Origin of the sequence: Stenotrophomonas sp. GD03680 (genome assembly GCF_029844625.1) — a bacterium.
In the GTDB taxonomy this organism is placed as follows: Bacteria; Pseudomonadota; Gammaproteobacteria; order Xanthomonadales; family Xanthomonadaceae; genus Stenotrophomonas; species Stenotrophomonas maltophilia_P.
This window is the reverse complement of record NZ_JAOCKC010000002.1, coordinates 1-56990: the sequence shown is the minus strand read 5'-3', so window position 1 is coordinate 56990 and position 56990 is coordinate 1. Positions and strand designations below refer to the sequence as shown.

Sequence of the window (56990 nt, the reverse complement as noted above, 5' to 3'; positions counted from 1 at the left end):
TGTACTGGGCTGGATGTCCATGGACGTGCTGGCACCTTGGTGGTGGCTGGTGATTCTGGGTGCCATCGCAGTGGCCGTGTACGAGGGCCTGAGTCTGTGGGCAACGCGCCGTCGCTCCTACAAGGCAATTTCCCAGACCAAGGTCGTGCAATCAGTAATGGGCGTACTGGTCAAGATTGGCTTGGGCCTGGCGGGGCTCAAACCATTTGGCTTGCTGTTCGGGCATCTGGTAGAACAAAGTGGCGGCATCAGTTCATTCACGCTGCGCTTCCGGAAAGACTTTCAGGGAAATGTCCATCGCGTGAGCCGCGATGCAATGCTCTTGCTGGCCCGCTATTACCGTGGCTTTCCGGCATTTCGTCTACCTTCGCAATTCCTGTTGGCGTTCTCTACACAAGCACCGGCAATGTTCGCCGCGGCACTGTTCGGTGCCGGCGCTACGGGCCAGCTTGGTCTGGCGCTGATGGCTCTGGCCATTCCCGGCAACCTGATTGGCCAGTCAGTAGGCCAAGCATTCTATGGTGAGATAGCACGCCTTCCGAAGGGGTCGGAAGTTCGCATCAAAGTCCTTGCCTACTCAGTGCAGAAAAAGCTGTTCTTGGTCGGCCTGCCGCTCACCCTGGCCCTGATGCTGCTGGGCGAGCCGCTTTTCCATATGGCATTCGGTGAGCGGTGGACCGAAGCCGGCATGTATGCCTCGATTCTGGCACCCTTCGTCCTACTGCAGTTGACGTCTGCACCACTGGTGCAGATCCTCAACATCTATAACGCACAGGGTGCATTTCTTTCGATCAATGTAGTGCGTGCCATTGGCCTACTAGTCATCTACCAAACCTGCCTCTGGTTGACACTTTCGCCCAAGGAATTCGTATACGTACTGAGCGCATTCTTGTTCGCGTTCTACCTGCTCATTACTCTGTATATCCTGCACGTGGTCAACCGCGCGGCCGCGGCAGCCCGCCGTGACGGGCGCAGCTGAGACCTATGAAGAATCCTTTTCGCCTTATTGAATTGTTGTGGCTCGGCGGAGCCAAGCCACGTGTACGCTGGCACCTCCGGGCGCTCATTCACGCACGCATGCGCGGCAACACGCTACTGGGCCGTTATGTGGAAGGCCGACTGGCGCGCAAGCACGGCTTGTTCATCTCGCACAAAGCAACGTTTCCGGTCTCGCTCGATCTAAAGCACCCTACCGGCGTAGTAATCGGTGAAGGGGTGGTGATCGGCGAGAACGTGAAGATCTTCCAGAACGTAACCCTCGGTGGTGCGCGCAGCGGCGACTGGCGATCAAAAAGTTACCCCGTTATCGGTGATGACACCACGATCTTCGCCGGAGCAGTGGTGATCGGCCGTATCACCGTAGGGCGGAATTGCATCATCGGCGCGAACGCGGTCGTCACCCGGGACGTCCCCGACAACGCTACCGCTGTCGGCATCCCCGCACGCATCATCCAGAAAGACTCCACAGAATCCTCATCCGAGCACACGAACCCATGAGCAACGCCGCTGTCCTGCATGTCAGAAAGTCCCGCCTCGAAGGCCGCGTTTCGCTGGCCGGCGCCAAGAATTCCGCATTGCGTCTGCTGGCAGCCAGCATCCTGACCCGAGATACTCTGGAACTGCGGAATTACCCAGCAGGGCTGCTGGACACTCAGGTGCATGTGGACATGCTGCGCGCATTGGGCAAATCCGCTGAATTGCTGGGTACTGATTCAATCCGGATTACCGAAAGCGAGTCGCTGGCCAGCCAGCTGAAATGGGAAGGCCGTTCGATCCGAAACACCCTGCTGATCCTGGGTGCGCTGACCGCACGTCTGGGTGCAGGGAGCGTTCCGCTGCCCGGTGGCTGCAAACTGGGCGAGCGCAAGTACGACCTCCACGTCATGTTGCTGGAACGCTTGGGCGCGCGTGTCTGGGAGGATGACGCATATTTGTATGCCGAAGCGCCCAATGGTCTGGTCGGGGCGGATATCCACCTGCCGATGCGCTCCACCGGGGCGACCGAGAATGCAATCCTGGCCGGCACCCTGGCCAAGGGCACCACGCGAGTGTGGAATCCGCATATCCGCCCGGAGATCCTCGACCTGATCGCAATGCTCAATTCCATGGGCGCTTGCATCACCGTGTTTGGCCAAGAGCACATCGAGATTCAAGGCGTTGATGCCCTTCATGGAACCGAGCACCGCGTGATCGCCGACAACATGGAGGCAATCACCTGGCTGTCTGCAGCGGTGATCACCGGCGGCGACATCGAAATCGCTGATTTTCCTTATGCCGACCTGGAAGTGGTGCTGGCGCACCTGAGGTCTGCTGGCGCGCGCCTGTATGTCGGCGATGATTCGCTGATCGTGCGTGGTGGCGCCTGCTATCCGATCGAGATCAGTACCGGACCGCATCCGGGCATCAATTCAGACGTTCAGCCAATCCTGGCTGCGTGGGGCGCCAGGGCCCGGGGTGAATCGCGCATCGTTGACCTGCGCTTCCCCGGTCGTTATGGCTACGCAGAAGAGATGGCGAAGATGGGCGTGAAGTACAACGTGGACGGTGACATGCTGCGAATCCATGGCCAAGGTGGCGTGCTGCACGGCGCCGTCGTACGTGCGCTGGACCTGCGTGCAGGGGCGGCACTGACCCTGTGTGGTCTGACGGCTGAGGGCGAGACTATCGTCACCGATGCCTGGCAGATCTCCCGCGGCTATGTCGACTTCGCCGAAAAGCTGCGTGCCATGGGTGCGGACGTTCGATGGGGCTGAACTTGGACAAGGTCAAGCTGGGCGGCATCGCCTCCGAGCTGGCACGCCTGTTCCCGGGAGCGGTACAGCGCGATGTCCCATTGGCCATCATCAGCCGCTGGCGGATTGGCGGTACTGCCGACGTTATGATTGCGCCCCGCAGCATTGAAGAACTGGCCCGTCTGCGTGGCTGGCTCGCTACGCGAGGCGTGCCATCGGTGGTGATCGGAGCGACCACCAACCTGCTGTTCGCCGACGAAGGCCTGCGTGCGGTTGCGATCCGGATTGGCCCCGAATTCTCTTCGCTGGCCATCAAGAAGAACCACCTCCGTGCCGATGCCGGTGTTTGGGTGCCAGGCTTGGCCCGTCGCGCGATGGCAGCAGGCCTGGGTGGCATCGAGCACACCTGTGGAATTCCGGGAACGCTTGGAGGCCTCATATGCATGAACGGAGGTAGCCAGCGTAAAGGTATTGGCACGCATGTTGTTTCGGTAATTTCAGTGGATGCAACTGGTCAGCTGATCGAGCGCAACAGAGATGAATGTGGATTTGCATACCGCACCTCGGTGTTCCAGACCCGACATGAAGTGATCGCCCAGGTGGAACTGGAGCTGGAGGCAGGCGTGGACCGCGCTGCGCGCAGGCGCGAGATGCTGGACATCATGCGCAGCCGGCGTATGAAGTTCCCGCAAAAACTACCCAACTGCGGCTCCGTATTTGTCAGCAATCCGGCGATGTACGAGCAATATGGACCGCCTGGAAAGGTCATCGAAGATCAGGGCCTGAAGGGTCGTGCCATAGGTGGTGCCTACGTCGCACCGGAACATGCCAACTTCATCATCAACGGCGGCAATGCCACGGCAGCCGACGTGCTGGCGCTGATCGCGCTGGTGAAGAACTCCGTGGCGCATGCGACCGGCTATTCGATGGCCGTTGAAGCGCGTTACGTTACGCCATCTGGTTCCATCGAGGAGATCTGATGGAACGCCCACCATTGATTTCCATCGTTTGTGCCTGGTACAACCGGCCCGACTACCTCAAGGACACGCTCGACAGCCTGTTGGCACAGACTGCTGCTTCCTTTGAAATTGTATTGGTCAATGATGGCAGCAAGGACCCGCGGGTACGGGATATTCTTGCGACCTACAACGATCCACGGTTGGTGGTCATACACCAGGAAAATGCTGGTTTTGTGGCCGCCATCCGCAACGCGATCACCTTGTCGCGCGGCCGCTACATCGCCATACAGGGAGCAGGCGACATATCCGAACCCGAACGTATTGCACTGCAGGCCAAGGCCATGGATGCCGATCCACGACTAGGCGTGGTCGGCTGCTTGCGCCGCCACGAATCGGTCAGTGCCGGTACAATCACGACGCTCGGTGTCCATGGAAAGCCTGGGGCGGCTCTCCTGGACGACTTCCTGGAAGGAGGCAATCCCTTCAGCCATGGTGAGGTCATGATCCGTCGCGAAGCCTATGACCAGGTCGGAGGCTACCGACCCTTCTTTATGTTTGCACAGGACCGCGACTTATGGATTCGCATTGCTGGCGCTGGTTGGAACATGTCCAATCTGGCCGAAGTACTGTACGTACGGCGTAACTTCGCCGGCGACGGCGTATCCACCAACAAGTCCAAACTTTACCTACAACAGGCGTTCTCCACGTTCGCCCGGCAATGCCATTATGATCGCGTCCGCGACGGGCATGATGCGATCGACCTGTATGGGGTGTCGGCCGGGCTATTCCGCCGTCCGCATCCTGGGCTCGCCCATGCAGCCGCAAAGATTGCCATCCAGTCGCTGTACGCGGGCGAGATGGACGATGCCTGCCTGTACGCCAAGCGGGCCCAGAATGAAAAGAGGACTCTGTTCACCATGGCAACCCGGCTAGCCGTGAATGCATCAGTCGCGCTGCCCGTCGTCCGCCGCCTGCTCATCCGCGTGATCGGCAAGCGCGCGGGCTGGGAAGCGTTGAGCTGAGCCCCCTTTACGTGAAACATTCAAGATCATCATGAAGATTCTGGCTGTCGCCTCTGCAGGCGGACATTGGGTACAACTACTCCGGCTCACGCCTGCATTCGAGGGAGCTGAGGTAGTGTTCATGACAACCCAGGAGCCCGCGCCGCATGCGATCGGCAATCATCGCTGCCATACGGTTATCGATGCCAATTTCAGCCGTAAGATCAAGCTGGGCATGATGTCCCTGCAGGTGCTGCGAGTACTTCTACGTGAGCGTCCGCAGGTAGTGATATCCACTGGGGCCGCGCCTGGTTTTGTTGCTGTGGTGATAGGCAAAATACTAGGGGCACGCACTATTTGGATAGACAGCATCGCCAATGCCGAAGAGCTTTCCTTGGCTGGACGGAAGGTCGCCCGGTGGGCCGACCATTGGCTGACGCAATGGCCGGAACTAGCTAGCGAAGATGGGCCACGCTATTTGGGAGCCGTGCTGTGATCTTCCTTACCACCGGCACGCAGCTGCCTTTCGACCGCCTAGTGAGTATCGTCGATGCTTGGGCCGCACGCTCCGGGATCCAAGGCTTCGCGCAGATTGGTACATCGTCTTATATACCGACCACCTTGAAACACCAGCGTTTTATCAGCCAAGCAAACTTTGAAGAGCGCATCAGGGCCTGCTCCTGCATCATTTCCCATGCGGGAATGGGCACCATCATCTCTGCGCTGACCTATGGCAAACCCGCCATTCTGATGCCACGCCGCTTCGCATTGGGCGAACATCGCAATGACCACCAGCTGGCTACGGCCCGCAAGCTTGCCGACCGTCCGTTCCTGCGATTCATTCAGGGGGCCGATGAACTCGATGCGGCCTATCATGAGCTAGTATCCAGCGCCCCCCTCGGCGAAGTGTTGCCCCCTCATGCCGATGCCCGGTTCATCAATGGCCTGCGCGACCTGATTTTCGGTAATGATAGTGGAGTTGACACGCCATGAACCGTAGCTTGTCCGGCACATTCGCCGCCGCCCCACCCAGCGCCAAAGGTCTGCGCATGGGACACGTGGGTGGCATGCTGCTGGTTCTCGTGGCAGCCACCTTGCACAACTCGCTAGGCATTCTGGCTGCCATAGTGTTCGCGGCGGCCAACGGCAGCCTGCTGCGGCGACGACTCAATGTTGGCTGGTTTTCCGGCGCCTTCTACCTGATCGCCGCCTATGTGCTCGTCCGCGCCTTGTTCCCCTCCTTGGTGCCCTTCCTGGCACAGTCACAGGAAGCAGTGCGCTTCGTCGCATTCGCGATCTTCGCTTATGCGCTACATCGCCTACGGGTGCAGGAAATTGCACTTACATTGATGCTTTTCCTCGCCTTCCTACTGTTGCCGTTCGCGCTTGATCTGGCAACGGGCGCTTTTCTATCAGGTGACTACCGTTACCGTTCATTGATGCCGCATGCGAACCACTTGGGTTATGTGTGTGCAACGGTGCTGATCACTTTCTTGTATCTGCACTTCAGCCGGCTATACAGCCCACGTGGCCTTTACGTCTTCCTGGCCGCAGCTCTTGGCATGCTGGTGGCATCCAAGAGCTCGGGCGCACTGTTCGTATTCATGGCCGGCGTGCTGATGATTTTCCTTAGCTTCCGCTTCAGCGTTACGCGTTTGGTATATGCAGCGATGGCTGTAGTGGCTGTAGTGATGGCACTTCAGACTCCCCTTGGCCAATACGCGCTCGAAAAGATCACAGTGTCCGATCTTGACCTGATCGTCGAGAAGGCCCGCAGCCACCAGTTCGGTAACCAAGGCTCCTCTTTCGCATGGCGCATGTCCTATTGGATCGCCATGATTGAAGCGCAGTTTGATAGCGGCTCGGCCATCGTGTTGTTTGGTCAGGGCGGTGGCTCAACCGGTGATGGCAACCGTGTATTTGACTTCATTTCCAAGGATCCGCATTCGGACTTCGTCCGTCTCTTCATCGAGTATGGCGTCGTCGGGAGCCTGTTGATCCTCGCCTTGCTCGCTCGCGGCTGCATGAAGGCAGGCCCAGTGGCTCTGGCCATGGTCATCCTGTTCGGCCCGATGCTGACCGGCAACAGCATCATCTCCCCACCAGTGATGTTCCCGATTCTGATGAACCTATTCCTGCTCAAATCACTGACCGAGGCCCAGAAATGACCCGCCGCATCTTCCTGAGCACTCCACTACGCAACGAGATAGACAATATCCCTGACTTGTATGCAGCTGTGGCCGCACAGGATACCGCCATTGCCATGTGGGTCATCGTGGAAAACGGATCCACAGACGGTTCACGCGAACTGCTGCAGACGCTGGCCAAGCCCGCCAACGTCGAGCAACTCATCGTGCTCAATGAAGACACCGAATCCGGTGAGTACGCACTCGGTCAGAAGTACGCCCGCATCGTGTCACGTGGTTTCGACGAAATCCGCGGCAGCGTGGAATTGGGAAATGAGGATCTCATCGGCATTCTTGATGCGGACAGCTTTCCGGAGCCGGACTACTATCGTCTACTAATCGAAGCTTTTGATCGCAACCCCAAGTTGGGCATAGCCAGCGGAATCAGTCGTGATACTGGAACCGACAGGCGTTCTATGCACGCTGCTGACTGGGTGCGGGGCAGCTGCCGTCTTTGGCGCGGTGCGTGCATGGTTCAGTCCGGTTACATCATAGGCCCATCGGCTGATACGTTATCGCTGGCACGCGCCGAGATCGATGGCTGGGAAGCTCGTGTCGTAAAGGAGGCCACTTTTGAAGCCCGTGAAGTCGGCGCCCGTTCCAAGCAGCGCTATTACGGCGGTTCGGCCCACTTCCGCGGCAACACATTGACGTATGCGCTAGTACGCTTTGGCAAGTTTGTCATGCATGGTCGCTTCGCCGATGCCCGTGATTACCTAGGCGGTTACTGGAGCGCCCGCGCAAGCGGTTCCCCGCAAATCGACGACTCCGAAATCCGCGCATATTTCCATGGATACCTATCCCGGAAGCTCAAGCAGCGGTTGGGCCTAACGGCACACTGAGCACCTACTCCGCAGGCGGACATCTGGAAATGCAGAAGAATTACTACCCATTGGTTGATATGTCGCGCTTCTTCGCGGCCATGCTGGTCCTGATCTACCATTTGGGGTATTCCACTTGGCAACCGCGCAGCAACGGGTACTTCATTCACGAAGGTCTTTACAGCATCCCGCAGATGTCGTGGGCATGGTTTGGCTATATTGGTGTTCAGATCTTCTTCGTGATCTCCGGCTTCGTAATTACCCACTCGGCGGCCAAGGCATCACTGCACCAGTTCGTGATCGGTCGCATCACCCGTCTGTATCCGACGCTATGGATCTGCGCGACGATCACCTTGCTGGTGTGTATCGCCGGAGACCTGTACTCCGGTAGCGAACTGCTACGTCGTTACGTTGGCTCGCTGCTACTGTTGCCGAAGGCCCCATGGATGGAGGGTGTGTACTGGACGCTGGTACTGGAGATCATCTTCTACGCCTTGGTTGGCCTAATGATTCTCAGTCGACGCATCCACCGCATCGACCTGCTTGCTATTTTCCTAACGCTGTACAGCGGCTCGGCCATTATCGTCGCCAGTCTGTTCCACGCCACTGACATCGACTGGTTGTCGTCGTTGATCGGTCTTGCGCGCGGCAAGCGTCAGCTGCTGGCCTGGCATGGCGTGTTCTTCGCCATGGGCATCTACTTCTACCTGGCATCCGTCGGCCGTCTGCGGGCCATCAATGCGCTCTTCGCCATTGCCACGCTGGTGCTGTGCTGCCTCCAGATCTACGTAGGTGCCGCCCTGCCACGCGCCGAGGCGTTGGCGGAGATCGGTCAGGAGGAAATGGCCATGCGGCTACCCTGGATACCTATCGCGGCCTTCCTGGTGTTCACCGCCGTGATCCCATTGTCAATCCGCTATGGCGCGCGCATCGGACAGCACGTGTCGGTTCGGATGGCCTCTCTGCTACGTTTGCTGGGCCTGATGTCCTATCCCATCTACCTGCTGCACTTTACGCTGGGTCTGGTGATGATGCGCTTGCTGGTGACCCAGGGAGCCTCGCCGATGCTGGCGCTAGGGGTGGCTTGCATGCTGGTTCTAGTGTTGTCTTGGGCCATCGCACGCTTCGTAGAGCCGGATTTCCAGCGCTGGACCAGGGCCCAGTTGACCCGCCTGCATCAAGCGATCTTCGCCCGCGGTGCCGCCATCTCCTGAGCCTCGCAGCCGCCCTCCCCATCCAGGCCAGCAAGGTGGGAAGATTTATCCATGGAAAGTGGATAGAATAGCGGGACCGCACCAAAGTTTGGTGCGGTAGCAGCACCCAACGCGCCCGTAGCTCAGCCGGATAGAGTAGTGGCTTCCGAAGCCATTGGTCGGGGGTTCGAATCCCTCCGGGCGCGCCATCTTTCCCTGCTCAGGCCATCGATTGTTGGCCCACCGGCACGGCCCCGGAATCAGCAGGCCGCTGATCTTCCACGCTAAGAACTGGAAGCCGGCAGCCGCCGAGCGCAGGCCCAGCGCCACAGGGGCGAGCACACCCGTCCACACAGCAACGCCGGGCATGGCCCGGCGCTACCGTGGGTGTACGGATCAGTACGTGCCGTCGAAGGCGAAGATCGGCTTGCGCTGCTTCCACGCGCCAGCGGTGAAGTCAGGGAACTCCAGCGTCTGGAAGCCATTGGCAATGGACTGCTCGGACAGCGGGGTGATCGCGCTCCAGGTCACCGCATCGTAGATGTCGATCGGCATCGGCGCCTTGGCCTTCAGTGCCTCGACGAACGCATGGATGACGAACCAGTCCATGCCGCCGTGACCGGCGCTGGCCGCGGTGTCGGCATGCTGCTTCCACAACGGGTGCTCGTACTGATCCTGGTAGGTCTTGAACTCTTCCCACTGGTGCGGCGGGCTGCGGCCTTCAATGTGGATCGAGTGGTTGACGTCCATCCACAGACCCTTGGTGCCCTGCACGCGGAAGCCCATCGAGTACGGTCGAGGCAGCGAGGTGTCGTGCTGCAGCAGGATGGTCTCACCGTTCTCGCAGGCGAGCGTGGTGGTCACGATGTCACCCAGCTTGAACTTCACTTGGGTGCTGGGGTGGGTGGTGCCACCGCTCTTGGCCACGGTGTACTCGTGCAGGCCGCGTGCCTTGGTCGCGAAAGCGTTGATATGGGTAAAGCGGTTGCCGCGGTTGATGCCGGTGTACATCGCGCACGGGCCGATGCTGTGGCTGGGGTAGAGCTCGCCGTTGCGCTCCACCGAATGCTCGGTGCGCCAACGCGCCTCGCTCCAGCCCTTGGGACCGAATTCCACGCCACTGTCGTAGGGCTGGCTGGGATCACCGGAGTTGAACTTCACCCCGCGCAGGTCGTGCTGATAGCCGGCCTGCAGATGCACCAGCTCGCCGAACAGGCCCTGTCGCACCATCTGCAGGGCGGCCATCACATCGCGGCGGTAGCAGACGTTCTCCAGCAGCATGTACGGCGTGCCGGTCGTGAGCTGGGTCTTCAGCACATCCCAGTGGTCCTGCAGGGTGATGCCGGCCACCACCTCGCAGCCTACGGCCACGCCCGCCTGCATGGCGGCGATCGCCATCGGCGCGTGGTATTCCCACGGCGTAGCGATGATCACGCCATCGATGCCCTTCTGTTCCAGAAGGCGCTTCCAGGCGTTGCTGTCGCGATCCTGACCATAGGTTTTCGGCGCAGGCTTGCCGGCCTTGGTCACCATGTCCACGGCACGACCCAGCATGATCGGCTCGATGTCGCACAGTGCAATGACCTCGACATCGTCGCGGCGCACCAGCTCCTTCAACAGCACCTGGCCGCGCATGCCGGTACCGATCATGGCCAGGCGGAGGGTGCGCCCGCGTGCCCAGGCCGGGGTCTGTGGCAACAGGCTGCTGGCGGCGACGGCGGCACTGGCCGCGATGAACTCCCTGCGTTTCATGGCAAACATCTCTCCTCTTGGAAGCGCGCCGGCCGCAACCGGCGCGCTGGATCACTCGAACCTGCTTACTTGAATCGATAACCGATGGTCACACTGTAACCACGGCCGAAGATCGTCGCGTAGTCGCTGGAGTCACCCAGGAAGCTGTTCGGATCGTAGAACGGCAGCCGGTCGAACAGGTTCTTGACGGTGAAGCTCAGGTTCCAGGCGTCATCGGGGCGCCAGGTGACGCTCAGGTTGGCGGTCCACCAGGACGGCGCGCCGTCGCACTTGCTGGCCTGCAGCGCCAGGTAGCCGGCGGTGCAGGTCTCCTTGTTGTTATCCACCTCATCCACGCGGTCACGGGCCCACTTGGTACCGCCCACGTAGTTGACGAACATGCTGGTGGTCACCTGCTTGTAGGTCCAGTCGGCGTTGAGCGTGGCGCGCAGGCGCGGGTTGTTGTAGTAGCCCACCACGTCGCCGTAGTACCAGCCGCTTTCCTCATCCATGTAGTAGCGGTTTCGATTGGCGATGGTGGCGGCCAGGCCCACGTTCAGCCCGCCCCACTCGCCCAGCGAGAAGCGGCTGCGTGCGTCCACGTCGAAGCCGTCGACCAGGGTCTTGCCGCGGTTCTTGTACTGGCCGACCACGCTGGCCACGTTGCCCACGCTGTAGCCGGGCAGGACCGAGGGGCAGCTCACTCCGCTGGCCGGGTCGGCGCACATCGCCGCCAGCTGGGCCAGGTTTGCACGATCGGCATCAGTGATCGGCGAACGGGTGGAGGAGATGATGTCGGTATCACGGCTGAAATCCGGGGCGACGATCTCGTTGTTGCGGTAAATGAACCAGTAGTCGGCCGACACCGACAGCCAGCTGGCCGGCTCGTAGACGAAGCCCAAGGTGGCGATCTTGGCCTTCTCCGGCTTCAGGTCCTGGTTGGGCTGGGTCATGCGGGCCACGGTGCGGCTGCAATCGACGTTGGCCAGGCTCTTGCCCAGGTCCACGTCACCGGCGCGCTGCGACTGCCGCAACAGGTCGGCGATCGCGTTGGTCTCGGCGCAGCGCACCTCATCGCGGTAGCCACCGAGCTGGGCGAACACGCCACCGCTGCCGGACTCGGCCAGGCTCGGCGCACGGAAGCCGGTCGAATAGGTGCCGCGCAGCATCAGTTGATCGAATGCCTGGTACTTGAAGCCGATCTTCGGTGCGACGTTGGCGCTGAAGTTCGGGTATTTGTCCACGCGGACCGCAGCGTCCAGTTCCAGCTTGTCGGTGATCGGCGCCACCGTTTCGGCGAACAGTGCATAGGTGTTGCGCGCACCGTCGAACCACGAGCCGCCCTGCTGGGTGATCAGGCCGGCGGCTGCGTCGGCATTGCCCGGCGTGTAGAAGGTTTCGCGGCTGGCATTGAAGCCGAACGCGGCGCGCATCTCACCGGCCGGCAGCTGGAACAGCGGGCCTTCGATCTTGCCGTCCAGGGTGTGCAGGCGCGTCCAGGACTGGATGTCGAAGGTCGGGAACGCCTCGCGGATCAGCGCTGCGTTGGCTTCGCTGATCTCACCGAACGTGTATGCCGGATGGTCGGAAATGATCACCCGCCCGGTACCCGGATCCACCGAGTAGGGGCCGAAGGCCTTCTCGAAGCCCTTCAGGTTGACGTTGATGGTCTGGTAGGTGGTGGAGTGCGTGCCGGCGGTGGCGAAAGCAGTTTCCCAGTTCCAGTCACCCATGTTGCCACGTGCACCGGTCAGCACGCGGTAGCTCTTGTCGGTGTTGCGCTGGCCGAAGTAGTTGGCGCCGGCATCCTGCAGCAGGTACTGCAGGCCGACTACGCCGCCCATCATCGCCTTCAGTTCAGGGCTGGCGTGGTTGTACTCGTTGTTCGGCCCCAGGTAGGGATACAGGAACTGGTTGACCGTAGTGCCGGTATCGCGGGAGAACCAGCTGGTCGGGTTACCGGTGGTGGTGCCATAGCTGCGGGGTGTACCGCCATTGGCACGCAGATCGATGTCGGTGTAGGTCGCCTCGGCGAAGATTTCGGTCGAGTCGCCCACCAGGAAGGTGCCATTGAGGTAGGCGGTGTTGCGCTCGGACTTGGCGCCGGCGTCGATCTCGTTGTTCATCCAGGTCTCCCAGACACAACGCGGACCGGCGGCCTCGCCCTGCAGCACGTTCTTGCACCCCGGTGCAGCCTCCTGCACGCGGCGGCCGGTGACCGGATCGAAGGCGAAGTAACTGCCCGGGTTGAACTCACCCGGCTTGCTGCCCACGCCCAGGCGCAGGTTCGTCAGGTAATTGGGATTGTTGACGTAGTACTGCTCGGGACGCTTGTCGTAGAAATCACGCAACGGGATCGCGTCACGGCGGTACATGTTGACCGCACCGTAGATGTTGAAGCGGTTCTCGGCCAGGTCGCCGAAGCCGGCGGTGATGCTGGCCTGGCGCTCACCGTAGGAGTCGATGCGCGATGACGTATCGTTGGTGAAGTTGATCTCCGCGCCCTGGAAGTTGCGTTTGGTGATCACGTTGATCACACCGGCCACGGCGTCGGTGCCGTACACCGCCGAAGCACCGTCGGTAAGCACTTCCATGCGTTCGATGGCGGCAGCCGGGATCGCATCGATGTTGACGAACTGGGTCTGGAAGCCGGCGGGTGCGCCGTAGTACGACAGGCGACGACCGTTCAGCAGCACCAGCGTGCCCTGTGCGCCCAACCCACGCAGATTGGCCTGCGAGGCACCGTCGGAGCCGGTGAACAGGGAGCGCGAATCCTGCTGCGCCGGGCGGGCAGCCGGCAGGTTGTCGAGCACCTGCAGCAGCGTACGCGCACCCATGTTCTGGATGTCCTGCTTGCTGATGACCTGGACCGGCGAAGCGGTTTCCACATCGGTACGGCGGATGTTGGAGCCGGTGACCTCGATGCGGGCCAGGTCGGTGGCGTTGTCCTTGCTGTCCTGCGCAGCGGCAGGCAGGGCGACCGAGAGCAGCGCGCCGGCAATGGCCAGCGTCAGCGGAGCGATCGTGCGACAGGGGGGGCGGCGGTAGCGTGCGGGCAACATCGGGGTTCTCTCCTGGCAGGGGTGCGGCGCGAATGTGGATCAGCGGGCAAAACGCTCCCGGGCCACGGCCAGCAGGCCGCAGTCGGTATGGGCGGGGGAGGAGCGGTGTTACGAAGGGGTCATGGGGCGACGATGCTGGCGGAGTCGCCCTCCTGGCCGATCAGCACGGCGTTGGCCCAGTTGGCACAGACCTGGGCGGGTTGACTGCCCTGCGCACCCAGCGTGCGCAGGCTCAGGGTAGTAAGGCCACGGATGTCCAGCTCCGGCTTGACCACGCCGGGCGCCTTCACCAGGCCGCTGTCGTAGAGCAGGCGGTTGTCGCCCCAGACCTGGAACTGCAGGCCGCCTGCGCTGCGGCAGGCATCATCAATGCCCAGATCCGCACGCAGCAGGCGCCAGCCGCCCTGCAGACGCAGGTCGATGCGGCTGTTCGCGCCCACTCCCAGGCCACGGCGGAACTGCAGGCCGTTCATGCGCATGCCGGCCTCGCCACGGAACGCCTGGTCGGCGCGCACCTGGCTGGCCAGCGCGGCCGGCACCGGCAGCTCGGAGAGATAGCGCTGCCGGGCCGGTCGCTCCGGTTCCTGGTGCTCGAGGATGTGGAAGGTGGACAGCGCGATCGGGCCGACATCGCGTGGCTGCAACGCGTCGAACGCGCGGGCGCTGCCCTGTGCCGCAGTGACCATCGGGTCGGTGCTGCTGGCGCCGTCACCTTCGGGGTTCTGCACGCTCAGCACCCGGAAACGCAGCAGGCGACCGGCGTGTGCGGGGAAGTCGATGCGCTGCATCCCTTCCTTCAACTGCAGCCGGCCCCGGGCGATCGGCTCGCCCCATTCGCCATTGCTGTCGCCCAGGTACACCTCGTAGTCGCGGACCTGGCCATGCTTCCAGTTCTTGTCGTTGCGTGGCGCCAACTCGATGCCGTCGATCATCCGGCGCTCACCGAAGCCGACCACCCATTCGTGGGCGCCGGTGCGCACGGCCTGGTTGCGCACGCTGCGGAACCAGGTGGCCGGGTCATCGTCGAACGCGTTCTCCAGCGGATGGCCAGGCTCTTCCGCTGGGCGGTTGACCACCAGCAGGCTGTCGGCCGGCAGCTCGCGGCCGAGCACCGGCGCGGCCGGATAAGCATCGTCCGCAGCGGCGGCGGTCACGGCGAAGTCCAGCTGCACCTGCAGCGGCTGGCGGATATCCTGCGTGGCGGTACGCACATGGACGGTGCCGCCACGCTCACGGGCATCGAAATACCAGCCTTCGTCGGCACCGTTGAAGGCTGCCGCGTCGGCCAGCGCGGGCAGCACACGGGCGCCGGCCTGCACTGCGCGCGGGGCCTGCCGGCTCAACACGCGCAGGCCGTAGCGACGCTGCGCCAGCTGGCCCTGGTAGGTGCCCTGCACGGCCGCGATCTGCACCTGGACCGGGCCACTGCCCTGTGCCGGCGCCTGCACGCGGATCTGCTGCGTGCTCGATTCGCCCTGCTGGTAGCGGCGGGTGTTGCCGTCGTCTTCGTACAGCGTGTACTGCGAATCGCCCTGCGGATAGAGATCGAAGGTGACCTCGTCCAGCGGCTTCTCGCCATCGAACAGCATCGACGGATACATCGGCAGGATGGCCCCGGCGCGCACGAACACCGGCAGCGTGGCCAGGTCGACCTGGCGGTCGAGCTGGCGGCCCTCGGCGCCGGCCTGCACGCGGCGGCCATCCCAGTAGTCGATCCATCCACCGGCCGGCAGATGGATGTCGCGCCGCCAGCCGCGGCTGGCCGCCTGGCTGCGGTAGACCGGTGCGATCAGCAGATCGCGGCCCAGCAGGAACTGATACTTGTAGGTTTCGTCCTGCGCGTGCGGATCGCGCGGGTAATCCCACATCAACCCACGCACCGGCGGCGCGCCGGTCTGCGCGGCGTCGTGCACCAGCCCGTACATGTACGGCGTCAGCCGCATCTTCAGTTTCAGATAATCGCGGTTGATGCTGCGGTAGGGTTCGTCGTACCACCACGGGTGCTTGCGCGCGTTCGACGACCAGCCACTCATGCCCATCAGTACCGGAGTGAAGGCCTTCCACTGCAGGTCGCGGGTGTAGGTCTCGGCGCTGCCGCCGAAAATCGCATCGACATCGCCACTGGCATAGGCCATGCCGGACAATCCCGAGCCGACCAGGGTCGGCACGTGCCAGCGGATGTAATCCCAACTGCTGCTCTGGTCACCGGTCCAGGCAACCGCGTAGCGCTGGATGCCGGCCCAGCCCATCACCGTCCACAGGAAGGGACGCGAATCGGAATTGTCGACGATGCCATTGAACGCCTGGCGGTTGGCGTCCATCGCGAACTGATAGCCCTTGCCGGTCCAGGCCACATCCAGCTTCTGTACACGGCTGCCGGCCTTGCCGACTTCCCAGGCGATCTTGTCGACACCGTTCTCCGTCCACAGGCCGGTGCGGAATCCGTATCCGGCCAGACCCTTCACCGTCTCGGGCAACTGCTTGTAGCCGCAGCCATAGCCGTCGTTGGGCAGGATCCAGCCACCGGGCATGTCGTGTGCCCGGTACTGCTTGGCCACGCTGTCGACCACGTCAGGCGTGGTGCCGGTCGGGCCATCGCTCCAGCCCTCGGGCACGGTGCCCGGCTTCTTCGCGTTGTCGCCGTCGTTGTAGCAATCGGCATCGCCATAGGACAGCGCCCAGCGCGCGACCATGTTGGGGCGGCCGGTCAGCTGCGTGTAGCGCTCGATCAATGCCGGCAGATCGGCACCGACGAAGTAGTAGGCGTCGAAACGATCTTCGCGATGCAGCAGGGTGGACTGATCGGGCTGGCGCAGGTCGTAGCTGCCGTCGCTCCACGTATTGCGCAGCATGCCCCAGCCGCGGCTGCTCAGCAGCATCGGCGCCGGGCTCGGTCGATCACCCTCTTCCCAGCCGCCGGAGTAGGACACCTCAAGCTCGCGTCCCTTGAACTGGTAACGGCCGTTCTGCTGGCCGCCGCCGAAGAAACCTTCGTCGGGCTGCGACGAGAGTACCTGCACGCTCTGTGCAGCATCCAGGTCCAGCGGCTGCAGCTCCTGCCACAACGCAGTGGGCTGACCATTGTCCAGACGCTCCAACCGCAGGCGCAGCGGCTGGCGCTGTACGTGCAGCACCAGTGCGCCGGTGCGCAGACGGATCTCCTGCGCATCTTCTTCCAGCTGTGCCTGCACGTCGGCACTGGGCTGGGGCAGCACGATCGGCGCGGCCTTGTCGCCGGATCCGGTCAGTACCCCCTTGCGCCCCGCCTGCACACGGACAATGTCGGCAGCCGGCAGTTCGATGCGCACACGCGCGCCGGTGTCGGTCTGCAGGTCCCAGGCGGGCGTGCCCGCCTTGCTGGCGGTGACCGAGCGCAGGTTGCCGATGGGTTCGGCGTGGGCCGACATGGACGCCAGCAGCAGCACCGGCAACAGGGCCAGCATCAGCGGCGAGCGACGAATGCAGATTTCCACGCGGACTCCCAACCCGTTCACCGGGCGTTTCGAAAGCGGTTGGGCCGACTCTAGGGCAGGGATTCGAAAGATGTCAACAAATGGAAAGCAAAAAGTAAGATAAGTTCGACTGAAACGAAAGGTGATGCGGCGCAGTACTTTGTGTAATCGCTTGCCCCCCCTGTTAAGCTTGGTGCGATACGGCATTTTTCGATTCCTTTCGTTTTGGACGATTGCGGTCTACCACAAACTCCAAGCGCTCTTTATCTTTCTTTTTGCTTTCGGTATTTGACATTTCGAAAGAAAACACAGATCGTGCGATGGCCCAACTGGAACCTCCGAATGGACGTCACCCTGCTTTCCGATGTGTCCGCCTGGCAGCGCCGGGGCGGAGCCGATACCGCTACTGAAATCGCCCAGCAGCCAGCACTGTGGGACGCGCTTGCACAGGATCTGCTGCAGGCCCGCGAACGCCTGCAGGCCTTCCTGGGCGACCGCCTCGACAATCCCGATCAGCGCGTGTTGTTCACTGGCGCCGGTAGTTCCGGCTTCATCGCCGAGATGGTGGCCGATGCGATCAACGCGCAGTGGGCCGCTGACGTCCGTGTGGTGCATACCACCAGCCTGCTGACCCATCCGGCGCTGTATCTGCAACGCGACCGCCCCACCCTGCTGGTTTCGTTCGGCCGCAGTGGCTCCAGCCCGGAAAGCGTGGCAGCGGTGGACCGTGTGCGCAGCGACGTGGATGACGCACGCTTCCTCGACATCACCTGCAACGCTGATGGCGAACTGGCCCGGCGCGGTGCCGGCCGTGCCGATACCTGCACCCTGTTGATGCCGTCGGCCAGCTGCGACCGCGCCTTTGCGATGACCAGCAGCCTGACCTGCATGCTGCTGGCCGCGCTGACCGTGTTCGACCGCTCACCGTGGCAGACGCGGGGGGCGCGCCTGACGCAGCTCGCTGCGCTGGCCCGCGAAGGCCAGGCGCAGTGGGATGCACCGGTGGCCGCGCTGGCACAGCGCCCCTTCAACCGCGTCATCTACCTGGGCAGCGGTCCGCTGGAAGCGCTGGCGCGCGAGTGCGCGCTGAAGGTGCTGGAGCTGACCGCCGGCCGCGTGCTGGCGCTGGCCAACACGCCGCTCGGTTTCCGCCACGGCCCGAAATCCACGCTCGATGGCAGCACCCTGGTGATCGTGCTGCGCAGCGTGCAGCCGCTTGCACGCCGCTACGAACAGGATCTGCTGGACGAGCTGCGCCGCGACGGCGTGGCCGGCCAGGTGCTGGCCATCGGCCCGCATTCGGACATCGGTGCCGACGATGACTACACCCTCGCCGTGCCCGTCCTGGAGCCGGTTCTGGATGATCCCTGGCTGGCGCCGGTGTGGCTGGCCTTCGGCCAGCTGTTCGCACTGCAGCGCTCGGCCGCGCTGGGGCTGACCCCGGACAATCCATTCCCCGACGGCACGGTGAACCGCGTGGTCAAGGGTGTCACCATCCACCATGGCTGAGTTGATCGCCCATGCCTGCTACGGCATCGATGTCGGCGGCACCAAGATCGAGCTGGTGGCGTGCGATGCGGCGATGCAGGTCACCTGGCGCCGCCGGGTGGCCACTCCGCAGGGTGACTACGATGGCTTTCTGCGGTCGGTGGTGGCGCTGGTCGCCGACGCCGACGCCGCACTGGGCCGCAACGATGCGGCCATCGGCATCGCGCTGCCCGGCGTGCGTGACCGCCGCACGGGCCGCCAGCTGAGTGCCAACGTGCCGGCGCTGACCGGCCACAGTGTGGCGGCCGACCTGCAGGCACGCCTGCAGCGTCCGCTCCATTTCGGCAACGACCTGCAGTGCTTCGCCTTGTCCGAAGCCCATGGCGGCGCAGCCGACGGCTACCCCAGCATGTTCGGCGCGATCCTCGGCACCGGCGCCGGTGGCGGCTTCTGCCTGCAGGGCCGCCTGCTGTCCGGCTTCAACGGCCTGGCTGGGGAATGGGGCCACTGGAGCGTGCCGGGCCACCTGCTGCAGCGTCACGGCCTGCCGTTGATCGACTGCGCGTGCGGCCTGCAGGGCTGCGTGGAGCGCTATGTATCCGGCAGCGGCCTGGCGATGATCGAACGCCACCTGGGCGGCGCGGCCGTCGATGCCAGTGCGGTGATCGCACTGGCCGAAGGCGGCGATGCGCGTGCACGCAGCGCGCTGGACATCCACCGCGACCTGCTCGGCCACAGCCTCGCTGCGCTGGTGCTGGCCCTGGACCCGCATGTGATCGTGCTCGGCGGCGGCCTCTCGCAGTACACCCCGCTGTACCAGCAGCTGCCGGCGGCAATCGCTGCCCATCTGTTCAACGGCGTGCAGGTGCCGCCGATCGTGCCCCCGCGCTTCGGCGATGCCGGTGGCGCGCGCGGTGCCGCGCTGCTTGCCTGCCAACCCTCGTTTTCCTGATTGTCCGGAGCATGACCATGTCCCCGTTGCAGACCCTGCTTGCCTCCCACCGCGCCGGCCACAATGTGGGCCTGTACAGCGTCTGCTGCAGCAACGAACAGGTGCTGCGCGCGGCCATGCACGTGGCACTGGCACACGACACGGTGCTGCTGGTCGAAGCCACCTCCAACCAGGTCGACCAGTTCGGCGGCTACACCGGCATGACCCCGCCGCAGTACCGCGACTATGTCGGCACGCTTGCGGATGAGGAAGGCTTTCCGCGCACGCGGCTGATCCTGGGCGGCGACCACCTCGGTCCGAACGCCTGGCAGAAGCGCCCCGCCGCCGAAGCGATGGCCCACGCGCGCGTGCTGATCGAAGCCTACGTGGCCGCCGGCTTCCACAAGATCCATCTGGACTGCAGCATGTCCTGCGCCGACGATCCGGTGCCGCTGCCTGATGCCACCGTGGCCGCGCGTTCGTCGGAACTGGCGACGATCGCCGAGCGCACGGCTGCCCGGCTCGGCCTGCCGGCGCCGGTGTACGTGATCGGCACCGAAGTGCCCGTTCCCGGCGGCGAAGCCTCGCTGGCCGGTGGCCTGCAGGTGACCACGCCGGCAGCCGCCGCGCAGACCCTGGCCATCCACCAGCAGGCATTCGATACCCCCGAACTGCGCGATGCCTGGCAGCGCGTGATCGCGATGGTGGTGCAGCCGGGCGTTGACTTCGATCACAGCAGCGTGCACGAGTACGACCCGGTCGCCGCCAACGCGCTGGCCGACTTCCTCGAGCAGCAGCCGCGCATCGTGTTCGAGGCGCACTCCACCGACTACCAGCGCGAAAGCGGACTGCATGCGCTGGTCCGCGATCATTTCGCGATCCTCAAGGTCGGCCCCGCCGCCACCTTCGCCTATCGTGAGGCGCTGTTCGCGTTGGCAGCGATCGAACAGGAACTGCTGCCGGCCGCGCAGTGCTCGCGCCTGCCACAGGTGCTGGAGGAGGTGATGGTGGCGCAGCCGAAGTACTGGCAGCCCTACTACCAGGGTGACGAGGCGACACTGCGCCTGTTGCGCAGTTATTCCTTCAGTGACCGCTGCCGCTACTACTGGGGCGAGCCAGCACTGCTGCGCGCCGTGCAGACCCTGTTCTCCAACCTGGAGCAGCACACGCCACCGCTGGTGCTGCTGAGCCAGTACCTGCCGGAGCAGTACCGCGCCGTGCGTGACGGCCGCCTGGCCAACACGCCGACGGCCCTGGTGCAGCACCGCATCGGCCAGTGCCTGGGCGAGTATGCCCGCGCCTGCAGCGCCAACCAGGCAGGCAAACGCGGTCAGGACACACGATCCGCTGCCGGCATTGCTGCGAACGGCTAATCTCTACCCCTCACAGCAGACCCGAGACTCCGCCATGCGCAACACCCGATCCCGCCGGCAACAGATCCTGCAGCTGCTGATCGAGCACGGCTCGGTGCAGGTGGCCGATCTGGTCGAGCGCTTCGGCGTGTCCGCGGTGACGATCCGCGCCGACCTGACCCACTTCGAGTCGCAGGGCCTGGCCAACCGCACCCACGGTGGCGCCAATCTGGTGCGCACGCCTCCGCAGGAGCAGGACATCCATGAAAAGGATGCGCTGAATCTGCCCCTGAAGGAGTCCATCGGCGCCTGCGCGGCGAACCTGGTGCAGGCCGGTGACAACATCATCATCGACTCCGGTTCGACCACCATGACGCTGGCCCGCCATCTGCGTGGCCGCCGCGATGTGACGGTGATGACCAATGGCCTGAACATCGCGTGGGAACTGGCCAATGCTGCCGGCATCAATGTGCTGCTGACGGGCGGGCTGCTGCGTCAGCAGTCGTTGTCGCTGCAGGGCAGCCAGGCCGAAGCCAGCCTCAACTCCTACAGCTTCGACACCCTGTTCCTGGGCGTGGACGGATTGGACCTGCAGTTCGGCCTGACCACCCACGATGAGGCGGAAGCGCGCCTCAACCACCGCATGGTCGAGCGCGCGCGGCGCATCGTCGTGCTGACCGACGCCTCCAAGTTCGGCCGTGTCAGCCTGCATCGCATCGCCCGCCTGGATCAGATCCATACCGTCATCACCGACGCCGGCATCGACGACGCAACCCGCGAGGGCCTGCAGCGGCTGGGCATCGAAGTGATCATCGCCGAGCCGCCCGCATGACCGACACCCGTTCCCTGCATGGCCGCATCCTCACCCCGCTGGGGTGGCGACGTGGCCATGTCCACTTCGACTCGCATGTGCGCCAGCTGCAGGTGGACGACCACAGCGGCGGTGATGACCCGCAGCTGCAGGTGATCCTTCCCGGTTTCATCGATCTGCATGTGCACGGCGCTGCCGGTGTAGACCTGATGCAGGGCGGCGATGTGGCCCGCACCATCGCCCGCACCCACCTGCGCTTTGGTACCACCACCCTGCTGGCGACCACCATGACCGCCGGCCTGGACGAGATCGAGTACGCCCTGCAGGGCGTGGCCGCCACCATGGCAGCACCGGACGACGAGGCCGCATGCATCGCCGGCGTGCATCTGGAAGGGCCGTTCATCAGCCCTCAGCGCCTGGGCGCACAGCCCAACCGTACGATCGAGGCGACGCTGGCGCTGGTGCAGCAGCTGCATGCGCTGGCACCGATCCGGGTGATGACGCTGGCGCCCGAGATCGGCGAACACACGGCGCTGATTCCTGCGCTTTCGGCGATGGGCATCCGTGTGCAGCTCGGCCACAGCGCGGGTACTTACGAAGAAGGTGTAGCCGCTCTGCAGGTGGGTGCATCCGGCTTCACCCATCTGTTCAACGGCATGACCGGCGTCGATCACTACCGCCCGGGCATCGCGGCGGCGGCGCTCGCCCATGCACGTTACGCCGAGATCATTCCCGACCTGCAGCACATCCATCCCGGCGTGATCCGCCTGGCCGCGCGCGCGATTCCGCGCCTGTACGCGGTGACCGACGCTACGGCCGCCACCGGCATGCCGGATGGCGAGTACGCGCTGGGCGAACAGCGCGTGCACAAGTGTGGCGGTTGCGTGCGGCTGGCGACCGGTTCGCTGGCCGGCAGCGCGCTGACCATGGACCAGGCACTGCGCAACCTGGTGCGTGTCGGCCTGGATCTGGCCGACGCCTCGCATCGCGTTTCCACGTTCCCGGCCGACTACCTGGGCCTGGGCGATCGCGGTCGCATCGCGCCCGACGCCCGCGCCGATCTGGTGGTGCTGGACGCTGGACTGCGCCTGCAGCAGGTGGTGGTGGGTGGCCGGGTGGTCGAGCTGCACTGAGCGACGTCCCTGCCGTAGAGCCACGCATGGCGCGGCGCCACAGAACGCAATCTGCGAAGAACCGCCGCCGGGCAGGGCCCGGCGCTACCACAGGAACTGCCGATGACTGCAAGCACCGCTCCGCGCTGGCCCGTACGCTATCTGCTCTTCATCGGCGGCCTCGGCGGCCTGCTGTACGGCATCGATATCGGCATCATTGCCGGTGCCCTGCCCTATCTGGAAGCGACCGCCAGCCAGGCCTGGCAGCTCAGCAGCCAGCAGCTGGGATTCGTCGTTGCAGCCGTTCTGCTGGGCAGTGTGCTGTCCTCACTGTTTGCCGGCATGGTGGCCGACCTGATCGGACGCCGCGGCGCGATGCTGCTGGCTGGCGTTCTGTTCACCGCCTCCATTCCCATCATGGCGCTCGCTTCGGGCTACACGCCGCTGCTGCTGGGCCGACTGCTGCAGGGCATCAGCGGCGGCCTGATCGGAGTGGTGGTACCCCTGTACCTGGCCGAGGTGCTCAGTCCGGAGCGGCGTGGCCGGGGTGCAGCGATGTTCCAGCTGCTGCTGACCATCGGACTCGTGCTGGCGGCGCTGATCGGCCTGTACCACGCCCAGACCGTGGATGCCGCTGCCGAAACCGTGCGCTCGCTGCCGCTGGCACAGCAGGCGCAGGAACTGTTCGCCGTGAAGGACCATGCGTGGCGGACCATCTTCTGGAGCTGCCTGACGCCGGGCCTGGTGTTCTGTGCCGGCATTTTCTGGCTGTCGGAGTCGCCGCGCTGGCTGGTCCGCCGTGGTCGGGTGGACGACGCCCGTCGCAGCCTGCTGCGGGTGCTGCCGGCCGCCGAGGTCGAGCCCACGCTCGCGCGCATCCAGGCACCGGAATCCAGTGGCACGAACGGCAGGCGTGATCCGCTGCTCAGCCGCCGCTACGTGGTGCCGTTCGTGCTGGCCTGCGTGGTCCTGGCCTGCACCCAGGCCACCGGCATCAACTCGGTGCTCGCCTATGCGGTGAACATCCTCAACCAGGCGGGCCTGTCCGGTTCGGTGGCCAATGGCGCCGACGTGGCGATCAAGCTGCTCAATGCGGTGATGACCGTGGTCGCGCTGCTGCTGGTCGATCGCAAGGGCCGCAAGTTCCTGCTGATGCTCGGCAGCGGCGGTATCTGCGTGGCGCTGCTGGCCGCCGCCACCCTGTTTTTCCAGGCCGAACGCGGCCGCGCCGATGTGCAGCCGCAGCTGCAGGCCGCAGCCAGCGGCGATGGCCTGCATCTGGTACTGGACGAGGCGCAGTGGCAACGCCTCACTGACGGCATCGACAGCGAAGGCCGTCCGATGCAGTTGACCGTCTCCTATGCCTATGGCGACTTCACCAACGTGCGCGCACTGCGCAGTGACAACCTGATCGATCGCGAGCTGCGCATCGACCGTGCCGGCACCGTGCAGCCGGACAGCGTCATCGGCGCCTTCTTCCGCACCCTGCACCTGAATCCATTCGCAGACCCGGCCGGCGCCGCGCACGCACCACTGCGCATCGAGCAGGCGCGGATCGGACCGGTGCCAACGCCGGCCCACGGCTGGGCGGTGGCCGCCTGCATCCTCGTGTTCGTTGCCTTCTTCGCGGTGGGCCCTGGCGTCTGCGTATGGCTGGCACTGTCCGAGCTGATGCCCAACCGGATCCGCTCCAATGGCATGAGCATCGCGCTGCTGATCAACCAGTTCGTGTCCACCACCATCGCCGCGATCTTCCTGCCGACCGTGGGCCACTATGGCTACGCCAGCATGTTCCTGTTCTGGGCGGCATGCACATTCGTGTTCTTCCTGGTGGCTGCGTTCTGGCTGCCGGAAACCAAGGGCAGGTCGCTGGAGGAAATCGAGGCCCGGTTCGCCCGGTAGCGGTCGCCTTGGTCGACCTCCGCGCGCAGCGCGGGTTCATGGCGCGCCCGTCATTCGCCAGTGATGTGCTTCGCCAACGCCTGCGCCTCGGCCACGCTGGGCAGGCCACTCAACATCATCGATTCGCCGAACGGGCCAGCCACCGTCGCCACCGTCAGCACGCGGCCATCCACGCTGAGGGCCGCCCGCTGGCCCACGAGTGCGGCCGTGCCATCGTGGATGCGCTGGTGTGCCTCCTTGCGATAGCGGATCTGCAGGCCAGGCTGCTGGCTCTGGTCCAGCACGTAACGCACATCGGCAATGTCGGCACTGCCGGCGATCGGCGGCTCGCGCAGCGCGAGTGTTTCACCCTGCCACTGCACCGGTGTGCCATTGCCGGCAGCATCGACTGCGCTCAGACGCACATCCACGCCCGGACGCGGCGCATGATCCCTGCCAGCCTCCGCATCCGCTGTTGCGCCGGGCATGCAACCGGCCAGGCCCAGCACCGCGACCAGCAGAAACGAACCCGCCCGCCTCACTTCAGCTTCCTCAGCTTGAATGCCACCAGCACCTGCAGCAGCCCATACAGCAGGCTGCCGATGCCGATCCACAGCGTGGTCACGGCCACGCCCGCGTAGGGATTGGCCGCAAACAGCAGGCCCAGCACCACCGCCAGCACACCACTGAGTATCAGCAACCACTCGCCCTGGATCTGCCTGCGCACGCGGATTGCGTACACGATGCGATAGATGCCGGCCACCAGCAGCCACGCCGCCAGGAACAGCACCAGCACACTGGCGGTGGCGAGCGGATTGATCACCGCCAGAATGCCGAAACCGAGCGAGGCGATGGCATACAGCGCCAGCCAGCCACGCGAGGCACCGCTGCCACCGCTGATCAGCGCGAACAGGCTGATGACACCTTCGATGATGGCCATCACGCCCAGCGTCCAGGCCAGGGCCGTCGCCGCCGACAGCGGCCAGCCGATCGCGATGATGCCGAAGCCGAGTGCGACCAGGCCATACAGCAGCAGGATCCACCAGCTGCGACCGACCGCCGACAACAGGGGAGACAAGGGGGAATTCATGACCACTCCTTCGATCCGGAATCGGCTTCATCCTAGCCCCTGGCGATGAAGAGGGCGATCACGGAACCCGTGCGCAGACCCACACGCGCACCTCTGCGGCACCCACGCAGCGCAGTGTCTCAGCGATTTCCATCACGGTGCTGCCGGTGGTCATCACATCATCGACCACGGTCAGCCGCGGCGGCACCGGCGCATGTGCATCGAAGGCGTCGAACAGGTTGTCCCTGCGCTGTTCGGCCGTGCGTTCGGATTGTGGTGCCGTATGCCGACGACGGTACAGGCCCTGCCAGACCGGCATCGGCAGCAACCGGCATAGTTCGGCGGCCTGGTTGTAACCACGCAGGCGCAGGCGCCGATCATGCAATGGCACCGGCACCAGCGGCGCGCACGACCAGGGCGGCGGCGCGCGTTGCATCAGCTGCGCGAGCAGGCGTCCGGCCGCCAGGTCCTGATGGAACTTGTAGCGCACCAGCAGCTGATCCACCGGCGGCAGGTACAGCAGGCTCGCGTGCGTGGCCAGCTGCGGTGGTGCCTCCTCGCGGCAGCTGCCGCAGACGGTCAGGGCCGCATCCGGCAGCGGCAGCGCGCAGCGCAGGCAGGCGCGACCCGACCACGGCAGTCCGGCGTAGCAGGCCGCACAGAGATCCAGCTCGTCGTGACCCGGGTCGTTGCAGACCAGGCAGCGCAGCGGAATCAGCAGGCGCAGCAGCCGCTGCAACGGGGCCCCGGCGACAATGCGGTGGACGATGCGCATGCCGCAGGCTCGCGCATGGCAGGCAGCGACGCCATCGGCGGAAGGACCAGACATGGGTCGGTGAAATGCCCGTCATCGTGTGCCGACGGGCATGACCCACCATGCCCCCTACTGCATGGCCTGCCAGGGTGGCTGCCGGTCGCCTCTCCCTGGCAGCATCTGCCGGGCACGTACGCGGATCACCTACTTTCGACCGGGATCGACGGACGTGGCATCGGCCGATGGGCCAGGCACCATCAGCAGCTCGGCCAGGCCACGATAGATCGGCACCCGGCACACCAGACCGGATACCCCACGGGCAATCAGTACCGTGGCCAGAATCGGCAGCAGCAGGTCACCGCTGTCCGTCAGTTCCAGCGAGATCACGGCGGAGGTCAGCGGCGCCTGGGTGACGCCGGTCAGATACGCACACATGCCGAGCAGCACGAACGCGCGTGGATCCACGCCGGGCATCAGTACCGCCAGGTTGTGGCCCAACCCGGCACCGACCGCCAGCGCGGGCGAGAACAGGCCCCCGGGGATACCGGCCACATAGGAGGCCAGGTTGGCCAGCAGCTTCATCAGCCCGAACTCATGACCCACCAGCGCGTGACCCTGCACCAGACTGCGTGCCTGTTCGTAGCCGGTGCCGAACGCACCTTCACCAAACAGCATCGCCAGCGCCACCACCACCAGGCCGCAGCCGGCGGCCAACAGCACGGGATGGCGCTGGCGCAGTTGCCCCAGCCAGCGCGGACGGCCTGCCGCGCTCGCCAGTACGGCGCGCGCGAACAGTCCTCCCAGCAATCCCGCCACCACACCGCACAGCAGGATCGCCAGCCAGCCCTGGCCCAGCGGAAGCCGCGCCGAAACATGGCCGAAGTAGGTGTAGTTGCCCAGCAGACCCAGCGATACCACACCACCGACGATCACCGCCGTCAGCAGCGTGCCCGAGAACCGGTGCTCGAAGCGGCCGCTGAGTTCCTCGATTGCGAACACGATGCCTGCCAACGGGGTATTGAAGGCTGCCGCGATGCCTGCGGCGCCGCCCGCCAGCAGGAAGTGCGACAGCTCACGCGGGTCCTTGAAACCAAACCAACGACCGAACAGGTACATCAGGCTTGCACCCACGTGCACGGTCGGACCTTCGCGGCCGACCGAAGCACCGCCCAACAACGACAGTGACGTCAGCAGCAGCTTGCCGGCCGATACCGCCGGTGAAAGATTCGTCGCGCGGAACGAGGCATCCGGCTTGTCCAGCGCAGCGATGACCTGGGGAATGCCGCTGCCGCGGGTAGGCTTCAGTACACCGCTGGTCAGCCATGCCAGCAGCGCGAAGATGCCTGGCGTGAGCAGCAGCGCCCACCACGGCGAATGGGTGGTGATGCGCTGGAACAGATGGAACGCCGCGTCGCTGGCCTTGGCGAACAGAATGGCCACCAGCGCCACGGCCACGGCACCGCCCCAGAGTGCGGCGCGGCGGCGCCAGGCCTCGCTGAGGACCAGCGCGGCGATGCGTCCGCGAAGACGATGGAGATCGGTCATGGGACAGAGTCTGCGCGCAAGCGCTTCCGTTGGGCAGTAGTCACTGTGGCCGCAAGCCTTGCAGGAAGCGGTGAAACGCGGCCATCCGCGTCGGCCTGATCAACCGATGCACTGTAAACCACTAAAAACACTCACGGGTTGACAGCCTTTCCACCCCCCTCCACACTGCCGCCCTCGCTCCACTCGTACCCGGGTCCCGCCATGGCCACTGCCGTCCGCCACGACTGGCAACACGATGAACTGCAGGCGCTGTTCGAACTCCCCCTCCCCGACCTGTTGTTCCGCGCCGCTGCGGTCCATCGCGAGCACTTCGACCCCGCCCGGGTGCAGGTCTCCACGCTGCTGTCGGTGAAGACCGGCGGCTGCCCGGAGGACTGCGCGTACTGTCCGCAGGCCCAGCGCTACAGCACCGGTGTCAACGCACAGAAGCTGATGGACACCGAAGCGGTGCTGGCCAAGGCGCGCCAGGCCAAGGCTGCCGGTGCGTCGCGCTTCTGCATGGGCGCGGCCTGGCGGTCGCCGAAGGATCGCGACATCCCGAAAGTGACCGCGATGATCGCCGGGGTGAAGGCACTGGGCCTGGAGACCTGCGCCACGCTGGGCATGCTCAGTGGCGACCAGGCACGGGCACTGAAGGACGCCGGCCTGGACTACTACAACCATAACCTCGACACCGCGCCGGACTACTACGACTCGGTCATCCATACCCGCCAGTACCAGGACCGCCTGGACACGCTGGAACACGTGCGGGATGCAGGCCTGAAGACCTGCTGCGGCGGCATCGTCGGCATGGGCGAGACGCGGGCGCAGCGCGTGGGCCTGCTGCTGGCCCTGGCCACGCTGCCGGCCCATCCGGATTCGGTGCCGATCAACAGACTGGTGCAGGTGGCCGGTACGCCGCTGCACGGCAGTGCAGAACTGGACCCGTTCGAGTTCGTGCGCATGATCGCGGTGGCACGCATTGCCATGCCGCGTTCGATGGTGCGCCTGTCGGCCGGCCGCGAGGCGATGAGCGACGAACTGCAGGCGCTGTGCTTCCTGGCCGGCGCCAACTCCATCTTCTATGGCGACAGGCTGCTGACCACCGGCAACCCGGAAAGCGAGCGCGATCTGGCATTGTTCGCGCGGCTGGGCCTGCAGCCGATGGCGGTGCAGGTGGACGCCCAGGGCCACGACCACGGCGGTACCGCACATGCCGATATCGGCAGCGCTGCACCCGGCTGCGGCTGCGCTCACGCAGCCTGAGACGGGGCCCGAGCAGGCGTCGCGGCAACGCGCTACCCTAGCCGCCCCGTCGCCGCCTCCCGCCGCCATGGCCCGCCCCGACCTCACCGCCCGCATCCAGGACCAGCGCGCGCTGCGCGATGCCCAAGGTCGTCGCCGCCCACGGCGCACGGTCACCCGCCGCGATGGCGTCTGCCTGGAAGTGGAAGGCCGCTGGCTGACCGGCTTCTGCAGCAACGACTATCTGGGCCTGGCCCAGCAGTTCAGCGTGGTCAATGCATTGCAGGACGCGGCCGCCCGCGAAGGCGCCGGGGCCGGCGCATCGCACCTGGTCTGCGGCCACCACGCGATGCACGATGCTCTGGAACGCGAAATGGCCGAGTGGCTGGGCTACCCGCGCGCACTGCTGTTCGGCAGCGGTTTTTCCGCCAACCTGGCGGTGCAGCAGGCGCTGCTGAGCGAAGAGAACGACGTCTGCGTGCAGGACAAGCTCAATCACGCCAGTCTGCTCGATGCCACGCGGCTGGCGGGCGCACGCCTGCGCCGCTATCCGCACCTGGATGCGGAAGGGGCCATGCGCCAGCTCAGGCACGCAGCCGATGGCGCAGCGATGCTGGCCACCGATGGTGTCTTCAGCATGGACGGCGACGTCGCGCCGCTGCGCGCACTGTCACTGGTCGCGCGCCTGCAGCAGGCACTGTTCTATGTGGACGATGCACATGGCGTTGGCGTGGTCGGCGATGGCCGGGGCACGGTGGCGGCCGCCGGTCTGGGCGTGGACGACGTGCCGTTGCAACTGGTCACCCTGGGCAAGGCGCTGGGCAGCGCCGGCGCGGTGGTGCTGGGCCGCGAAGACCTGATCGAGCATCTGGCCGAAACCGCCCGCCCCTACATCTACACCACCGCGATGCCGCCGGCGCTGGCGGCGGCGGCACTGGAAGCAGTGCGCCTGGCACGCCGCGACAACTGGCGCCGCACCAAGCTGGTCGACCTGATCGCACTGTTCCGCGGCGAAGCGCGCCGCCACGGGCTGGACCTGATGGCATCGGAGACACCGATCCAGCCCCTGCTGTGCGGCGATGACCACACCGCACTGGCGCTGTCCAAGGCGCTGGAGCAGGCGGGATGGCTGGTCGGAGCGATTCGCCCGCCGACCGTTCCAGAGGGCAAGGCACGCCTGCGCGTCACCCTCTCTGCCCTGCACACGGCAGACCAGGTGCGGGGGCTGGTCGAGGCCATCGCCAGCGCGCGTGATCGCCTCTCGATCACGCCGCGCGAGGCCACGCCACCGCCGTTGCCGGCCCTGGCTTGAGGTTCGGCTGGTTTCCGCATGCATATCGAAGTCGCCGGCCAGGGGCCGGACCTGGTACTGATCCACGGCTGGGCCCTGCAGGGCGGTGTGTTCGCGCCGCTGGTCCAGCGCCTGGCGCAGCAGTTCACCCTGCACCTGGTCGATCTTCCCGGACACGGCCACAGCCGCGGGGACACCACGCCGTTGCGCCTGCCCTTCGTGGTCAACGCGATCGCCGCCGCCACGCCACCGGCGGTGTGGTGCGGGTGGTCGCTGGGCGGGCTGTTCGCACTGCATGCCGCGGCGACCCTGCCGAAAGTGCGGGGACTGGCGATGATCGCTGCCACGCCCCGCTTCGTGCGCGGCGACGACTGGCCGCATGCGGTGGAGCCGGCCGTGTTCGAGCAGTTCGGCCGTGAGCTGGCCGGCGATTTCGGTGGCACGCTGGAACGATTCCTGGCCCTGGATGTAATGGGTTCGGCGCACGCCCGCGAGGAACTGCGCACCCTGCGCCAGCGCCTGGTGGAACGCGGTGCACCGACCGCACGCGCCCTGCGGGAGGGTCTGCAGCTGCTGGAAAGCACCGACCTGCGCGGCGCCCTGCCGGCACTGGGCAAGCCCAGCCTGTGGATCGCCGGTCAACGCGACAGGCTGGTGCCACCGGCCGCCATACAGGCTGCAGCGGCGCTCGCGCCCGGCGGACAGGCGCTGACCATCGCTCACGGCGGCCACGCCCCCTTCCTCGGCCACGCCGACGAAGTGGCCGCCGTCCTGCAACGCTTCGTTGCCGGCCTGACACCGGCGGATGACGGACAATGACGTTCCTTCGAACTGCGCAGGGCTGACGCATGGATCTGGGTATCAAGGGCCGCTGGGCCCTGGTCTGCGGTGCAAGCAAGGGGCTGGGCCTGGGATGCGCGCGCGCACTGGTGCGCGAAGGCGTGAACGTGGTGATCGTTGCGCGCGGCGAAGCAGCGCTGCAGGCCGCCGCCGAGCATCTGCGCGCACTGCCCGGCGCCGGCGAGGTGCACGCGGTCGCTGCCGACGTCAGCACAGAAGCCGGACGTGCCGCTGCGTTGGCCGCCTGCCCGCAGGTGGACATCCTGGTCAACAACGCGGGCGGGCCGCCGCCGGGCGATTTCCGCAGCTTCGAGCGTGACGACTGGATCGCTGCACTGGACGCCAACATGCTGGCCCCGATCGCGCTGATCCGCGCCACCGTGGACGCGATGATCGAGCGCGGCTTCGGCCGCATCGTCAACATCACCTCGTCGGCGGTGAAGGCGCCGATCGATACCCTGGCGTTGTCCAACGGCGCGCGCAGTGGCTTGACCGGCTTCGTCGCCGGTCTGTCGCGGCGCACGGTCGCCCACAACGTCACCCTCAACAATCTGCTGCCTGGCCAGTTCGACACTGATCGCCTGCGCGCCAACTTCGCCCACAGCGCGGGCAAGGATGGCGATGCCGGAGAGATCGCCGAGCGCCGCCGCCAGCAGATCCCCGCCGGCCGCTTCGGCACCGCCGACGAGTTCGGCGCGTCCTGCGCTTTCCTGTGCAGCGCACAGGCCGGCTACATCACCGGGCAGAACCTGCTGATCGATGGCGGCGCCTACCCCGGTACGTTCTGAGAGATTCTGCAATGCCGTCCCACTTCGATCCCCGCCATGTGCGCCGTGCGTTCTCCCGCGCCGCCAGCAGCTACGACGCCGCCGCTGCCCTGCAGCGCGAAGTGCAGTCACGGCTGGTGGAATCGCTGGACTACCTGGAGGCACGCAGGCCCGAGGTGGTGCTGGACATCGGTGCCGGTACCGGCCATGCCAGCGCACTGATGAAAAAGCGCTGGCCGAAGGCACAGGTGATCGCGCTGGATATCGCCCTGCCGATGCTCGATCAGGCCAGGCGCCAGGCCGGCTGGTGGAAGCCCTTCCAGCGCCTGTGCGCCGATGCGGCGGCGTTGCCGCTGGCCGACAACAGTGTGGATGTGATCTTCAGCAATCTCTGCCTGCAATGGGTGGACGATCTGCCTGCAGTGTTCGCCGGCTTCCGCCGCGTGCTCAAGCCCGGCGGCCTGCTGTTGTGCTCGACTTTCGGGCCGGAAACCCTGATCGAGCTCAACGAAGCGTTCGCTGCTGCCGATGATCGCCCGCACGTCAGCCGTTTCGCGCAGATCGCACAGTTCGGCGACGCGCTGATGATGGCCGGCTTCCGCGACCCCGTGCTGGACCGCGACCTGTTCACCCTGACCTACGAGGATCTGCCCGCCTTGATGCGCGAACTGCGGGCGATGGGCGCGACCAATGCGCGGGTGGACCGTCGGCATACGCTGACCGGCCGCGGGCGCTTCGCCGCTGCGGCGGCCGCCTACGAGCCGATGCGCCGTGCCGATGGCACGCTGCCCAGCAGTTGGGAAGTGATCTATGCCCATGCCTGGGCACCGGACCCGGGCGCGCCGATCCGCGAAGGCGGCCACGACGTGGCCTCGGTACCGGTGTCGGCCATTCCGATCCGCCGCAAGCAGACCTGATCGATCGATCACGGGTGATGCGCCGACCAAGGTCGGCACCCACCCAAGGCAGGCGGCAGCCGCTCAGGTATTGGCCGGCGAACTCAGCGGTGGCCGCACCAGATCGCGATGGAAGAAATAGATTTCCTGCAGCAGGAAACGCCAGCTGGTGTGGAAGCTGCGGAAGCGGGTGCTCGGCGTCGATGACGCCAGCGCATCGATGCCCAGCGCCCGGCTCAGGCGCAGCGCGCGTGCCATGTGCAGCGGATCGCTGACGATGATCACCCGGTGCAGGTTGCGCTGGTCCATCAGCCGCTTGGCCTCGATCAGATTCTGCACGGTGTTGCGCGAGGCGGTTTCAATCAGGATCGCGTCGTCCGGAACGCCGTGCTTGAGCGCATAGCGCCGCGCCACCTGCGATTCGGAGAAGCGGGCACCGCTGCCGCCATATCCTCCGGTGAAGATCAGCAGCGGTGCATACCGGGCCTCGTACAGGTCCAGGCCATGACGGATGCGCTCCTCGAAGACCGGCGACGGCTTGGCGTCATAGGCGGCCGCACCGAGCACGATGATCGCATCGGCCTGGGCGGCCTGATCGCGCTCTCCCACCCAGACGATCCATGCGGTCACGCCCAGCAGCCAGATCACCAGCAGCACGAACAGCCGCCACGCCCAACCGAACAGGCCGGTACGCTCGCGGTGCCGGCCGCGGCTCAAGGCATGCCCCAGCGCAGGGCGGGAAGATCGACGTTGCCACCGGACAGCACCAGGCCCACCCGCTGCCCGGCAAACCGTTCCGGCTGGGACAGCACCGCCGCCAGCACCGTCGCCGAAGACGGTTCAACCGCCTGCTTGAGTACCTCCCACAGCAGGCGCATCGCCGCCAGGGTGGCGGCGTCGTCGACCACGATGACCTCCGCCCCGGCAGCACGCAGCAGCGCGAAGTTGGGCGCACCGATCAGGGTGCGCAGGCCATCGCAGACGGTATCGGGGGTGAACGCGCCCTGCCGCTCGCCAGCGGCCAGCGAGCGGGCGGTATCGTCGGCACCAGCCGGTTCGGCCAGCACCAGCCGGGTCTGCGGGCCGGCCAGCTGCAGCGCCAGCGCAGTACCGCTGGCCAGGCCACCACCGCCCACTGGCACCACCAGCACGTCGAACGGCCCGTCGCTGTGCAGCAGTTCCAGCGCCGCGGTGCCCTGCCCTGCCATCACCGCCGGATCGGCATACGGGTGCACCAGGGTTGCACCGGTGTCGGCCTGCACCCTGGCGCAGGTGGCCTCACGCTCGGCAATGGTCGGCGCGCAACGCCAGAGCGTGGCTCCATGGCGCGCGATGTTGGCCAGCTTGGCGGCGACAGCGCCCTCGGGCACCACCACATGGCAGGGAATGCCCCGCGTCCGTGCCGCCAGCGCCAGGGCCGCGCCATGATTTCCCGATGAATGGGTGACCACACCTCGTGCGGCGCGCTCGTCCGACAGCGACCAGACGGCGTTGCAGGCGCCCCGGAACTTGAACGCGCCGCCCCGCTGCAGGTGCTCGGCCTTGAAGGCCAGGCGTGCGCCGGCAAGCGTGTCGAGGGTGCGCGAGCGCAGCACCGGCGTCACACTTGCGTGCGGCGCGATCCTCGCGGCGGCAGCCAGGACATCTTCGGCACGGGGCAACAGTGAATCGCTCATGACGCAAGATTAACGTATGCCCTCGTGCTGGCGACCCCGGCACAGGTCATGCCAGCATGCAGGCCTTCGCCGCCATTCATCCTGGGTGGTGGAATTAAGGGCCGATTCAATGCCCACGCCCGAAGCTGACTGCACACCCGTTCTGGGGGGACCCACATGAAAACGCGCCTGATGCTTGCCGGTGGCCTGTTGCTGGCCCTGACCGGCTGCACCACCTACGACTATGTCGGCGGTGGCCGCAGCGGCAGCTACTACCACGGTGCGCCGTCGGTGGAGTACCGCTACCCCGCCGGCTATCCCTACAACTACGGCCCGTACTACGGAGGCTATGGCGGCTACGGCGGCTATGGCTACCCGTATTACTCGCGTCCGATCTATCGTCCACCGCACAATCACCGCCCGCCACCGCGCCCGCCGGGCAATGGCGAGAACCGTCCGCCGCGTCCGCCGCGCGAGAACAATGGTGGCTCACCGTGGCGGAACATGGACTCGATGCGACGCCCGCCGCAGACGAGCGTGCAGCGCCCGGCACCGCCGGCCCGCCCGGTGCCGGCACCGAGTGCGCCCAGGATGAACGGTTCCCCCTGGCGCAACATGGATCGTGCGACGCAGCGCACACTTGAGCGCTGAACCGTCTTGCATTTCACACGGTCCAAGCGGCAATCTAAAGCGGTTGTGACGGCCCGCGTCACAAAGTGACAAGAAGCGGTATGGGCCGTCGCGGAAAGCTCTACGTCGATATCCGACAGGAACATCTGGATCCCCCCTGTTCCGGCCCTGTCGGATGTCGGCACCTCTGAAGGCAGACGGCCCCGCAATGCGGGGCCGTCTGTTTTTGCGGATGCCTTCCGCGAAGAAAAACAGGGCCGGACAGTCCCCCGACTGCCGGCCCTCTGCTCCCCCATCGTGCGCCTGTACCGGCCCCTGTTCCAATTCCGGTCACGGGCGCCTTCGGCGCCAGCCACGATGGGTGCTATTGGGTTATCTGCAAAAATCCTGCCAACTTTAGGGTCAATTTCGTCCGGCCCTGGCTTCTCCGGGCGTCGCCCTGCCGAATGGCGCTAAAATCGCCACCCCGGCACCGCCTCCGGCCGCGCCCGCCCCCATCGACTCCGCCCCCATGACCCACTCCTTCCATCGTTACGACGTCATCGTCATCGGCGGTGGCCACGCCGGCACCGAGGCCGCGCTGGCCGCGGCCCGCACCGGCGTGCGCACCCTCCTGCTGACCCACAACATCGAAACGGTGGGCGCGATGAGCTGCAATCCGGCCATCGGCGGTATCGGCAAGGGCCATCTGGTCAAGGAGATCGACGCGCTTGGCGGGGCGATGGCGCATGCCGCCGACCGCGCCGGCATCCAGTGGCGCACGCTCAATGCCTCCAAGGGTCCGGCGGTGCGCGCCACCCGCTGCCAGGCCGACCGCAACCTGTACCGCATGGCGATCCGCGCCCTCGTCGAGGGCCAGGCCAACCTGACCGTGTTCCAGGCGGCCGTCGATGATCTGGTCATCGAGGGCGACGCCGTGCGCGGCGTCATCACCCAGACCGGCCTGCGCTTCGATGCGGAGGCCGTGGTGCTGACCGCCGGCACCTTCCTGGCCGGCAAGATCCACGTCGGTCCGACCCAGTACGCCGCCGGCCGCATGGGCGATCCGCCGGCCACCACGCTGGCCGCACGCCTGCGCGAGCGCCCGTTCCAGGTCGACCGCCTGAAGACCGGCACGCCACCGCGCATCGACGGCCGCTCGCTGGATTACGGCGTGATGGACGAGCAGCCCGGTGACACGCCGCGGCCGGTGATGTCCTTCCTCGGCTCGGTGGACGAACATCCGCAGCAGGTCAGCTGCTGGATCACCCATACCACCGAGCAGACCCACCAGATCATCCGTGACGCCCTGCACCGCTCGCCGCTGTACAGCGGCCAGATCGAAGGCATCGGCCCGCGTTACTGCCCCTCCATCGAGGACAAGGTGGTGCGCTTCGCCGAAAAGGCCAGCCACCAGATCTTCGTCGAGCCTGAGGGGCTGGGCATCGTCGAGATCTATCCCAACGGCATCTCCACCTCGCTGCCGTTCGACGTGCAGCTGGAGATGGTGCGCAGCATCCGGGGCTTCCAGAACGCGCACATCACCCGCCCCGGCTACGCCATCGAGTACGACTTCTTCGATCCGCGCGGGTTGAAGGCTTCGCTGGAAACCAAGCTGGTCAACGGCCTGTTCTTCGCTGGCCAGATCAACGGCACCACCGGTTATGAAGAGGCGGCCGCGCAGGGCCTGCTGGCCGGCCTCAATGCGGCCCGCCAGGTGCGCGGCCTGGATGGCTGGTGCCCGCGCCGCGACGAAGCGTATCTGGGCGTGCTGGTGGATGATCTGATCACCCACGGCACCAACGAGCCGTACCGCATGTTCACCAGCCGCGCCGAGTACCGGCTGCAGCTGCGCGAGGACAACGCCGACCAGCGCCTGACTCCGGTTGGCCGCGACATGGGACTGGTCGATGATCGGCGCTGGATGGCGTTCGAGGCCAAGCAGGCTGCCGTAGCCGCCGAACGTGCGCGGCTGGGGGCGCTGTGGGCGACCCCGGCCAATGCCCTGGGCCGCGAAGTGCAGGACACGCTGGGGGTGACTGTCAGCCGCGAAACCAATGTGCTCGACCTGATCAAGCGCCCCGAGCTGGATTACGCGCAGCTGATGCAGGTGCCCTCGCTCGGCCCGGCAGTGGCCGATGGCAAGGTGGCCGAGCAGGTCGAGATCGGCGTGAAATACGCCGGCTACCTAGACCGCCAGCGCGACGAGATCGCGCGCCAGCAGCGGCACGAAGCCACGCCGATCGCTGAAGGCTTCGACTACGCCAGCGTGCGTGGCCTGTCGGCCGAAGTGCTGCAGAAGCTGGAACGTGTGCGTCCGCAGACCATTGGCCAGGCGCAGCGCATCCCCGGCATGACGCCGGCCGCGATCTCGCTGCTGCTGGTGCACCTGGAGCGCGCTCGCCGCGGACGCGTGGCGTAACGCAGCATCGACGGTGGCGCCGGGCCATGCCCGGCGAGCGCAGCGGCCCGCGTATCATCGTCGCGATCGCCCTGATTTCCGGAGACACCGATGACCCCGCTGCGCCCTTTCCGCGACAAGATGCCGGTGCTCGGCGCACGCGTATACGTCGACCCGGCGTGTACCCTCATTGGTGACGTGGAGCTTGCCGACGATGTTTCGATCTGGCCGGGTACCGTCATCCGTGGCGACGTCAATTTCGTCCGCATCGGCGCCCGCACCAACGTGCAGGACGGCACCATCATCCACGTCAGCCATCACAGCCCGTACAACAAGGCCGGCCATCCGACCCTGATCGGCGAAGGCGTGACAGTCGGCCACGGCTGCATCATCCATGCCTGCAGCATCGGCGATTACAGCCTGATCGGAATGGGCGCCTGCATCCTCGATGGCGCGCGCGTGGAGCGCCACGGCTTCGTCGGTGCTGGTGCAGTGGTGGGCCCGGGCAAGGTGGTCGGCGAAGGCGAACTCTGGCTGGGCAATCCCGCCCGGCCGGCGCGCATGCTGAGCGACAGGGAGATCGAGTCGCTGCATTACTCGGCCGACCACTACGTCCGGCTGAAGGACGAATACCTGGGCTGAGGCCCTCGACTGCCGGCGCGCTCTGCTAAAGTCTGGGCCCGACCAGGAACTGTCGAGACACCCATGCCTGTGGTTGCCAGCCGGAGAGGACTCCAGCGCCCACAACGAAGGCCGTCGCTCTGATGGCCGCACCGATGCTCGACACCTACCGCGAGGTGGTGACGCCGGAAGGCGTGCCGCTGCAGCTGCCGGCCGCCGGTCCGGTGCCACGTGCGCTGGCCTGGCTGGTCGATCTGGCCATTCGTTTCGCGATTCTTGCCGCGCTGTCGATCCCGCTGGCACTGTTGAAGGAATTCGGCACCGGCCTCTACCTGGCCCTGATGTTCCTGGTGTACTGGGCGTATCCGATCGTCTGCGAGGCGCTGTGGGGCCGCACCCCGGGCAAGCGCGCGCTGGGCCTGCGCGTGCTGGCCCGTGATGGCGCGCCGGTGGGCTGGATGGCGGCGATCACCCGCAACCTGCTGCGGACCGTCGACATGCTGCCGTTCGCCTACGCGCTAGGCCTGCTCAGCAGCCTGTTCGACGCGCATGGCCGCCGCCTGGGCGATCTGGTCGCCGGCACCGTGGTGGTGCACGCGCCGGCGCTGTACCTGCCGCCGCCGGCCACCATCGACAGCGTGCTGGCGCCACCGCAGCCGCTGCGGCCGGAGGAACAGGCGGCGCTGCTGGCCTTCGCCGAACGTGCCCCGCGGCTGGCACCGCTCCGCCAGCAGGAACTGGCCGCCATCGCCGAACCATTGACCGGCACCCATGGCCAGATCGGCGTGCTGCGCCTGTATGCGATGGCCAACTGGTTGCTGGGACGGCGATGAAGCAGGAACAGTTCGTCGCCCGCCATCAGCAGGAATGGCTGGACCTGGAGCAGTGGCTGCTGCTGCGTGCCGGCGCCTCCCGCCGTCGCCGCCGCCAGCCCGCGGCCACCACGCTGGACGACACTGCGTTTCCACAGCGTTACCGGCGGCTGTGCCAGCAGCTGGCACTGGCCCGTGAGCGGGGCTACAGCCCGCAGTTGGTGCAGCGCCTGCAACAGCTGATGCAGCAGGGCCACAGCGTGCTGTACCGGACGCCTCCCACGCGCTGGCGGCGCGCGCTTGAATTCCTGGTGGCCGATTTCCCGCTGCTGGTGCGCAGCCAGGCACGCAGCATGTGGGCCGCCCTGGCGATGTTCGCGCTGCCGGCGGTGGGCTGCTTCGTGCTGGTGCAGCTGTACCCGGACCTGATCCACCAGGTGATGGACAACCGCCAGATCGCCGAAATGGAACGCATGTACGACCCGGCTGCCGAACGCCTGGGCCGCGACAGCGGTACCGACTGGATGATGTTCGGCCACTACATCATGAACAACATCAGCATCGCCCTGCGCACTTTCGCCAGCGGCCTGCTGGCCGGGCTGGGCACGCTGCTGGTGCTGTTGTTCAATGGCGTCATCATCGGCGCGGTGGCCGGCCACCTGCAGCACATCGGCCATGGTGATCCCTTCTGGCGCTTCGTGGTCGGCCACGGTGCATTCGAGCTCACCGCCATCGTCATCGCAGGCGGCGCCGGTCTTCAGCTGGGCATGAAGCTGCTGGCGCCCGGACGCCGCAGCCGCCTGGACGCACTGGTCGAAGGTGGCCGCATCGGTGCCCGGCTGTGCCTGGGCGTGGCCTTCATGTTGCTGGTCGCGGCGTTCGTGGAGGCGTTCTGGTCGTCCATTGCCGAAGTGCCGGCGTGGGGCAAGTTCAGTGTGGCCGGGGTGCTGTGGGCCGGCGTGCTGCTGTGGTTGTGGCGTGGCGGACGCGGAGGCGGCGATGCGCATTGATCGCCTGGACGTCGTGCTGCGCGCACGCAGCGGCTGGGAAGCGATGGAGCTGGGCAGCGCGCTGACCCGCCGGCATGCGCGTGCGGTGTGGGGCAGCTGGCTGCTGGCCAGCGCACCACTGTTCGTGATCGCCAACGCACTGGGCTGGTGGCTGGACGCATTTGGCCTGGCCTGGCTGCTGATGTGGTGGTGCAAGCCCGTGTTCGAACGCGCGCCGCTGTATGTGCTGTCACGCGGTGTGTTCGGCGAGCCGGTCACCGCCCTGGCCGCCCTGCGGGCACTGCGGCAGTGGGGCAACCGTGGTTTCTGGGGCTACCTGGGCTGGCGTCGCTTCAGCGTGCTGCGCAGCCTGTGCCTGCCGGTCAACCTGCTGGAGGGCAACACCGCCGAACAGCGTGGCCCGCGCCGGCGCGCGGTCGCAGCCGGCGCGGCGGGTCCGGCGCTGGTGCTGACCGTAGCCTGCATGGTGTTCGAGGGCGTACTGGTCGCAGGCGCGATCGGCGCGGTGTTCATGTTCATCCCGTTCGAGCTGCTCTCCGATTCCTGGCGCGCGGCCTGGGACATGATCGGCAAGGACACGCCCGCCTGGGCGAAGCTGGGATTCAATCTGGCCTGCTGGCTGGCCTCCGTGCTGATCGGGCCGTTCTACGTCGGCGCCGGGTTCGGCCTGTACTTGAATCGACGTACGCAGATGGAAGCCTGGGACGTGGAGATCGCCCTGCGCCGGCTGCGCGAACGCCTGCTGCCGGTTGCCTCGTCGCTGGCGCTGCTGCTGTGCCTGGCACTGCCGCTCACCTCCATGCCGGTGCACGCGCAGGAGGGTGACGCATCGAGCAACCGCAAGAGCGACGCGCGCCGGGCACCGCAGATCAGCCCCGGCGATACACCCGCCATGATCTTCGGCGACACCCCGGTGGATACCGCGGGCTTCCGCCAGGCCGTGAGCCGCGCCTACGAGGATCCATTGCAGCGCCCGACCCGCCAGGTCACGCAGTGGAAAGCGATCGAAGAGGCGGAAGAGAAAAAGGACGCACGCAAGGAACTGGAACGCGACGGCAGCAGCCAGAGCCAACGCACGTCGCGCAGCAGCAGCATCGCCTGGCTGGCGCGATTGGCCGAATGGGGCCTGTGGGGCCTGCTCGGTGCCCTCCTTCTGGTGCTGGTGCTGACTGCACGGTTGTGGCTGCCGTGGCTGCGCGGCTCGGGCCGCCGCCGGGCCGCAGCGGCGCCGCACGTGGTCGAGGAACAGGTCGAGCTGCCGGTGGTGCTGCCGCCGGACGTGGCGACCCAGGCTGGTCTGCTGTGGGACCAGGGCCGGCCGCGCCAGGCGCTGGCCCTGTTGTACCGGGCCAGCGTGCGCACGGTCAGCGAGCGTGCCGGCATCGCACTGCCTCCGGGCGCCACCGAATCGCAGTGCCTGCGTGCCTCGCGACGCATGCCCGACAGCGTCGACCGTGAACTGTTCGCGCGCATCGTGCGGATGTGGCAATACGCCGCCTACGGTGGTCACCTGCCCAGCCGCGGCGATTTCGATGCGCTGGCCACGACCCTGCGCCAGCAGTACGGGTGGCAGGCATGAACCCGCGCCTGTTCTGGTCACTGTTGCTGGGGACGCTGCTGCTGCTCGGCGTGCCACTGGCGATCCTGTTCATGCGTACCCATGAGCGGGTCACCGAAACGGTCACGCTGCCACCGCAGGGCGAGGCCCGTTACAACCCGCTGTACGTGCTCGGGCAGGCGCTGCGCGCCGATGGCATCGAGGTGCATGCGCGGCCGCGGCTGGACCTGCAGCAGATGGCGCTGGGGCCGCAGGACACGGTGGTGCTGCTGCAGGACAGCAGCGAGCTGCCGGCGCCGGCCGCCAGGGCGCTGTTGGCGTGGGTCGACGGCGGTGGCCATCTGCTGCTGCGCACGCCGCCGCCGGCCGAGGACGATGCCGACAGCACGCAGGGGCCGCTGCTGGATGCACTCGGCGTGGACAGCCTTTACCAGCGCAGCGACTGCCAGCCCTTCCATGTCCAGGACGATCCCGGCCACGTGGAATTCTGCAAGGGCCGGCGCTTCACGCTTGGCTTCGCCGCTGAGGCGCGGACCGAACGCCGGTGGGGCAGCGGGCACGACCTGGTGTTCGCGCGCCTGCGTCACGGCCAGGGCCGGGTGAGCGTGCTGGCGGACATGGATTTCATGCGCAGCGAAGTGGAGTCGCAGGCCGCGCGGATGGCCGCAGCCAAGGGCCAGGCCAGCGACGGCCTGCACGACCGTTCCCACCGCGATCTGACCCGCTACCTGCTCGATCCCAATTACGGCAAGGGCGCCATGTGGCTGGTCTATGCCAGTCGTCCGCCGTCACTGTGGGTGCGCCTGTTCTACCAGGGCTGGCCGCTGTGGGTACCGCTGCTGATGGCACTGCTGGCCTGGCTGTGGGCGCGCTCGCAGCGGTTCGGCAGCCTGTTGCCATCACCCGTGATCGAGCGCCGCTCGCTGCTGGAACATGTGCGCGCCAGCGGCGAACTGCTGCTGCGCTTCGGCCAGGGCGTGCGCCTGTACCAGGCCGTGCATGCCCTGTTCGTGCATCGCCTGCGCCTGCGCGCGCCACTCGCTGCTGCGCTGGAAGGCGCGCCACGCGAACAGGCCATCGCCGAACTGCTGCAGTGGCCGCGCAGCCGCGTTGCCAGTGCCCTGACTCCGCCTCCGCCGCACGATTCCTCCGCCCTGCGCGAGCGCATCCGCTTGCTGCTCCAGATGAGATCCCTGCTATGACCGAAGTCCCCGAACGTCCGGCGGCCGCCAATGCCCGCCTGATCGAACGCGTCGACGCCATCCGCCAGGCCGTCGGCCACGCCTTCATCGGCCAGGCTGACGTGCTTGACCAGATCCTGGTTGCCCTTCTGGCTGGCGGCCATGTCCTGATCGAAGGCGTGCCCGGACTGGGCAAGACACTGCTGGTGCGCGCACTGGCGCAGGCACTGGAACTGGACTATGGCCGCGTGCAGTTCACGCCGGACCTGATGCCCAGCGATGTCAGCGGCCACGCCGTCTACGATCCGAAGAGCGAGAGCTTCAAGATCCGTCGCGGGCCGGTGTTCACCAACCTGCTGCTGGCCGACGAGATCAACCGGGCACCGGCCAAGACCCAGTCCGCACTGCTGGAAGTGATGCAGGAGGGCCAGGTGACCATCGAAGGCAAAGCCTTCACCCTGGCGCCGCCGTTCATGGCCCTGGCCACGCAGAACCCGCTGGAACAGGAAGGCACCTACCCGCTGCCGGAAGCGCAGCTGGATCGCTTCCTGTTGAAGGTGCTGATCGACTATCCGCAGCTGGAGGACGAGAAACGCATGGTCACGGCCATCACCCGTGGCCGCGCCGCCAGCGATTTCGACCTGAGCCGGGTGCCGCGCGTACTGGGCGCCGGAGAACTGCTGCAGCTGCAGCAGGCCACGGCCGCGATCACCGTCGATGACGAAGTGATCGACTACGCCGTGCGCATCGTCGCCGCCACCCGGCAATGGCCCGGCATCGCCGTGGGCGCTGGACCGCGCGGCAGCATCGCACTGGTGCGTGCTGCGCGCGCGCAGGCCGTGCTGGCCGGTCGTGACTTCGTCACCCCCGATGACGTGCGCGACATCGCGCGTCCGGCGCTGCGCCACCGCATCGCGCTGGCACCGGAACTGCAGATCGAAGGCCAGGACGCCGACGATGTGCTGGGTGCGCTGCTGGCCAAGGTGGAAGCACCGCGCCGATGAGGCCTGCGCCGCTGCTGCTGGTCCTGCTGCTGGCCTGGGCTGCGCTGGGAGGCGTGGTGCTGGCTGGCGCATTGCCGCGCTGGAGCTGGGCACTGGTCGCCACGGTGATCGGTACGCTGGCGTTGCTGGACCTGTGGCGGCAGGCCCGGCGACCGTCGCCACAGGTGCAGCGCGAGCTGCCCGAAGCGCTGGCCCTGGGCGTGCGCCGCGAGGTGGGCCTGCGCCTGCAGACCACAGAGCCGATGCGGGTGCAGGTATTCGATCTGGTGCCGGGTGGCTGGCCGCTGGAGTCGCTGCCCCAGCGCGTGCAGCTGCGTCCCGGGCATGCCTGCGCGCTGCACTACACCCTGCAGCCGCAGCAGCGCGGACGCTTCCGCTTCGAGGGCGTGCAGCTGCGCATCCGCTCGCCATGGCGCCTGTGGTGGCAGCAGCGCACCCTGCCCCCTCTGCTGGACGTCCGCGTCTATCCGAACTTCGTGCCGCTGACCCGCTTCGCGCTGTTCAGCGCCGATCAGGCCTCACGCCTGGTGGGCGCCCACGTGAAGCGCCGGCGTGGTGAGGGCACTGACTTCCACCAGATGCGCGAGTACCGCGTCGGCGACAGCCTGCGCCAGCTCGACTGGAAGGCCACCGCCCGCGCACGCAAGCTGATCTCCCGCGAGTACCAGGACGAGAAGAACCAGCAGTTGCTGCTGATGCTCGACAGTGGCCGCCGCATGCTGGCCAGCGAAGGCGGACTCTCGCACTTCGACCATGCCTTGAACGCCTCGCTGGTGGTCGCCTATCTGGCGTTGCGGCAGGGCGATGCGGCTGGCCTGTTCGCCGTCGGCGGCGAGCGTCGGTGGGTGCAGCCACAGCGCGGCATGGGCACCGTCGAGCATCTGCTGCGGGCCAGCTACGACCTGCAGCCGCAGCCGGTAGCCACCGATTACCTGGCCGCCGCCACCGAAGTATCCCTGCGCCAGCGACGCCGTGCGCTGGTGATGCTGGTCAGCAACGTGCGCGACGAAGACATCGAGGACCTCCTGGCCGCGGTGCGCCTGCTGCAGCGCCGCCACCTGGTGTGCGTGGCCAGCCTACGCGAGCACGAGCTGGACGGCGCGCTCGAAGGCGAGGTGCATACGCTGGAGGACGCCGCGCAGGCCGGCGCCGCGGCGCTGTACCTGCAGCAGCGCGCGAAGGCGCACGAGGCACTGCGCAGCGAGAAGGTGATGGTTCTGGACGTGACCGCCGATGCCCTGCCGGCCGCGCTGGTGGAACGCTACCTGGCCGTGAAGCGCGAAGGCCTGCTCTGACCGGTAGCGCCGGGCCATGCCCGGCGGATCACCGCACACGCCGGGCATGGCCCGGCGCTACCGTCCACTACGTGTGCGGGTGCGCACCGTGCTCAGACGTAGATCCGCGTCGGCGCCTCGTCAACGATCGCGTGCGGTACGAAGCGCGCGCTGTCGCGGGTGATCGCGCTGTCGTCCTCGCGGATGCCGATGCCGCAGGCGTGGTCACCGACCACCCAGCTGCCGATCAGCGGATAACCGCCTTCGAAGCGGGTCAGCGGATGCGCGCGCTGGATGATCGCCGGTCCATCGTAGGGGCCGTCGCTGCGCTGGGTGCTGCCATCGGCCAGGTGCATTTCGATGTTGGCGCCTTCGCGCGAGAACAGCGGCTTGCGCACCCATCCGGTGGCCAGCGCGCTGCCGTCGTCGAAGTGCGCCTCCAGCAGGTTCGGGTGGCCGACATTGCGCTGCCACAGCAATGGCAGGATGCCCTTGTTGCTCAGCACCGCCTTCCATGCCGGTTCCAGCAGCTGCACGCCCGAGCCGGGCAGCGCGCGGCCAAACTCCTCGGCCATCAGGTCTTCCAGCGGATACAGCTTGAACAGCGTGCCGATCACCGAATCGTCCAGCGCGGTGAAGCGGCCATCCGCGGACAGGCCGATGTCTTCGATGGCGATGCCCTGCCCGTGCAGGCCTGCCTGCGAAGCACAGTCGCGCAGGTATTCCACCGTGCCGCGGTCCTCTTCCGAACTGCCCACGGCGCTGAAGTACAGCGGTGGCGGCAGGCGGCCGGCGAGCTCGCCGAAACGTTCGACCAGTGCCTCATGGATGGCGTTGAACTGGTCGGCATGCTGCGGCAGGCGGCCGGCGTTGCGCTGGTCCTCCAGCCACTGCCACTGGAAGAAACTGGCCTCGAACAGCGAGGTCGGCGTGTCGTAGTTCAGCTCGTACAGCTTGGCCGGACCGGTACCGTCATAGGCCAGATCGAGCCGGCCGTACAGATGCGGCTGGCGCTGGCGCCAGCTGTCGGCGATCCAGTCGCGGTAATGCGCGGGAATCGCCAGCTGGTCCATCAGCCGCTCGCTGGCCACCACGTCGCCCACAAGGTCGAGCGCCATCTGGTGCAGCTCGGCGCTGGGATCTTCGATGTCCTGTTCGATCTGGCGCAGGGTGAAGGCGTAGTACGCGCTTTCATCCCAGTACGGCTGGCCGTCGATGGTGTGGAAGCGGAAACCGGCTTCCTCCGCGCGCGCCCGCCAGTGGGCGCGCTCGGCGATACGGATACGCTGCATGGGTCGATCAGCCGCCGTAGCTGCCGCTGGTGCTGCGACGCGCGCTGGTGTTGCCGAAGCCACCCCGGCTGGCGGTGACGGCACGGTTCGGCTCGCTGGTGACCGGTGCCAGGCCAGCCTTGCCGGCGCCGATGCCGCTGGCGGTGTTCAGGCCCCCCGTACCGCCCGGGGCCGAACGCGCCCAACCCGCATTCTTGTCCTGGTAGGCCGGTGCCGACGCCGGCGCCTGCGGGGCCAGGCCACCGCGGTTGCTCAGCATCTGGGACATGAAGAAGCCCATCATCATCGGGCCGATGAACGAGGTACCTGCCGACGTGTGCTGCTGCACGCACTGCTCGGGCTTGTAGTCCTGCTCGCAGGCCTCCTTGGTGGCGTACTTCGGCGCAGCGTCGGCGGCCTGCTTCTGCGCCTCGGCGAACGCGTTGCGGCACGACGACGGATCACCGGTGGCCTCGGTGCAGGCCTCGACCGAAGTGAACAGGCCTTCCTGCACCTTCACCTCCGGCTCCTTCTGGCAGGCGGTGAACAGCAGCGGTGCGGCGCTCATCAGCAGCAGCGCGGTGGTGCGGGAACGTTTCATGGCCTCATGCCTCAAGCAGCGGATCAATACCCCAATGATGCCCGATCCGGGCCAACAACCGGAATCGGCAAAGTCCGAAAGATGAACGGCGTTTCATTTTCGTCAGGCCCGATCCGCCATCGCCGCATCGCCCGGCGGCGCCGCGCAGACGAGCGGTGGTTGCAGCAGCAACCGAAAAAATTGGCGATGATCGTCCGACACCCCATGTCGTACGGCCCGCCCGTTCCGCCAGCCATGCCCGAATACCGCTCCCGCACCTCCACCGCCGGCCGCAACATGGCCGGCGCCCGCGCCCTGTGGCGTGCCACCGGCATGAAGGACGGCGATTTCCACAAGCCGATCATCGCCATCGCCAACTCGTTCACCCAGTTCGTACCGGGCCACGTGCACCTGAAGGACCTCGGCCAGCTGGTCGCGCGCGAGATCGAGAAGGTCGGCGGCGTCGCCAAGGAGTTCAACACGATCGCCGTGGACGACGGTATCGCGATGGGCCACGACGGCATGCTGTATTCACTGCCCAGCCGCGAGATCATCGCCGACTCGGTCGAGTACATGGTCAACGCGCACTGCGCCGATGCGCTGGTGTGCATTTCCAACTGCGACAAGATCACCCCTGGCATGCTGATGGCCGCACTGCGCCTGAACATCCCGGTGGTGTTCGTGTCCGGCGGGCCGATGGAAGCGGGCAAGACCCGGCTGTCCGAGCACAAGCTGGATCTGGTCGATGCGATGGTCATCGCCGCCGACGAGAGCGCCAGCGATGAAAAGGTGGCCGAGTTCGAGCGCAGCGCCTGCCCCACCTGCGGCTCCTGTTCGGGCATGTTCACCGCCAACTCGATGAACTGCCTGACCGAAGCGCTGGGCCTGTCGCTGCCCGGCAACGGCTCGACCCTGGCCACCCATGCCGACCGCGAACAGCTGTTCCTGCGCGCGGGCCGCCTGATCGTCGAACTGTGCCACCGCTGGTACGGCGGCGAGGAAGAAAGCGCGCTGCCGCGGGGCATCGCCACGCAGGCCGCGTTCGCCAATGCGATGACCCTGGACATCGCCATGGGCGGATCGACCAATACCATCCTGCACCTGCTGGCCGCCGCGCAGGAAGCCGAAGTGGACTTCGACCTGACCCACATCGATGCGCTGTCACGGCGCGTGCCGCAGCTGTGCAAGGTGGCGCCGAACACGCCCAGGTACCACATGGAAGACGTGCACCGCGCGGGTGGCGTGTACGGCATCCTGGGTGAACTGGCGCGCGGCGGCCTGTTGGATACCACCGTGCCGACCGTGCACAGCCGCACCCTGGCCGATGCTCTCGAGCGCTGGGATGTGGCGGTCAGCAGCGAATCAAGCGTGCACGACTTCTTCCGTGCCGGCCCGGCCGGCATCCCCACCCAGGTGGCTTTCAGCCAGGCCACGCGCTGGCCCACGCTGGACGTGGACCGCGCCGAAGGCTGCATCCGCAGCGTCGCGCATGCCTACTCGGCAGAAGGCGGACTGGCCGTGCTGCGCGGCAATCTGGCCGAAGACGGTTGCGTGGTGAAGACCGCAGGCGTGGATGAATCCATCCACGTGTTCGAGGGCAGTGCGCGCGTGTTCGAGAGCCAGGACGCGGCCGTGGCCGGCATCCTCGCCGACGAAGTGAAGGCGGGCGACGTGGTGGTCATCCGCTACGAAGGCCCGAAAGGCGGCCCCGGCATGCAGGAAATGCTCTACCCCACCAGCTACCTGAAATCGAAGGGACTGGGCAAGCAGTGCGCGCTGCTGACCGACGGGCGCTTCTCGGGCGGTACGTCCGGGTTGTCGATCGGGCATGCCTCGCCGGAAGCGGCGGCGGGCGGTGCGATCGGGCTGGTACGCGACGGCGACCGTATCCGCATTGATATTCCGGCGCGGCGGATTGATCTGCTGGTGGATGCGGCGACGTTGGATGCGCGCCGTGCCGAGCAGGATGCGTTGGGATGGAAGCCGCGTGAGGCGCGCCCGCGCAAGGTCACCAGCGCGTTGAAGGCCTACGCCCTGCTCGCCACCAGCGCCGACAAGGGCGCCGTGCGCAACACCGCGCTGCTCGGCGATTAGGCGCCGCCGGACCGTGCGCGGCGGCATTCCCACCTGATCGGTCATTGCACCTGACACAAGCCGCGCTTCGCGCTCGCCGGGCATGGCCCGGCGCTACCTTCCGATCGTCAGCCGATCACGCGCTTGAACGGCGGCAGTGCGTCGATGATGCGCTTGCCGTAACGGCGGGTCAGCAGCCGCGAATCGAGGATGACCACGCGCCCGGTATCGGTGGAGGTACGGATCAGGCGGCCGGCGAACTGGGTCAGCGTGCGCAGCGCGTGTGGAATGGCGATCAGGTTGAACGCGTTGAGTCCACGCGCCTCGAACCACTCGCTCAGGGTAGCGGTCTGCGGATCGGTCGGCACCGCGAACGGTACCTGGGTGATCACCACGGTGGTGCAGGCTTCACCGGGCAGGTCGAGGCCCTCGCCGAACGAGTTCAGCCCGAACAGCACCGAGCCCTCGCCCGCCGCCACGCGCCGCAGGTGTTCGTCGATCAGCCGGGTCTTGGACATCTCGCCCTGTACCAGCACCTGCTTGCGCCGCGCGGCAGGCATCAGTCCGGCGACTTTCTCCATCTTCCAGCGCGAGGTGAACAGCACCATCGAGCCCTTGGCCCAGTCCAGCTCCGTATCGAGGTAACGCGCCACCTCGCGGGGATGGCCTTCGCGGTCGTCGGGCGTGACCGGGAACTTCGGCACGATCAGCTCGGCCTGGTTCGGCAGGTCGAACGGCGAGGACAGCGAAACCATCTCGGCTTCCTCGGGAATGCCATTGTCGATCGCCAGCGACTGGAAATCGCCACCGCCGGTCAGCGTCGCCGAGGTCATCACCACCGAGTCCACCTCGTCCCACAGCAGCTTGCGCAGCACATGCGCGGCCGAGACCGGTGAGCCATGCAGGACCAGATCGCCGTCGCGGGTGGCGGTGACCCAGCGCGCCATCGGCGGCGCACCGTCCTTGTCCTCGCGGCGCCAGGCCTGCCAGAGGTTGTACTGCTGCTCGATCATCTCCAGCGCCATGCCGAGGTTGCGCTGCAGGCGCTCACGCGCCGGGTCGTCCGGCTTGCCCTTGGCCACCTGCGCGGTGGCGGCATGCGCCCAGTTGTAGAGGCTGCGGGTATCGTCGGCCAGCGCTTCGATCGGCTCGCGCCACGCTTCCGGCAGGCGACCGTTGGCCGCGCGCCACATCGGTTCCTCGTCGGCCGGCGCTGGCATCCACACCGCTTCGACATGGTCGCGGAATGCGCGCAGCTGCTTGGCCACGTTGCTGGCGACGTCGATGGCTTCGTTCGGCAGCAGGTTGCCGAGGCGGTCCTTGTCGACCGCGCGATACGCGCCGGCAATCAGGATCTGCAGGCGGCCGGTGCGTTTGGCCATCTCGTCCAGCGCCAGGCTGGCCGCGCCCTGGTCGATGGCGACGTTACCGATGTGATGGCCCTCGTCCAGCACCAGCAGCATCTCCGAGGGCGCGGCGATCAACGGCTGGCCATTGTCACTGTCGCCGATCGACAGGGCCGACAGCAGCAGCGCGTGATTGGTCACCACGATCTGCGCATCACGCACGGTGTTGCGCGAGCGCAGCACCGCGCACTGCGCCGAATACGCACAGCGCCGCCCGGCACAACCCGACGCCGGCGTGGTGATGCGGCCACGCAGGCCCGGGCTTATGGTCTCCGGCGCATTGTCGATGTCACCGTCCCACTGACCGCTGGTGAAGGCGTCGGTCAGGCGCTTAGCGATGTCCATTTCGATCGGCGCCAGCGGCCGGTCGAACAGGGGCGCGTCATCCTCGAACATGCCGCCCTGCGAGCCCTCGCCCTGGGCCTCGGCGGCATTGCGCGTGCACAGGTAGCGGGTGCGGCCCTTGGCCAGGGCCACGGTCGCTTCCAGTCCGGTGGCCTTGAGGAAGTTCGGGATGTCGCGCTCGACCAGCTGCGACTGCAGCGCCACGGTACCGGTACTGATCACCAGCTTCTTCTTGCTGGCCAGCGCGATCGGCACGCCGGCGGTCAGGTAGCCCAGGCTCTTGCCGACGCCGGTGGGTGCCTCGACCACGCCCACGCCACCGCTTTTCGACAACGCGCGCGACACCACGCCGATCATCTGGCTCTGCGAGCGGCGCGTGGAAAAGCCGGGAGTGTTGGCCTGCAGCGTCGTATAGGCCTTGCGGATCGCGTCCTTCAAGGGCTCATCGAGCGTGCGCGGAGCGGCGACGGTTTCGGTCACGCCGGGAACTACCGTGGCTGGATCAGGCCGGTCATTGTCGCATGGCCGGCGGCCGGGACCGAGGCGCGTGCGCTGAACAGGGTCAGCGGCGTCGGGCCTTGGCGGTCATGGGCTGGATGGCCGTACAGCGCCGGGGCAGATGCGGCGCTTCCGCCGGGCATGGCCCGGCGCTACCCGCCCATCGACGGTCGCGCCGGGACATGCCCGGCCCGACCTTACCGGCCTACCACAGGCGGCCGCTGGCGCAGCAGGCGCACCAGCGCCCAGACCAGCAGCACCATGCCGATCGCTTCCACCATCGCCAGAGCGAAATGCAGCACGCCCAGGATGGCGCTCATGCTCGAAACCGCGCTGAAGTCACCGCTGCTGACCATCCACATCGGCAGGATGCCCGCTGCCATGCTGCCGAGGCTGGCCAGCAGCAACAGCAGCAGCCCGGCCAGCGCGCCGCTGCGGGTGGCATCGCGCGGCGCGCCCACCACCCACACCAGGCCCACGCACAGCGCGATCAGCACCGGCAGGCGCACGCCCACCATGCTCAGCACCGTCACCAGCAGGGTCATGTTGTCCATCGGTCAGTCCTCGCCGGCCAGCGCCAGGGCGCCCTGCCGCAGCTGCTGGTAGACCTCGTCGGTCTGCGGGCGCACACCATGCCACTGCAGGAAGCTCTCGGCGGCCTGCTCGACCAGCATGCCCAGGCCATCGACGGTATTGCGGCACTGCGCCGCACGCGCCCAGGCCAGGAACGCGATGGCCGCCTCGCCGTAGTTCAGGTCGACCGCGGTGGTCATCGAATTGACCAGCGACAGCGGCAGCTTGAACTCCACGTCGCGGTCACGGCCGGCAGAGGTGGCGTTGACGATCAGCTCGAAGTCACCCAGCTCGCGCAGGTCTTCCCAGTAGCGGCTGATGGCGCGGCCCGGCTCGCCCATCGCGTCGATCAGTTCATCGGCGCGTTCCGGCGTACGGTTGACCACCACCAGCTCGGTGATGCCGGCATCGAGCAGCGCCGGGGCGACGCTGCGGGCCGAGCCGCCGGCGCCGATCATCAGCACCCGGCGGCCGCGCAGGTCCAGGCCATGGCGGTCGGTCAGGTCGCGCACTAGGCCGATGCCGTCGGTGGTGTCACCATGCCAGCGCTCGCCCTTGCGCAGCAGCGTGTTGACCGAACCGGCGCGGCGCGCACGGGCCGTCAGCGTAGTGCAGACCGCAAACGCGGCTTCCTTGTGCGGCAGGGTGACGTTGGCACCGACACCACCTTCGGCGGCGAATGCTTCCAGGCCGGCGAGGAAGGCGTCGGGGGCAAGGTCGATCGTGCGGTAGTCGATGGCGATGCCTTCCTGGCGACCGAACGTCGCGTGGATCTGCGGCGACTTCGAGTGGGCGACGGGGTGTCCGAAGACGGCGTAACGGTCGGTCATGGATTCCTCAAGCTGGCTAGACTGGTGCTCTTTCGTGCACGGACCCGGATGATGCGCATCACCCCGACCCTGCTGGTGCTTGCCGCCAGTCTACTCTCTGCCCCCGTGGCGATGGCGTTGAACGAGTACGGCATCGAAGGCATGGGCGTGGTCTCGACCCGTGCCGACGAGGCTCGCGGCACGATCAGTGCCGACGGCCAGCGCATCGTTTTCGCCCGCCGCGGCGAGGGCGGCTGGGGCCTGTGGCAGGCCCGCCTGATCGATGGCCGCTGGCAGCAGGCACAGGCCCTGGCGGTCGACGTCAGCGGTGAGGCCCGGGATCCCTACTTCAGCCGCGATGGCCGATGGCTGCTGTTCGCGGCGGGCACCGAAGGCCAGCTGGCGCTGTACCGTGCCGCCGTGACCCGCGATGGCAAGCTTGGCAACGCACAGGCCCTGCGCGGCGAGCGTGGGCGGTACGAAGAGCGCGGTCCGGCGCTGAGCATGGATGGCCGGCGGCTGCTGTTCGCGCGCCAGCAGGGCCGTGGCGCCGGTTGGGATCTGTTCGTGGCCACCCTGGATGCCGAGGGCGTGCGGGGCCCGGCCACCGCGCTGGCCGCATTGAACAGCGCCGATGACGAGACCGACGCTGACTGGCTGGGCAACGATGGCGCCGTGGTGTTCAGTCGTGACAGCGGCACGAGCGCGCAGGTATGGAGCAGCGGGTGCGCCTGGAGTGGCGTGGCGCTGCAGCCGCTGGGGCTGTCCTTCAACCAGGCAGGCGGCTGGACCGGCGCGCCGGTGATCGACAACGCCAAGCCGGGAGAAATGCTGGTCGCCAGCAGTGCGGCGAAAGCGCCGCGTGCCGGGGGCGTGGATCTCTACCGGTTGGCGGTACCGAAAGTGGCTGCCGTGGCCGGCTGCATGCGGTAGATGCCGGCCCTGGGCACCGCAATCAGCGCGACAGCACCTTGGCGCGCTGCTGTTCGTAGTCCGCCTCGCTCAGCTGGCCCCTGTCCTTGCGCTGGTTGAGCGCGGCCAGTTCGGCCTGCACGCTGTCCGGCAGGGACTGTTCGCGGGCGACCCGACGGGCGGCGGAGAGCTGCTCGGGAGGGCGTTTGCCGGCCCGCCAGGCTGCGATGAACACGCCGACGATGACGGCACCGAACACCAGCGTGCCGACGCCCCAGATCAGCCATTGCATCCATCCCAGTTCGGGTCCCATCAGCCGTTCCTCCCTCCATCGATGCCGCTATTGTCAGCGCTCGCGCAGCCAGCGCGCCACCTGTGGCGCGAAATAGGTCAGCACGCCATCGGCGCCGGCGCGCTTGAAACCAAGCAGCGACTCCATCACGCAGGCGCGCTCGTCCAGCCAGCCATTGGCGAACGCCGCTTTCATCATCGCGTACTCGCCACTGACCTGGTAGGCGAAGGTGGGCACGCCGAACTGTTCCTTCACGCGACGCACCAGATCCAGATACGGCATGCCCGGCTTGACCATCACCATGTCAGCGCCCTCTTCCAGATCCAGCGCGATCTCGCGCATCGCCTCGTCGCCGTTGGCCGGGTCCATCTGGTAGGTCTTCTTGTCCGCCTTGCCGAGGCTGGCCGCGCTGCCCACCGCGTCGCGGAACGGGCCGTAGAAGGCCGAGGCGTACTTGGCCGAGTAGGCCATGATGCGCACATTGAGGTGATGGTCGGCATCGAGCGCGCGCCGGATCGCACCGATGCGGCCATCCATCATGTCCGACGGCGAGACGATGTCCGCGCCGGCTTCGGCATGCGACAACGACTGCTTGACCAGCGCTTCGACCGTGATGTCGTTGAGCACGTAGCCCTTGTCATCGATGATGCCGTCCTGGCCGTGGGTGGTGTAGGGGTCCAGCGCCACATCGGTCATCACGCCCAGCTCCGGGAAGCGCGACTTCAGGGCGCGGATCGCACGCTGCGCCAGTCCGTCCTCCGCCCATGCCGCCGAGGCATCCAGCGACTTCTGCGAGGCGTCGATCACCGGGAACAGATCGATCACCGGGATGCCCAGCTCCAGCGCCTCTTCGGCCACTTTCAGCAGTTCCTCGATGGACAACCGCTCCACACCGGGCATCGACGGCACAGCGGTGCGGCCGGCCGGTTCGTGCACGAACACCGGATAGATCAGATCGTCGGTGGTCAGCGTGTTCTCGCGCATGAGGCGGCGTGAGAACTCGTCATGGCGCATGCGCCGCGGGCGGTAGTGGGGATGAGGCATGGCAGGCTCCGAGGAGTGGCTAGTGCAACAGGTAGCCCTGCGGCAGCAGGGGTTCGGGCAGGGGGCGTTCACCGAGCGCGTCAAGCTGGTCGATCTCGATCGTGCGCACCAGCGCGTCCAGCGGCAGATCGTTCGGCTCCAGGCCGAACGGGTCTTCCATTTCTTCGCCAAGCTGGTCCAGGCCGAAGAAAGCGTAGGCCAGCACCGCCGACAACACCGGCGTGCCCCAACCCAGCGAGCTGGCCAAGCCGAACGGCAGCAGCACACAGAACATCCACGCGCAGCGGTGCAGCAGCAGGGTGTAGGCGAACGGCAGCGGCGTGGTCAGGATCCGCTCGCAGCCTGCCTGGATCGAGGACATTGCATGCAGGCGGTCTTCCAGCTGGGCGTACAGGATCGGATCGAGATCGCCGCTGCGCAGCGCCTGCGCCAGTTCGGCGGCGATCATCGCCAGCACTGCATCGGGGAGGTTCTCGCGCTCGGCCAGCTGCGCACGCTGGCGCTTGTCCAGCCACGGCAGGGCCGCCAGCGCCACGATGCGGCCGCGCAGGCGGGCGGCCAGCGCATGGGCGAAGGCGGTGGCCAGATAGGCGATGCGACGGCGGCGGCCTGCGTCATCCACCAGCAGCAGGTTCACCTGCCGGGCCAGTGAGCGCGATTCGAACACCAGCTGCCCCCACAGCTTGCGGCCTTCCCACCAGCGCTCGTAGCAGGCGCTGTTGCGGAAGCTGAGGAAGATCGACAGGACCAGGCCCAGCAGGGTGAACGGCGTGACCGAGACGCGCTCGATGCCGATCGGCGGTGCCAGTTCCACCACCGCGGCGACGGCGATGGACAGGATCAGGATGGCCAGCACCTTCGGTGCGATCGCCGGAACGATCGATCCGCGCAGGATGTACAGCAGTTGCCAGCCGTGGGGACGAGGTCGGATGATCATGGGGCAGCCGCGCCGGGCGCGGATTCACAGGCACGCGCAGGCTCGCGCAGCCGTTCATTGTACGCCCCTGCCCGGCTGCGGGCCGCAGCCCTGCGACGCCCGGTCGCACCCGGCCACAGGTTCAGATCACGCCACCGCCCAGGCCCAGGCGCAGGATGCCCACCACCACCACGATGCCGTTCAGGACCAGGCCGGCCCAGGCCCGGCCGCGCTTGCTCGGGTGGGTGAACAGAATGCCCAGCGCGGCGATCACCGCGCCGACCGCAGCGAACGGAATGAGGAACCAGTTGCCCCAGCCCAGCAGCGGTATCAGCGCCAGGATCATCCACAGCAGCGCCAATACACCCCACAACAGACTGATCACACCCATCGCCGCTCTCCCGCAGTTGGTTCCCGGCCCCAACCATAGACGTTCCGGCCGCCGTCGCCTACTCCCGTTGGCGGGCCGCTCACCTCAGCCGTGCTAGCGTCTAGATGCCCAGCGCACAGGGCGTTGGCGCCGATTCAGAGTGGCCCACCGATGATCCCATCCAGTCCTGCAGGGGTATTGCCATGAACATCCGTTGGGCCGCACTGGCGGCCATGCTGCTGGTCGCCGCCGGTTGTGCCAGCACCTCCAAGGTCATGCTGGGCCGCGCGCGGGCGCCAATCGACCCGGCACAGGTGCAGATCTATTCAACGCCGCCGGCCGGCTCGCAGGAGATCGCCCAGCTGGAATCCGCCTCGGCGGTGGGCTTCGGCACCCAGGGCCAGACCGACGCCGCCGTGGCGCGGCTGAAGCGCGAAGCCGCAGCACTGGGCGCCAACGGCGTAGTGCTGATGGGCGTGGGCAGCAGCGGCTCGCCGGTGGGCATGTCCGTGGGCGCCGGCAGCTATGGTTCGCATGTGGGCGGCGGTCTCGGCATTGGCATTCCGACCACGCAGAAGCGCGCCGCAGGCGTGGCGATCTGGGTGCCGAACCCGGCGCCGCCGGCACGGTTGCCGACCCAGGTGATCACGCCGCAGCGGTGACGCAGCAGCGTCACCG

General features: G+C 66.7%; 51 protein-coding genes and 1 tRNA gene (1 of these 52 running past the window's edge). 34 read left to right on the top strand and 18 right to left on the bottom strand.

All coding sequences use genetic code 11. From position 1 onward, the window contains the following. The 11 genes from N5J29_RS02680 to N5J29_RS02630 all read left to right on the top strand — a co-directional run. Positions 1–979: the 3' portion of a lipopolysaccharide biosynthesis protein gene (locus tag N5J29_RS02680; protein ID WP_164150531.1), read on the top strand. Its footprint begins 341 nt before the window's first position; 979 of the gene's 1320 nt are visible here — the last part of the coding sequence; the start codon falls outside the window, past its left edge; the stop codon is at positions 977–979. A 5-nt stretch (positions 980–984) separates the two neighbouring features. After that, on the top strand, positions 985–1497 hold the full coding sequence (locus N5J29_RS02675) for a serine acetyltransferase (protein WP_080375288.1): 513 nt from the start codon (positions 985–987) through the stop codon (positions 1495–1497). Next, positions 1494–2753, top strand: coding sequence for a UDP-N-acetylglucosamine 1-carboxyvinyltransferase (locus N5J29_RS02670; RefSeq protein WP_053518172.1), 1260 nt, complete (start codon positions 1494–1496; stop codon positions 2751–2753). The genes N5J29_RS02675 and N5J29_RS02670 overlap by 4 nt, the downstream gene beginning before the upstream one ends. Before the next feature lie 2 nt (positions 2754–2755). Beyond that, positions 2756–3712 (top strand): UDP-N-acetylmuramate dehydrogenase, encoded by a 957-nt coding sequence (gene murB, locus N5J29_RS02665; protein WP_197600254.1) that lies wholly within the window; start codon positions 2756–2758, stop codon positions 3710–3712. Then, complete coding sequence (locus N5J29_RS02660; RefSeq protein ID WP_080375290.1) at positions 3712–4713, top strand: glycosyltransferase; 1002 nt, start codon at positions 3712–3714, stop codon at positions 4711–4713. The genes murB and N5J29_RS02660 overlap by 1 nt, the downstream gene beginning before the upstream one ends. A 31-nt stretch (positions 4714–4744) precedes the next feature. Beyond that, positions 4745–5188, top strand: a complete 444-nt coding sequence (locus N5J29_RS02655) for a hypothetical protein (RefSeq protein WP_080375291.1) — start codon at positions 4745–4747, stop codon at positions 5186–5188. Next, positions 5185–5685 carry a glycosyltransferase gene (locus tag N5J29_RS02650; protein ID WP_080375292.1) on the top strand — a complete coding sequence of 167 codons (501 nt, stop codon included), beginning with the start codon at positions 5185–5187 and terminating at the stop codon, positions 5683–5685. The genes N5J29_RS02655 and N5J29_RS02650 overlap by 4 nt, the downstream gene beginning before the upstream one ends. Continuing rightward, entirely contained in the window at positions 5682–6860 is a 1179-nt protein-coding gene (locus N5J29_RS02645) for an O-antigen ligase family protein (protein WP_053518176.1), read from the top strand. Before N5J29_RS02650 ends, N5J29_RS02645 begins: the two co-directional genes overlap by 4 nt. After that, a complete protein-coding gene (locus N5J29_RS02640; RefSeq protein ID WP_164150530.1) occupies positions 6857–7720 on the top strand; it encodes a glycosyltransferase family 2 protein in 864 nt (287 codons plus the stop codon). The genes N5J29_RS02645 and N5J29_RS02640 overlap by 4 nt, the downstream gene beginning before the upstream one ends. A gap of 29 nt (positions 7721–7749) precedes the next feature. After that, positions 7750–8913 carry an acyltransferase gene (locus N5J29_RS02635; RefSeq protein WP_053518179.1) on the top strand — a complete coding sequence of 388 codons (1164 nt, stop codon included), beginning with the start codon at positions 7750–7752 and terminating at the stop codon, positions 8911–8913. A 111-nt stretch (positions 8914–9024) separates the two neighbouring features. Further along, positions 9025–9101 (top strand) — tRNA-Arg (locus tag N5J29_RS02630). Positions 9102–9288: 187 nt separating this feature from the next. On the opposite strand, the gene N5J29_RS02625 is transcribed toward N5J29_RS02630, so the two are convergent. The 3 genes from N5J29_RS02625 to N5J29_RS02615 form a co-directional block, all read right to left on the bottom strand. Then, positions 9289–10644, bottom strand: a complete 1356-nt coding sequence (locus N5J29_RS02625; RefSeq protein WP_111187265.1) for a Gfo/Idh/MocA family oxidoreductase — start codon at positions 10642–10644, stop codon at positions 9289–9291. 65 nt (positions 10645–10709) lie between these two features. Continuing rightward, positions 10710–13685, bottom strand: coding sequence for a TonB-dependent receptor (locus tag N5J29_RS02620; protein ID WP_164150529.1), 2976 nt, complete (start codon positions 13683–13685; stop codon positions 10710–10712). A gap of 119 nt (positions 13686–13804) precedes the next feature. Continuing rightward, positions 13805–17158 (bottom strand): TIM-barrel domain-containing protein, encoded by a 3354-nt coding sequence (locus tag N5J29_RS02615; RefSeq protein WP_164150528.1) that lies wholly within the window; start codon positions 17156–17158, stop codon positions 13805–13807. A gap of 321 nt (positions 17159–17479) precedes the next feature. On the opposite strand from N5J29_RS02615, the gene N5J29_RS02610 reads away from it, so the two are divergent. The 6 genes from N5J29_RS02610 (at position 17480) to N5J29_RS02585 (ending at position 24733) form a co-directional block, all read left to right on the top strand. Then, entirely contained in the window at positions 17480–18646 is a 1167-nt protein-coding gene (locus tag N5J29_RS02610; protein ID WP_164150527.1) for an SIS domain-containing protein, read from the top strand. Beyond that, entirely contained in the window at positions 18639–19577 is a 939-nt protein-coding gene (locus N5J29_RS02605; protein WP_164150525.1) for an ROK family protein, read from the top strand. The genes N5J29_RS02610 and N5J29_RS02605 overlap by 8 nt, the downstream gene beginning before the upstream one ends. 17 nt (positions 19578–19594) lie before the next feature. Beyond that, the gene (locus N5J29_RS02600; protein ID WP_164150523.1) at positions 19595–20929 is read left to right on the top strand and encodes a D-tagatose-bisphosphate aldolase, class II, non-catalytic subunit; all 1335 of its coding nucleotides are present in this window, start codon (positions 19595–19597) and stop codon (positions 20927–20929) included. Next, positions 20847–21740 (top strand): DeoR family transcriptional regulator, encoded by an 894-nt coding sequence (locus N5J29_RS02595; RefSeq protein ID WP_262917953.1) that lies wholly within the window; start codon positions 20847–20849, stop codon positions 21738–21740. Before N5J29_RS02600 ends, N5J29_RS02595 begins: the two co-directional genes overlap by 83 nt. Further along, positions 21737–22852: an amidohydrolase family protein gene (locus N5J29_RS02590; RefSeq protein ID WP_164150521.1), complete on the top strand. Its 1116-nt coding sequence runs from the start codon at positions 21737–21739 to the stop codon at positions 22850–22852. The genes N5J29_RS02595 and N5J29_RS02590 overlap by 4 nt, the downstream gene beginning before the upstream one ends. A gap of 102 nt (positions 22853–22954) precedes the next feature. Beyond that, positions 22955–24733, top strand: coding sequence for an MFS transporter (locus N5J29_RS02585; protein ID WP_164150519.1), 1779 nt, complete (start codon positions 22955–22957; stop codon positions 24731–24733). Positions 24734–24783: 50 nt separating this feature from the next. On the opposite strand, the gene N5J29_RS02580 is transcribed toward N5J29_RS02585, so the two are convergent. The 4 genes from N5J29_RS02580 to N5J29_RS02565 form a co-directional block, all read right to left on the bottom strand. Further along, positions 24784–25254 carry a hypothetical protein gene (locus N5J29_RS02580; protein WP_111187218.1) on the bottom strand — a complete coding sequence of 157 codons (471 nt, stop codon included), beginning with the start codon at positions 25252–25254 and terminating at the stop codon, positions 24784–24786. Next, the gene (locus tag N5J29_RS02575) at positions 25251–25802 is read right to left on the bottom strand and encodes an HdeD family acid-resistance protein (protein WP_053518003.1); all 552 of its coding nucleotides are present in this window, start codon (positions 25800–25802) and stop codon (positions 25251–25253) included. The genes N5J29_RS02580 and N5J29_RS02575 overlap by 4 nt, the downstream gene beginning before the upstream one ends. A gap of 58 nt (positions 25803–25860) precedes the next feature. Beyond that, on the bottom strand, positions 25861–26556 hold the full coding sequence (locus N5J29_RS02570) for a ComF family protein (protein ID WP_111187217.1): 696 nt from the start codon (positions 26554–26556) through the stop codon (positions 25861–25863). Positions 26557–26739: 183 nt separating this feature from the next. Beyond that, the gene (locus tag N5J29_RS02565; protein WP_111187216.1) at positions 26740–28080 is read right to left on the bottom strand and encodes a chloride channel protein; all 1341 of its coding nucleotides are present in this window, start codon (positions 28078–28080) and stop codon (positions 26740–26742) included. A 201-nt stretch (positions 28081–28281) separates the two neighbouring features. Between N5J29_RS02565 and bioB the strand changes: the two genes are divergently transcribed. From bioB to bioC, 5 genes are all read left to right on the top strand, one after another. Then, a complete protein-coding gene (gene bioB / locus N5J29_RS02560; RefSeq protein ID WP_164150517.1) occupies positions 28282–29325 on the top strand; it encodes a biotin synthase BioB in 1044 nt (347 codons plus the stop codon). 67 nt (positions 29326–29392) lie between these two features. After that, the gene (gene bioF, locus N5J29_RS02555) at positions 29393–30616 is read left to right on the top strand and encodes an 8-amino-7-oxononanoate synthase (protein ID WP_164150516.1); all 1224 of its coding nucleotides are present in this window, start codon (positions 29393–29395) and stop codon (positions 30614–30616) included. An 18-nt stretch (positions 30617–30634) separates the two neighbouring features. Beyond that, complete coding sequence (gene bioH, locus N5J29_RS02550) at positions 30635–31414, top strand: pimeloyl-ACP methyl ester esterase BioH (RefSeq protein WP_065174316.1); 780 nt, start codon at positions 30635–30637, stop codon at positions 31412–31414. Positions 31415–31443: 29 nt separating this feature from the next. Continuing rightward, entirely contained in the window at positions 31444–32223 is a 780-nt protein-coding gene (locus N5J29_RS02545) for an SDR family oxidoreductase (RefSeq protein ID WP_053517992.1), read from the top strand. An 11-nt stretch (positions 32224–32234) separates the two neighbouring features. Further along, on the top strand, positions 32235–33119 hold the full coding sequence (bioC, locus tag N5J29_RS02540; RefSeq protein ID WP_053517990.1) for a malonyl-ACP O-methyltransferase BioC: 885 nt from the start codon (positions 32235–32237) through the stop codon (positions 33117–33119). A gap of 63 nt (positions 33120–33182) precedes the next feature. Here bioC and N5J29_RS02535 read toward each other — a convergent pair whose 3' ends face one another. Both N5J29_RS02535 and N5J29_RS02530 read right to left on the bottom strand, forming a co-directional pair. Continuing rightward, entirely contained in the window at positions 33183–33815 is a 633-nt protein-coding gene (locus N5J29_RS02535; protein ID WP_111187213.1) for a YdcF family protein, read from the bottom strand. Continuing rightward, positions 33812–34774, bottom strand: a complete 963-nt coding sequence (locus N5J29_RS02530) for a pyridoxal-phosphate dependent enzyme (protein WP_164150514.1) — start codon at positions 34772–34774, stop codon at positions 33812–33814. The genes N5J29_RS02535 and N5J29_RS02530 overlap by 4 nt, the downstream gene beginning before the upstream one ends. Before the next feature lie 156 nt (positions 34775–34930). Between N5J29_RS02530 and N5J29_RS02525 the strand changes: the two genes are divergently transcribed. From N5J29_RS02525 to N5J29_RS02485, 9 genes are all read left to right on the top strand, one after another. Beyond that, positions 34931–35404 (top strand): hypothetical protein, encoded by a 474-nt coding sequence (locus N5J29_RS02525; protein WP_164150512.1) that lies wholly within the window; start codon positions 34931–34933, stop codon positions 35402–35404. A 490-nt stretch (positions 35405–35894) separates the two neighbouring features. Continuing rightward, positions 35895–37784: a tRNA uridine-5-carboxymethylaminomethyl(34) synthesis enzyme MnmG gene (gene mnmG / locus N5J29_RS02520; protein ID WP_164150510.1), complete on the top strand. Its 1890-nt coding sequence runs from the start codon at positions 35895–35897 to the stop codon at positions 37782–37784. 90 nt (positions 37785–37874) lie between these two features. After that, a complete protein-coding gene (locus N5J29_RS02515) occupies positions 37875–38405 on the top strand; it encodes a gamma carbonic anhydrase family protein (protein ID WP_053517982.1) in 531 nt (176 codons plus the stop codon). A gap of 122 nt (positions 38406–38527) precedes the next feature. Beyond that, on the top strand, positions 38528–39217 hold the full coding sequence (locus N5J29_RS02510; RefSeq protein ID WP_164150508.1) for an RDD family protein: 690 nt from the start codon (positions 38528–38530) through the stop codon (positions 39215–39217). After that, on the top strand, positions 39214–40206 hold the full coding sequence (locus N5J29_RS02505; protein ID WP_053517980.1) for a stage II sporulation protein M: 993 nt from the start codon (positions 39214–39216) through the stop codon (positions 40204–40206). Before N5J29_RS02510 ends, N5J29_RS02505 begins: the two co-directional genes overlap by 4 nt. Next, entirely contained in the window at positions 40196–41785 is a 1590-nt protein-coding gene (locus N5J29_RS02500; protein WP_164150506.1) for a DUF4129 domain-containing protein, read from the top strand. Before N5J29_RS02505 ends, N5J29_RS02500 begins: the two co-directional genes overlap by 11 nt. After that, complete coding sequence (locus N5J29_RS02495) at positions 41782–42966, top strand: DUF4350 domain-containing protein (protein WP_164150504.1); 1185 nt, start codon at positions 41782–41784, stop codon at positions 42964–42966. Before N5J29_RS02500 ends, N5J29_RS02495 begins: the two co-directional genes overlap by 4 nt. Further along, positions 42963–43949, top strand: coding sequence for a MoxR family ATPase (locus N5J29_RS02490; protein WP_053517976.1), 987 nt, complete (start codon positions 42963–42965; stop codon positions 43947–43949). The genes N5J29_RS02495 and N5J29_RS02490 overlap by 4 nt, the downstream gene beginning before the upstream one ends. After that, positions 43946–45244 (top strand): DUF58 domain-containing protein, encoded by a 1299-nt coding sequence (locus N5J29_RS02485; protein ID WP_065174310.1) that lies wholly within the window; start codon positions 43946–43948, stop codon positions 45242–45244. Before N5J29_RS02490 ends, N5J29_RS02485 begins: the two co-directional genes overlap by 4 nt. Before the next feature lie 92 nt (positions 45245–45336). Here the strand turns inward: N5J29_RS02485 and N5J29_RS02480 are convergent, their stop codons facing one another. Together N5J29_RS02480 and N5J29_RS02475 are read right to left on the bottom strand one after the other, a co-directional pair. Further along, positions 45337–46515, bottom strand: a complete 1179-nt coding sequence (locus N5J29_RS02480; protein WP_065174309.1) for a glutathionylspermidine synthase family protein — start codon at positions 46513–46515, stop codon at positions 45337–45339. A gap of 7 nt (positions 46516–46522) precedes the next feature. Continuing rightward, entirely contained in the window at positions 46523–47095 is a 573-nt protein-coding gene (locus N5J29_RS02475) for a DUF1190 domain-containing protein (RefSeq protein WP_053517972.1), read from the bottom strand. 234 nt (positions 47096–47329) lie between these two features. Here N5J29_RS02475 and ilvD point away from each other — a divergent pair, with 234 nt between their 5' ends. Further along, complete coding sequence (ilvD, locus tag N5J29_RS02470) at positions 47330–49168, top strand: dihydroxy-acid dehydratase (protein ID WP_065174513.1); 1839 nt, start codon at positions 47330–47332, stop codon at positions 49166–49168. 107 nt (positions 49169–49275) lie between these two features. On the opposite strand, the gene dinG is transcribed toward ilvD, so the two are convergent. The 3 genes from dinG to aroE form a co-directional block, all read right to left on the bottom strand. Then, positions 49276–51378, bottom strand: a complete 2103-nt coding sequence (gene dinG / locus N5J29_RS02465; RefSeq protein WP_164150502.1) for an ATP-dependent DNA helicase DinG — start codon at positions 51376–51378, stop codon at positions 49276–49278. A 215-nt stretch (positions 51379–51593) separates the two neighbouring features. After that, positions 51594–51950 (bottom strand): hypothetical protein, encoded by a 357-nt coding sequence (locus tag N5J29_RS02460; RefSeq protein ID WP_065181457.1) that lies wholly within the window; start codon positions 51948–51950, stop codon positions 51594–51596. Positions 51951–51953: 3 nt separating this feature from the next. After that, positions 51954–52799 carry a shikimate dehydrogenase gene (gene aroE / locus N5J29_RS02455; protein WP_065174307.1) on the bottom strand — a complete coding sequence of 282 codons (846 nt, stop codon included), beginning with the start codon at positions 52797–52799 and terminating at the stop codon, positions 51954–51956. Positions 52800–52847: 48 nt separating this feature from the next. On the opposite strand from aroE, the gene N5J29_RS02450 reads away from it, so the two are divergent. Continuing rightward, entirely contained in the window at positions 52848–53711 is an 864-nt protein-coding gene (locus N5J29_RS02450; protein ID WP_164150500.1) for a PD40 domain-containing protein, read from the top strand. A 22-nt stretch (positions 53712–53733) separates the two neighbouring features. Here the strand turns inward: N5J29_RS02450 and N5J29_RS02445 are convergent, their stop codons facing one another. The 4 genes from N5J29_RS02445 to N5J29_RS02430 all read right to left on the bottom strand — a co-directional run bounded on the left by N5J29_RS02445 (position 53734) and on the right by N5J29_RS02430 (position 56333). Beyond that, a complete protein-coding gene (locus N5J29_RS02445; protein ID WP_111187207.1) occupies positions 53734–54003 on the bottom strand; it encodes an SHOCT domain-containing protein in 270 nt (89 codons plus the stop codon). 33 nt (positions 54004–54036) lie between these two features. Further along, positions 54037–55026, bottom strand: coding sequence for a porphobilinogen synthase (hemB, locus tag N5J29_RS02440; RefSeq protein ID WP_053517964.1), 990 nt, complete (start codon positions 55024–55026; stop codon positions 54037–54039). Between the two features lie 19 nt (positions 55027–55045). Further along, the gene (locus tag N5J29_RS02435; RefSeq protein WP_164150498.1) at positions 55046–55963 is read right to left on the bottom strand and encodes a bestrophin family ion channel; all 918 of its coding nucleotides are present in this window, start codon (positions 55961–55963) and stop codon (positions 55046–55048) included. 121 nt (positions 55964–56084) lie between these two features. After that, the gene (locus tag N5J29_RS02430) at positions 56085–56333 is read right to left on the bottom strand and encodes a hypothetical protein (RefSeq protein ID WP_006475755.1); all 249 of its coding nucleotides are present in this window, start codon (positions 56331–56333) and stop codon (positions 56085–56087) included. Between the two features lie 182 nt (positions 56334–56515). Between N5J29_RS02430 and N5J29_RS02425 the strand changes: the two genes are divergently transcribed. Beyond that, on the top strand, positions 56516–56974 hold the full coding sequence (locus tag N5J29_RS02425; protein ID WP_164150496.1) for a hypothetical protein: 459 nt from the start codon (positions 56516–56518) through the stop codon (positions 56972–56974). Positions 56975–56990: the final 16 nt, after the last annotated feature.

Bases quoted from the DNA above. Each gene is read 5' to 3' on its own strand.
- N5J29_RS02675 (WP_080375288.1), top strand. From the start codon at position 985: ATGAAGAATCCTTTTCGCCTTATTGAATTGTTGTGGCTCGGCGGAGCC.
- N5J29_RS02670 (WP_053518172.1), top strand. From the start codon at position 1,494: ATGAGCAACGCCGCTGTCCTGCATGTCAGAAAGTCCCGCCTCGAAGGC.
- N5J29_RS02660 (WP_080375290.1), top strand. From the start codon at position 3,712: ATGGAACGCCCACCATTGATTTCCATCGTTTGTGCCTGGTACAACCGG.
- N5J29_RS02655 (WP_080375291.1), top strand. From the start codon at position 4,745: ATGAAGATTCTGGCTGTCGCCTCTGCAGGCGGACATTGGGTACAACTA.
- N5J29_RS02645 (WP_053518176.1), top strand. From the start codon at position 5,682: ATGAACCGTAGCTTGTCCGGCACATTCGCCGCCGCCCCACCCAGCGCC.
- N5J29_RS02640 (WP_164150530.1), top strand. From the start codon at position 6,857: ATGACCCGCCGCATCTTCCTGAGCACTCCACTACGCAACGAGATAGAC.
- N5J29_RS02635 (WP_053518179.1), top strand. From the start codon at position 7,750: ATGCAGAAGAATTACTACCCATTGGTTGATATGTCGCGCTTCTTCGCG.
- N5J29_RS02625 (WP_111187265.1), bottom strand. From the start codon at position 10,644: ATGAAACGCAGGGAGTTCATCGCGGCCAGTGCCGCCGTCGCCGCCAGC.
- N5J29_RS02620 (WP_164150529.1), bottom strand. From the start codon at position 13,685: ATGTTGCCCGCACGCTACCGCCGCCCCCCCTGTCGCACGATCGCTCCG.
- N5J29_RS02610 (WP_164150527.1), top strand. From the start codon at position 17,480: ATGGACGTCACCCTGCTTTCCGATGTGTCCGCCTGGCAGCGCCGGGGC.
- N5J29_RS02605 (WP_164150525.1), top strand. From the start codon at position 18,639: ATGGCTGAGTTGATCGCCCATGCCTGCTACGGCATCGATGTCGGCGGC.
- N5J29_RS02600 (WP_164150523.1), top strand. From the start codon at position 19,595: ATGTCCCCGTTGCAGACCCTGCTTGCCTCCCACCGCGCCGGCCACAAT.
- N5J29_RS02595 (WP_262917953.1), top strand. From the start codon at position 20,847: ATGCCCGCGCCTGCAGCGCCAACCAGGCAGGCAAACGCGGTCAGGACA.
- N5J29_RS02590 (WP_164150521.1), top strand. From the start codon at position 21,737: ATGACCGACACCCGTTCCCTGCATGGCCGCATCCTCACCCCGCTGGGG.
- N5J29_RS02585 (WP_164150519.1), top strand. From the start codon at position 22,955: ATGACTGCAAGCACCGCTCCGCGCTGGCCCGTACGCTATCTGCTCTTC.
- N5J29_RS02575 (WP_053518003.1), bottom strand. From the start codon at position 25,802: ATGAATTCCCCCTTGTCTCCCCTGTTGTCGGCGGTCGGTCGCAGCTGG.
- N5J29_RS02570 (WP_111187217.1), bottom strand. From the start codon at position 26,556: ATGCGCATCGTCCACCGCATTGTCGCCGGGGCCCCGTTGCAGCGGCTG.
- N5J29_RS02565 (WP_111187216.1), bottom strand. From the start codon at position 28,080: ATGACCGATCTCCATCGTCTTCGCGGACGCATCGCCGCGCTGGTCCTC.
- bioB (WP_164150517.1), top strand. From the start codon at position 28,282: ATGGCCACTGCCGTCCGCCACGACTGGCAACACGATGAACTGCAGGCG.
- bioF (WP_164150516.1), top strand. From the start codon at position 29,393: ATGGCCCGCCCCGACCTCACCGCCCGCATCCAGGACCAGCGCGCGCTG.
- bioH (WP_065174316.1), top strand. From the start codon at position 30,635: ATGCATATCGAAGTCGCCGGCCAGGGGCCGGACCTGGTACTGATCCAC.
- N5J29_RS02545 (WP_053517992.1), top strand. From the start codon at position 31,444: ATGGATCTGGGTATCAAGGGCCGCTGGGCCCTGGTCTGCGGTGCAAGC.
- bioC (WP_053517990.1), top strand. From the start codon at position 32,235: ATGCCGTCCCACTTCGATCCCCGCCATGTGCGCCGTGCGTTCTCCCGC.
- N5J29_RS02530 (WP_164150514.1), bottom strand. From the start codon at position 34,774: ATGAGCGATTCACTGTTGCCCCGTGCCGAAGATGTCCTGGCTGCCGCC.
- N5J29_RS02525 (WP_164150512.1), top strand. From the start codon at position 34,931: ATGAAAACGCGCCTGATGCTTGCCGGTGGCCTGTTGCTGGCCCTGACC.
- mnmG (WP_164150510.1), top strand. From the start codon at position 35,895: ATGACCCACTCCTTCCATCGTTACGACGTCATCGTCATCGGCGGTGGC.
- N5J29_RS02515 (WP_053517982.1), top strand. From the start codon at position 37,875: ATGACCCCGCTGCGCCCTTTCCGCGACAAGATGCCGGTGCTCGGCGCA.
- N5J29_RS02510 (WP_164150508.1), top strand. From the start codon at position 38,528: ATGGCCGCACCGATGCTCGACACCTACCGCGAGGTGGTGACGCCGGAA.
- N5J29_RS02505 (WP_053517980.1), top strand. From the start codon at position 39,214: ATGAAGCAGGAACAGTTCGTCGCCCGCCATCAGCAGGAATGGCTGGAC.
- N5J29_RS02500 (WP_164150506.1), top strand. From the start codon at position 40,196: ATGCGCATTGATCGCCTGGACGTCGTGCTGCGCGCACGCAGCGGCTGG.
- N5J29_RS02495 (WP_164150504.1), top strand. From the start codon at position 41,782: ATGAACCCGCGCCTGTTCTGGTCACTGTTGCTGGGGACGCTGCTGCTG.
- N5J29_RS02490 (WP_053517976.1), top strand. From the start codon at position 42,963: ATGACCGAAGTCCCCGAACGTCCGGCGGCCGCCAATGCCCGCCTGATC.
- N5J29_RS02485 (WP_065174310.1), top strand. From the start codon at position 43,946: ATGAGGCCTGCGCCGCTGCTGCTGGTCCTGCTGCTGGCCTGGGCTGCG.
- N5J29_RS02480 (WP_065174309.1), bottom strand. From the start codon at position 46,515: ATGCAGCGTATCCGTATCGCCGAGCGCGCCCACTGGCGGGCGCGCGCG.
- N5J29_RS02475 (WP_053517972.1), bottom strand. From the start codon at position 47,095: ATGAAACGTTCCCGCACCACCGCGCTGCTGCTGATGAGCGCCGCACCG.
- ilvD (WP_065174513.1), top strand. From the start codon at position 47,330: ATGCCCGAATACCGCTCCCGCACCTCCACCGCCGGCCGCAACATGGCC.
- N5J29_RS02460 (WP_065181457.1), bottom strand. From the start codon at position 51,950: ATGGACAACATGACCCTGCTGGTGACGGTGCTGAGCATGGTGGGCGTG.
- aroE (WP_065174307.1), bottom strand. From the start codon at position 52,799: ATGACCGACCGTTACGCCGTCTTCGGACACCCCGTCGCCCACTCGAAG.
- N5J29_RS02450 (WP_164150500.1), top strand. From the start codon at position 52,848: ATGATGCGCATCACCCCGACCCTGCTGGTGCTTGCCGCCAGTCTACTC.
- N5J29_RS02445 (WP_111187207.1), bottom strand. From the start codon at position 54,003: ATGGGACCCGAACTGGGATGGATGCAATGGCTGATCTGGGGCGTCGGC.
- hemB (WP_053517964.1), bottom strand. From the start codon at position 55,026: ATGCCTCATCCCCACTACCGCCCGCGGCGCATGCGCCATGACGAGTTC.
- N5J29_RS02435 (WP_164150498.1), bottom strand. From the start codon at position 55,963: ATGATCATCCGACCTCGTCCCCACGGCTGGCAACTGCTGTACATCCTG.
- N5J29_RS02430 (WP_006475755.1), bottom strand. From the start codon at position 56,333: ATGGGTGTGATCAGTCTGTTGTGGGGTGTATTGGCGCTGCTGTGGATG.
- N5J29_RS02425 (WP_164150496.1), top strand. From the start codon at position 56,516: ATGAACATCCGTTGGGCCGCACTGGCGGCCATGCTGCTGGTCGCCGCC.